The organism is Phytopseudomonas punonensis, from assembly GCF_900142655.1.
Lineage (GTDB): Bacteria > Pseudomonadota > Gammaproteobacteria > Pseudomonadales > Pseudomonadaceae > Aquipseudomonas > Aquipseudomonas punonensis.
Map to the genome: position 1 here is coordinate 57,458 of NZ_FRBQ01000012.1, position 55,063 is coordinate 112,520.

Here is a 55,063-nt window from a genome sequence, read left to right on the forward strand (position 1 = left end):
CCTTGCATCAAACCTCCAACTCAATCATCTCGGCCCGCACCCCATCGCCATCGATATGCAGAATGGCCACGCCAATGGGCAGCTTGAACCGCCGCGGGCCGGCGCTGCCGGGGTTCAGGTAGAGCACGCCATCGCGCTCTTCATGCAGCGGCTTATGCGAATGCCCAGCAATTACCACGTCGATACCTTCGGCCCTGGGATCGATGGCCAACTGCTTCAGGTCATGCAGCACATGCAGACTGACCGCACCGAAGCGCAGCGTCAGGTGCTCGGGGATGCCGTCGGCCCAGGCGTCACCATCATTGTTGCCGCGCACCACCGACAGCGGCGCGATACGTTCGAGAACGGCAAGAATCTGCGGCCCGCCGATATCGCCGGCGTGAATCAGGTGATCGACGCCCTGCAGCGCCGCCAGCGCCTGGGGCCGCAACAGGCCGTGGGTGTCGGCGATCAGGCCAATCTTCATGATTCACTCCTATGCATGGATAGGAGCGCTGGGTGTGAAAAACGTTCGGCCAGGGAAAACGAGTTACGTTGATGTAGCCCGTATAACGAGGGATGCGTTACCGATGTCGATCGCGCGTTGGCATCGGTCCAACACATCCGTCATTTGCTGGAGGGTTGGAGCAGGATCGATACCGAGCTCACTCAATGCGCTGAGCTCGTCAAAGCCTTCCAGCACATTTCTCAGCTCCGGGCTGATCGGCCAAGCCGCAAGCGCGCGTTTAAATATCGGACGACCAAGAGACCAGATTCCTGTTTCCGATTTTAAGGCACCGCTTTTGATACCTTCTAGAATGCCTCTGGCTAACGATGCTACGCAGAGCTCGCTGGCGTTCTCTTCGAATTCCAACCTGAAGGTTTGCATTAGCTGGGCAGGCCTTTTAAGAGGGATGGATATGAAGAAGCCCGGCGTAGAACCGGGCTTCTTTTGGTCTCTAGGCTGAAAATCAACCGTCCAGCATCGCCTTGTTGCGCACCGCGCCCTTGTCGGCGCTGGTGGCGAGCAGGGCGTAGGCTTTCAGGGCGGTAGTCACCTTGCGCGGGCGTTGCTCGACCGGCTTCCAGCCCTTCTTGTCCTGCTCGTGGCGGCGGTGGGCGATTTCCTCGTCGCTGACCAAAAGATTGATCGAGCGGTTGGGAATGTCGATCAGCACCTTGTCGCCATCCTTCACCAGGCCGATGGCGCCACCGGCCGCCGCTTCCGGCGAGGCGTGACCGATGGACAGGCCCGAGGTGCCGCCGGAGAAACGGCCGTCGGTGAGCAGGGCGCAGGCTTTGCCCAGGCCCTTGGATTTCAGGTACGAGGTCGGGTAGAGCATTTCCTGCATACCCGGGCCGCCTTTCGGGCCTTCGTAGCGGATGATGACGATGTCACCTTCCTTCACCTCGTCATTGAGGATGCCGCGCACCGCGCTGTCCTGGCTTTCGAAGATCTTGGCGTTGCCTTCGAACACGTGGATCGACTCGTCGACACCAGCGGTTTTCACCACGCAGCCGTCAAGGGCGATGTTGCCGTACAGCACGGCCAGGCCGCCTTCTTGCGAGTAGGCATGTTCGACACTGCGGATACAGCCGTTCTCACGGTCGTCATCCAGGGTTTCCCAGCGGGTCGACTGGCTGAACGCCGTCTGAGTCGGGATGCCCGCCGGGCCGGCCTTGAAGAAGTGGTGCACGGCTTCATCGTCGGTTTGGGTGATATCCCACTTGGCGATGGCTTCGGCCATGCTGCGGCTGTGCACGGTCGGCAGGTCGGTGTGCAGCAGGCCGCCACGGGCCAGTGAGCCGAGAATGGAGAAGATGCCGCCAGCGCGGTGCACGTCTTCCATGTGGTACTTCTGGATGTTCGGCGCGACCTTGCACAGTTGTGGCACGTGACGGGACAGGCGGTCGATGTCGCGCAGGTCGAAGTCGATCTCGGCTTCCTGGGCGGCGGCCAGCAGGTGAAGGATGGTGTTGGTCGAGCCGCCCATGGCGATGTCCAGCGTCATGGCGTTTTCGAACGCCTTGAAGTTGGCGATGTTGCGCGGCAGCACCGAGTCATCGTTGTCGCCGTAGTAGCGTTTGCAAAGTTCGACTATGGTGCGGCCGGCCTGCAGGAACAGCTGCTCGCGGTCGCTGTGGGTGGCGAGGGTCGAACCGTTGCCCGGCAATGCCAGACCCAGCGCTTCCACCAGGCAGTTCATCGAGTTGGCGGTGAACATGCCGGAGCACGAGCCGCAGGTCGGGCAAGCGCTGCGCTCGTATTCGGCGACTTTTTCGTCCGAGGCGGTGCTGTCAGCGGCGATCACCATGGCGTCGACCAGGTCCAAGCCGTGGCTGGCCAACTTGGTCTTGCCGGCTTCCATCGGACCGCCGGAGACGAAGATCACTGGAATGTTCAGGCGCAGTGCGGCCATCAACATGCCGGGGGTGATCTTGTCGCAGTTGGAGATACAGACGATGGCGTCGGCGCAGTGAGCGTTGACCATGTACTCGACGGAGTCGGCGATGATCTCGCGGCTCGGCAGCGAATAGAGCATGCCGTCGTGGCCCATGGCGATGCCGTCGTCGACGGCAATGGTGTTGAATTCCTTGGCCACGCCGCCGGCTTTCTCGATCTCACGGGCGACCAGCTGACCCAGATCCTTCAGGTGCACGTGGCCGGGCACGAACTGGGTGAAGGAGTTGGCGATGGCGATGATCGGTTTCTTGAAGTCTTCGTCCTTCATCCCGGTGGCGCGCCACAGGGCACGGGCGCCGGCCATATTGCGGCCGTGGGTGGAGGTCTTCGAGCGGTAATCAGGCATGACGGATTCCTGCGGCTAATCAGGTAGGCATTGATAGGTGGGTGAGCGGATCAGCGGCAGATGACCGCGACGCAAGATGGCATGGCGCACGACGGGATCTCCGTCTGCCTGCCTGGGCTCACAGGCCCGCCGAAGGGTGGGTGGCGGGAAATGCCCTGATTCTACGCCGCACGAGGCGGGGGAGGAAAGGCTGGTGGCCGCCGGTCGTCCCCGCCGGCTGCAGAGCACTAGCCGCGCAGGATGGCTGCCGGGATCTGTTCCAGCGGGATTTCCCGGCTGACTGCGCCGAGTTTCATTGCTTCTTTGGGCATGCCGTAGACCACGCAACTGGCTTCGTCCTGACCGAGAGTCAGGGCGCCGGCCTCATGCATTTCGCGCAGGCCGCGGGCGCCGTCGTCGCCCATGCCGGTCATGATGATACCGGTGGCGTTGGCGCCGGCAGCGCGGGCGGTGGAGCGAAACAGTACGTCCACCGACGGCTTATGGCGGCTCACTGGCGGGCCGTCGACTACGTCGACTACATACTGGGCGCCGCTGCGTTTGAGCAGCAGATGGCGGCCGCCCGGGGCGATCAGCGCGCGACCGGGAACCACGCGATCACCATTGCGCGCTTCCAGCACTTCCAGTTCGCACAGGCCATTAAGGCGCTCGGCAAAGGCGGCGGTAAAGCGCTCGGGCATGTGCTGGACGATCACTATCGCCGGGCAGACGCGCGGCAACCGGGTAAGGATGTATTCCAGCGCCTGGGTGCCGCCGGTGGAGGTGCCGATAGCGACGATACGCTCGGTGGTGCGCGCCATGGCGCCGCTGGCCGGTGGCAGAATGGCATCGGCGCTGAGCTTGGCTTGGGGCGCCGCCGGTGGCGTTTTGCTTGCAAGGCGCTTCACGTTGGCCCGGGCAGCGGCCTTGACCGCATTGACCAGATCATCGCTGGCGTTGACCAGAAACTTGCCGAGATTGGCCTGGGGTTTGGTGACGATGCTCACTGCGCCGGCCGCCAGGGCCTGCATGGTGGTGGTTGCGCCTTTTTCGGTCAGCGTCGAGCAGATCACCACTGGCGTAGGCCGCTCGGCCATCAGCTTGCGCAGGAAGGTGATGCCGTCCATGCGCGGCATCTCGACGTCGAGCACGATCACGTCGGGCCACTGGCGCTGCATCTTGTCGAGGGCGAACAGCGGGTCGGCGGCAGTACCGATGACCTCGATCGCTGAGTCGGCCGCTAGCACTTGGGAGAGCACCTGGCGCACCACTGCGGAGTCGTCGACGATCATGACTTTGATGCTTTTCATTGCGGTCGCTTTCCGGCAGGAGGTTCTTGGACGGCGAGGGGCTGAGTTTGCTTCAGCGCGATCTGGCCGCTCCAGATATCGAAGATTAGATTGCGATGGCCGAAACCGCCGACATGTTCGCCGTGGCAGCCGATTTTGTTCTCGGCGAGCAGTCGGCGCGCGGCATCGATGTTCTGCTCACCGACATGATGGCGACGGGTTTTCGCCAGGCCGGGAAACATGTGGCCGCCACCAAAGATGCGCGCCTGGTATTCAGCCAGGCGCGTGCCGCTCAGGGCGATCGCCTCGCACAGCAGGCTCATCACTTCATCGGCGTAGCGGCCGTCGCGTTGACTGGCCGGGCGGCCGCGGGTGGGCAGCATGAAGTGGCACATGCCACCCAGGCGGGCATGGGGATGCCAAAGTACGATCGAGACACAGGAGCCCAGCAGGGTGCGCACGCGAGTGTAGGGGCCGCCAAAGTGATAGTCGCCAGGTTTCAGGTACACCTCGGCGATGGAGGGGTGATTAGGCATCAGGCTTGCGATAGATCGAGGGTTTGACGACCTTGAGCGTGTCGTTGACGCCGTTCAGGCTTTCAGAGTGGCTGATGATGAAATGCCCGCCTGGGCGCAGGTGCTTGACCAGGCGTTCTACCACCTGGCGCTTGGTGTTGGCGTCGAAGTAGATCATCACGTTGCGCAGGAAGATCACGTCGAACAGGCCCACGTCCGGCAGCGTGCTGTTGAGGTTGATCTGGTTGAAGCGCACCCGCTGGCGCAGCGCCGGAGCGATCATCATCCGTCCCTGGTTCTCGTCGACGCCACGCAGACAGTGCTTCACAAGCAGATGTCGCGGGATGTTCTCGCTGTCGGCGAGTTCGTACACGCCACTGCGCGCCTGGTCGAGAATGCGCTGGCTGATATCCGAGGCCAAAATCTCCCACGGTCGCTCACCCAGACGCTCGGCCAGCAGCAAAGCCAGCGTGTACGGTTCTTCGCCACTGGAACAGGCACCGCTCCAGATGCGCAGCGGTCGGCCGCTGGGAATCACACCGGGCTTTTGCAGCAGTTCTCGCAGGAAGTCGAAGTGCTTGGGCTCGCGGAAGAAGTATGTTTCGTTGGTGGTAAGCAGATCCACGCAGGTCTGCAGCTCCACCTTGTCCTTGCCGACGAGGCGGAAATACTCGCCGTAAGTGGCCATGCCAAGCGAGCGCAGGCGCTTGTTGAGGCGCCCGGCCACCAGCGGCTTCTTGGCGTCGGACAGGTGAATGCCGGCGATATCGTGGATCAGCTGGCGGAACTGGTTGAACTCGATATCGGAAAGCGTGGCCTGGGTCGACTCGCGCATCAGTTGGCTGCACCCTGTTGCTGCGCCTGGCTGAGCGCGACGTACTCTTCGGCCGAGATAACCCGACCGATGTCGAGCATCACCACCAGGCGATCATCGAGCTTGCCCATACCCCGGATGAAGTCCGCACGAATGCTGCCACCGAAGGCCGGTGTCGGCTCGATATGTTCAGCGCCCAGCTCACGCACTTCGTTGACCGCGTCGACCACGATACCGATCACTTGGGTATGGCTTGGCCCGGCGATTTCCAGGATCACAATGCAGGTACGCGGGCCGATGGCAGTGGCCTGGGCGCCGAAGCGCTGGCCAAGATCCACCACCGGTACCACGGCGCCACGCAGGTTGATCACGCCGAGAATGCTCGGCGGCATCATTGGCACGGCGGTCAGCCGCCCGTAACCGATGATCTCGCGCACTGCACGGATCTCGACTGCGAACAGCTCCTGCGCCAGTGTGAAGGTCAGGTACTGGCCCGCCCCCGCCGTAGCGTTATCGAGCAGCCGTGGCTCGGAACTCATGGCTTACTCCTGAAAGCGCACATAGCCAGCTGGCAGGCCGCCTGAGCGCCCGTCGTCGTCACGCTGCTGGCGAGCCGGACCATTGCCACGGGCGGCCTGCGGGCGATTGCGCGGCGGGTTTGCGACAGTGATGCGCTCGCCCGTGCCGTTGAGGCGGAAGAAGTCCATGAGTTGTTGCAGCTGCTCGGCCTGGCCGCTCATTTCTTCGGCGGTGGCCGCCAGCTCTTCGGAGGCCGAAGCATTCTGCTGGGTCAGCTCGCTGAGCTGGTTCATTGCCGTGCTGATCTGGCCAACGCCGCTGCTCTGCTCGTCGGAGGCCGCCGCGATTTCCTGTACCAGGTCGGAGGTCTTGGCAATCGACGGTACGATTTCGTCGAGCAGGGTGCCGGCGCGCTCGGCCAGGGCCACACTGTTCTTCGCCACTTCGCCAATTTCCTGAGCGGCCACCTGGCTGCGTTCAGCCAGCTTGCGTACTTCGGCGGCAACCACCGCGAAGCCCTTGCCGTGCTCGCCGGCACGGGCCGCTTCGATGGCGGCGTTGAGGGCCAGCAGGTTGGTCTGGTAGGCGATGTCGTCGACGATGCCGATCTTGTCGGCGATGGTTTTCATGGCGCGCACGGTGTCTTTCACCGCCTGGCCACCTTCACCGGCTTCGGTGGCGGCCTTGCTGGCCATGCCATCGGTAACGCGGGCGTTCTCGGTGTTCTGCGAGATGGACGCCGACATCTGCTCCATCGAGGCGCTGGTTTCTTCAACCGAGGCAGCCTGCTCGGAAGCCGCCTGGCTCATGCTCTGGGCGGTCGAGGAAATCTCCTCGGAGGCACTGGACAGCGAGTCGGCAGAGCTGCGCACTTCGGCGATGATCTGCGTCAGGCGCGTGGACATGTTGTTGATCGAGGCCAGCATGCTGGTGGTGTCGTTGGGCTTGACCACCACCTGAGTACGCAGATCGCCTTCGGCGATGCGCGTTACCACTTCAGCGGCATAAGCGGGTTCACCGCCGAGCTGCTTGAGCAGGCTGCGGGTAATCAGCCAGCCGAGCAGGATGGAGATAAGGATGGCGACACCGCCGATCAGCGAGAGCTGCAGGCGCGATTCTTGATAGAGCTCGCTAGCGTCGGCGGCATCCTGATCCATCAGGTCGCTTTGATACTTGATCAGCGCATCAGCCGCCGCGAGCAGCCCGTTGTTGGCCGGAATGATTTCGCTATACAGGTAGGCTTCCGCACGCTCCTGGTCGTTCAACAGCTTGAACATTTCGTCATAGCGTTTGCCTACCTCGCCGCGCGCAGCGTTGACGCGTGCCAGAAACTCCTTGCCCTGGGCCGAGGTGACGGTGCGATCCAGCTCTTCGGTAGCCGCTTTGCGTCGCTCACGGCTGGCCTCTAAATGAGCGAGGTTCTTGCGATCCGTCTCGTCATCGTCGACCAGAATGATGTCGCGAATATAGCGACCCTGATTCAAGGTTTCTTCCTTGATGACGTTGGCCTCGCGGATCTTAACGTAGCGATCCTTGATGATCATGTCATTGGAGTCGTTGATCGCGCTCATGCGGGTCAGGCCCAGCACCAGGGCGATTAGCAGCAACACGATCACGGTGCCGAAACCGAGGCCGAGCTTTGTGGACACACGTAGGTCTTTGAACATGGTTGCTTCCCTCAATGATGCTTGGCTGCCCGGTCAGGCGGACAATGCTTTGTTTCCGTCTGGCAGAGCCGCAATCTCGGCGACCGCAAGGGCGTTTTCGATGGCCAGCAGGATGATGAAATCATCCTCGCGGTGAACCATCGCCTGAATGAAATCACTACGAATCGAATTGCCGAAAGCCGGTACCGGGTTCATTTCCGCCGGGGCGACCTCCAGTACCTCGCTGACGGCATCGACGAGGATGCCGAGTATTTGCGGGGCGTCAGGCTGGGCCACTTCGACGATGATGATGCAGGTGCGGCGGTCAATCTGCGTCTTGGCATGGTTGAAGCGCAGGCTCAAGTCGATGACCGGCACCACCGCGCCACGTAGGTTGATCACGCCGTGCACGCAGCGGTTGGCCATCGGCACCTTGGTGGTACGTTGATATTCAATGATTTCCCGCACGCACAGACCGTCCAAGGCATAACGACGGTCTTGCAGGATGAAGCTCAGATACTGGTGCACCAGCTCTTCACCTGCTGCGGTGGTTAGGTCGCTTGCAGTAGTTACGGCGAGCTCACTCATGGGCGTAGACCTGGGTAGATTCGTGATGCGCGGCACTGCGAGGTGCCGCCAGCCGGTTGAGCAGGCGGGGGATATCGAGAATCAACGCCACCGTGCCGTCGCCGAGAATGGTGAAGCCGCCGAGTTCACTGCAGCCGGCGAAGATCTTGCCGAGGGGCTTGATCACTGTCTGGAACTCGCCGGCCAGTTGGTCGACCACCAGACCTGCGCGCAGCCCGGCCTGACGCACCACCACCACGCTCTCGCGGCGTGGCGGCTGGCTTTCTTCCTCGAACAAATCACGCAGGCGCACGACCGGCAGCATTTGCCCGCGTAGCTCCAGGTGACCGCGTTTGAACGAGGTATCGGCCGGCAGCTCGATGCACTCTTCCACCAGCTCCAGTGGAATCACGTAACCGGCGTGGCCGACGCTGACCAGGAAGCCGTCGATGATTGCCAGGGTTAGTGGCAGGCGGATGCGGATACGTGTGCCCTGGCCAAGGGTGCTGTCCAGATCGATGGTGCCGCGCAGGGCGGCGATATTGCGTTTGACCACGTCCATGCCGACGCCGCGGCCAGACAGATTGCTGACCTGCTCGGCGGTGGAGAAGCCAGGCTCGAAAATCAGTGCGAAGGTTTCCTTCTCCGACAGCGTTTGGCCTTCGCCGATCAGGCCGCGTTCGCGGGCTTTGGCGAGAATCCGTTGGGCGTCGAGGCCGCCGCCGTCGTCACTGACTTCCAGCACGATGCTGCCGGCGTCGTGGTAGGCATTCAGGGAGACCTTGCCTTGGGCAGGCTTGCCACGCGCCAGGCGGGTTTCCACCGACTCGATGCCGTGGTCCATGGCGTTGCGCACCAGGTGGGTGAGCGGATCGGTGATGCGCTCGACCACGGTCTTGTCGAGCTCGGTTTCGCCGCCACTGATGGACAGGGCGATGTCCTTGCCAATCTCCCCGGCGACGTCGCGCACCACGCGCTGGAAGCGGTTGAAGGTGCTGCCGATCTGCACCATGCGCAGCGGCAATGCCGAGTCGCGGACTTCCTCGACCAGCCGCGAGAGCAGCTCGGTGGCTTCGAGCATTTCCGGGTGGCCGCAGTTCTGGGCGGTCATCCGTGCACCGGCGCCGGCGATTATCAGCTCGCCGACCAGATCGATGAGCTTGTCCAGCTTGCCGGCATCGACTCGGATCAGGCTGTTCTCGTTGCTGCGGTTTTCCTTGATCTGCTGCTGCTTCTGCAGCGCCGCGGCGATGACCGGCGGCTGTACCAGACTCTCTTCGACTAGTACACGGCCGATTGGTCGCGGCTCGTCGCGCTCCTGGCCCTGCACCTGGGTTTGCAGAACTTCCTGCAGCTCATTGGCGGTCAGGGTGCCGCAGCGCATGAGAATTTCGCCCAAGCGCATGTCTTCTTCAGGCAGCGCGCGGATCAGCTCCAGGTATTGGTCCGACTTGCTGTTGGGCGGCAGGATGCGGATCAGGCTGTCTTCGCGCACGAACTCGAAGGCGCCTTCGATGGTGGCCTTGTCGGCATCGCTGACGAAGGCCATTTCGAAACCCAGGTAGCAGGTTTCCGGGTCCATTTCGGCGGCGACCGGAATACGGTCGAGCAGCGGCACGATGCTGATGATGCTGCCAAAGGTACTCAGGTAGCGGAACAGACCGAGCGGGTCCATGCCGTTGCGCAGGGTGTCCGGGCCGAAGCGCAGTGACAGATGCCAGTGGTCGGCGCCGACGCCGGTTCCATGACCACGTTCGATCCGCGTGGCAGTGGCAGGTACCGGCTCACTGACCGGTGCTGGCTCCAGATACTGGGAGAGTTGCTCGGCCAGTTGCTGGTGTGCGATCTGGGTTTCGGCTTCCAGGGTTTCCAGATCTGCGCCGCTGTCGACAAGCGCCACCAGCCGCGCCAGGTGATCACCGACCTGCAGAAAGAGCGCAGTCATGTTCTTGTCGAAGCGCAGCTCGCCAGTACGCACGCGATCAAGCACGCTTTCGGCGATATGGGTGAAGGCGACGATGACATCCAGCCCGAACAGGCCTGCCGAACCCTTGATGGTGTGAGCGGCGCGGAAGACAGCGTTTATGGTGTCGGCGTCGTCCGGATCGCTCTCCAGCTGCAGCAGCGCTTCTTCCATCTGCTGCAGCAATTCCTGGCTTTCGGCGATGAAGATCTGCAGCACTTCGTCCATGTTCATGGTGATTACTCGCTTGCCGGCTTGATCAGGATGGGGTCGCCGAAAAAGGTACCCAGCCCGCTCAGTTCGAAGGCCTCGATCACCGCTGGGCTGTGATTGGTAAGGCGCAGATCGCAGTTAATGCGCGCTGCCTCCTGCTTGGCCAGGATCAGCAATTGCAGGCCGGCACAATCCAGTTCGTCGACAGCGCCGAGGTCGAGCTCCACTTCCACATCGCAGGCCAGCGCCTGCGTCAGCAATTGCATGTGTTCGGCAGCGCTGTAAATGGTCAGGCCGCCTTCCAGCGGCAGGATGCGGTAGAGGTTCTCGGCCGGCGCGTCGGTCATGGCAGGATCAGCTTGGACACGGCGGTGAGCATCTGCGCCGGCTGGAAGGGCTTGACCACCCAGGCCTTGGCGCCTGCAGCGCGGCCTTCTTCCTTCTTCGACTCGCCGGCCTCGGTGGTGAGCATGATCACCGGGGTGAACTTGTAGGCAGGCATCTGTTTGACGTTCTTGACGAAGGTGATGCCGTCCATGTTTGGCATGTTCACGTCACTGATGATCAGGTGAACCTTGCGGCCATCGAGCTTGGTGAGTGCGTCCTTGCCGTCGCAGCCTTCGATGACCTGATAACCGGCCCCCTTGAGCGTAATGCTGACGACCTGGCGGATGGAGGCGGAGTCGTCGACGATCAGTACAGTCTTGCTCATGGGTTACCTCAGAAAAACGTGATTTCGGAATCGTTGCTTTTGGCGCTGCTTTTTTCGCCCCGGTGAATATCGTGCTGCTCCGGGGTGGTGTAAGTCTGTGCCAGCTCCTTGAGCCAGCGATCGGTATCCAGCGGTGCGGGAGTTAGGCTCTGCCGGCGCTGGAGGTCGCGCTCCTGAATGTGTGCGTGGAGCTTGTCCTGGTCGGCAGCGATATGGCCGAGCGTCTGGCTGATGCGATCCTGAAACTGCAGCGATACCAATACTTCGGCGATGTCCTGGGCGACGGACTCGCTCTGCGTACGCATGGTTTCGTTGTGGTGAACGATGTCACTGGCGTTCTGGTTGAAGCGGCTGATCACCCCGGCGATAACCTCGCTGGCCTTGTTCAGGGTTGCGGTGTCGGTCTTGGTGTATTCCTGGGAAATATCCAGCGTCTTGTGAATCGCGTCGTTGACGATCACCACGGTTTCGCCGATGCGCTGCCCGGTTTCGCCGGACATCGACGACAGCTTGCGCACCTCGTCGGCAACTACCGCGAAACCACGACCGCTTTCGCCCGCTCGGGCCGCTTCGATGGCTGCGTTGAGGGCCAGCAGGTTGGTCTGCTTGGCGATATTGGCGACGTCTTGCGCCATGTCCTGCAGCTGATCGGTGAAGTTGGACAGCTGGGTGATTTCCTTGAGCAGCGATTCCTTGCTGGCCAGGGCGTCGCGCAGGGCGACGATGATCATGTCCATCTCGTACTCGCAGCTCGACAGCAGCGCCACCAGGCGTTTGCCGGCCTCGCGCTCGGTGCTGCCACCCAGGCTGCTCTGGATGCGCGTAGCGAGCTGAGCGAAACGCTCGCTCAGGGAGCTGATGGACTCCTCGGTGTGGCTGCGGGCGTTTTCGATGTGCTGCGACCACAGCGGCAGCACCTGCCCGCACAACTGCTCGACGCTTTCGTCCGAGCCTGCGTGAGCGGCTTCTAGGCCTTGTAGGTCGGCGGAGGAAGTTTGCGGCGCTTTGTTGAGAGCGCTGAAGATGACTGCGGCGCCAACCAGAACCAGGCCGCCGAGGGTGGGTAGCAGGCCCAGCACTTGTTGCTGCACCAGCACCACCGCGGCGATGCCAGCGACCAGAATCAGCAGTGGAGCGAGGAGGGAGGTAGAGAGGTTACGCATGCAGTGCTCCGTGGTGGACTGTGTACAGACTCCACGGAATAGGCATCAGGCGGGTAGAGCTCCAGCATGGCGACCAAGCATTCCTTTGGATGTCACGAGCATGCATGAAGCATCATCGCTGGGTGCATCGGGCTTGGCTGATATTCGCCTGAGTTTTAGTGCTGTAAAGGTCTAGGGATTTCCTTAGGCTGTCTCAGAATTCATCAAGGTTGATGCAAAGCGAATCAAGTCTGCATTCGTTGAAAAATGCATCTTTTCCATCAGATTTATCTTATGAGTGCTGACTGTCTTGTTACTGATCGTCAATTGCTTGGCGATCTGGTTGACGCTCAGCCCCGCTGCCAAGAGGCGCATGATCTGGAACTCGCGGTTGGTCAGGCTGTCCAGGCCGCTCCTGTTGGCAGGCTTGAGGCTGCTCAGGGCGATTTGTTCGACCAGCTCCGGATCGATGAAGCGATTGCCTGAGCTGACCTTGCGCACGGCGTCCACCAGGGTCTCCGGTGACTGGCCTTTGGTGAGATAGCCGGCCGCGCCGCAGCGCAAAACGCGCAAGGCCAGATGCGGATCGTTGTGCATGCTCAGTATCAGTATGGGCAACTTTGGGTACTGATGGCTGATGCGGGTGACAAGGGCTTCACCACTCAGGCCGGGCATGCTGATGTCGAGCAGCAGCAGGTCCACCGTCAGGCTGCGCAGCTTCTCCAGTGCCTGGGTACCGTCCGCTGCTTCGGTAACGACGCGGATGTCATCGTAGAGCTCGAACAGACGCTTGAGGCCGGCGCGCATCAGCGCATGATCGTCGGCGATCAGCACTTTGATCATCAGGAAATCCTTAAAAACTGCGTGTAGCGGCAATGGCTGAAAGTCGTGAACTGCTCGCCGAGGTGCATATCGCCCCCGCTAGCGCAGCCAAGCCCTTGTTTTGAAAGTAATCCACCAGTGCATTGAACACTCTTCGCAAGGCACTTTTAATAGTAGTCGGTGCTTTACATGCCGCTTCGCTGACGCGGTTGCAATTTTTGCAAGCGTTGTGCCTGTATGTCGGCAGCCCGGACGGGAAATGTAGTGAGTATCGATGGGGCTCTGGTGTTACCCATGAGTCGTCTGTCGTCAGATGATTTCTGACGGTGCGATTGTGGATAACGGCACGTCGAATCCTGTGCAGATTCCACGAAACGGGCTCCCGGGATCACCAGGGCCCGCCAACGTATCGTCCGCCTGCTATGAGCCGTACTGAGGCTCGGCAGTCGGCAGCATCAGCTGTTTGGCAGCAGACGGCAGGTCAGGCTCTTGATATAGCGGGTTTCGCCGATGGCTGGATGCACTGGGTGATCCGGGCCTTGGGCGCCGCGCTCGAGCAGTTGGATGTTGCGATCCAGATGACGTGCGCTGGTCAGCAGGATGTTCTGCAGGTTGTCTTCTTCCAAGTGCATGGAGCAGCTGGCGCTGACCAGGATGCCGTCCTTGTTGAGCAGGCGCATGGCGGTCTCGTTGAGGCGGCGGTAGGCCGCTTCACCGTTCTTGATGTCCTTCTTGCGCTTGATGAAGGCAGGTGGATCGGCGATCACCACGTCGAAGCGTTCTTCGGCGGACTTCAGTTCGCGCAGGGCGGCGAACACGTCGCCTTCCACGCAGGTGACCTTCTCGGCGAAGCCGTTGAGCGTGGCGTTACGCTCCACGCCGTCGAGGGCAAAAGCCGAGGCGTCCACGCAGAACACTTCGCTGGCGCCAAAGGCTGCCGCCTGCACGCCCCAACCGCCGATGTAGCTGAACAGGTCCAGCACGCGCTTGCCCTTGACGTAGGGCGCCAGACGCGCGCGATTCATGCGGTGGTCATAGAACCAGCCGGTCTTCTGGCCTTCGATCACCGGCGCTTCGAACTTCACGCCATTCTCTTCCAGGGCGACCCACTCCGGCACCACACCGAAGGCGGTGTCAACGTAGCGCTCAAGGCCTTCGGCGTCGCGGGCGGCGGAGTCGTTCTTGAGCAGAATGCCGGTGGGTTTGATCACCTGGATCAGCGCTGCCAGCACGTCTTCCTTGTGACGCTCCATGGTCGCCGAGGCGAGCTGCACCACGAGGATGTCGAAGAAACGGTCGACCACCAACCCCGGCAGCAGGTCGGAGTCGCCGTACACCAGGCGATAGCAGGGCTGGTCGAACAGGCGCTCGCGCAGGCTCAACGCTACGTTGATGCGGTGTACCAAGAGGGACTTGTCCAGCACGTGCTTGACGTCGCGCGACAGCAGGCGCGCGCAGATCAGGTTGTTCGGGCTCAGGGCAACGATGCCCAGCGGCTTGCCGCCGGCGGCTTCGAGGATCGCCTGATCGCCGGCCTCGAAGGCATTGAGCGGCGTGACGGCTACGTCGATCTCGTTGCTGTAGACCCACAAGTGGCCGGCGCGCAGGCGTCGGTCGGCGTTGGCTTTCAGGCGCAGGCTGGGCAGGGACATGATGGGCTCCGTCGTGAAAAACGCGCATTCTAAACGAGGAGCCCGGCGGGCGCTTGGTAGCTGTCGAAAAGTAGCTGGCGAAAAAGCGCTGCCTCAGGCTACCAGGGCGTCTATCAGCCTCCCATTGAAGGCCGGAAGATCATCCGGCGTACGGCTGCTGATCAGCTTGCCGTCGACCACCACTTCCTTGTCCACCCAGTTGGCGCCGGCGTTCTTCAGGTCGTCGGTCAGCGATGGGTAGCTGGTCAGCGTTTTTCCTTTAAGCAGGTCGGCCGTGGCGAGAATCCAGGCGCCATGGCAGATCACGGCAATCGGTTTGTTGGCTTTGGCGGCATCCTTGACCAGCTCCACGGCCATTTCGTCGAGGCGGATGGTGTCGGCATTGACCACGCCGCCGGGCAGTACGATGGCGTCGTAATCGTCGATCCTGGCGGTATCGAAGGTCTTGTCGACGGTGAAGGTATCGGCGGGTGTGGTGTGGTTCCAGCCCGTCACCTCTCCCGGTTTGCTGGAGAGGATCTCTGTGCGGGCGCCAAGCTCTTCGAGCGCCTTCTTGGGGGCGGTCAGTTCAACCTGCTCGAAGCCGTCGGTAACCAGCAGGGCGACACGCTTGCCTGTGAGGGACTTGCTCATCGAATACACCTCTCTGAATATGCGGAGTGAGCATTATTCGGGGCCTGCTGAACAGTGAAGTTCAGGCCAGGCGACGACCTGCAGATTTGTTCTGTAACCGTTGGCTCAAAAGTCATCACGCACAGGGTAGACTGCACGCTCAATCACCTTTTGCCTCGTCGCCTCCATGGATAAAGAACTCTCCGCTGAGCAGATTCAGACGTTTCTGCAAGGCATCAGCGTGCCGCCGCAACCGCAGATCATGGTGGATCTGCAGTTCGAGCAGTACATGCCCAATCCGGATCTGAAAGCTATCGCGCGGCTGATCAGCCAGGATCCGGGGCTGTCCGGGGCGTTGCTGAAAATCGTCAATTCGCCGTACTTCGGCCTGGCCAACCGCATCGGCTCGATTCAGCGGGCGGTCAACCTGCTGGGCAGCCGTTCGGTGATCAACATGGTCAACGCCCTGTCGATCCGCGGCGAGATGACCGACGAGACCATCGTGACCCTGAACCGCTTCTGGGACACCGCCCAGGACGTGGCCATGACCAGCCTGACCCTGGCCAAACGCATCGGTTACGAGTCCGTGGATGAGGCCTACACCCTGGGCCTGTTCCACAATTGCGGCATTCCGCTAATGCTCAAGCGCTTTCCCGATTACATGGCGGTGCTCGAAGAGTCCTACGCCAATGCCAGTGCCGAGCAGCGCGTAGTCGATACCGAGAACCGCCTGCTCAACACCAACCACGCTGTGGTCGGTTACTACACTGCCAAATCCTGGAACCTGCCTCTTCATCTGTGTGATGCCATTGCCAATCATCACAACGCGCTGGCCATCTTTACCGATGACAACGACCGTGATGCACAGCTGAAAAACCTGCTGGCAATTCTCAAGATGGCCGAGCACATCTGCCGCAGTTATCAAGTGCTGGGCAATCAGGAAGAAGATCACGAGTGGCAGAGCATTGAGGCGCTGATCCTCGATTACGTGGGGCTCTCCAGTTATGACTTCGAGAACCTACGTGAAAGTATCCGCGACCTAGGCGCCGCCTGAGTCGCCGTCCCTAATCCGTTTCGAGCCCACCATGCCTGAATTGCCAGAAGTCGAAACCACCCGCCGTGGTATCGCGCCCCATCTAATTGGTCAGCGCGTCAGCCGGGTGATCGTCCGTGAGCGGCGTTTGCGTTGGCCGATTCCCGAGGATCTGGATGTGCGGCTGTCCGGGCAGCGTATCGAAGCGGTCGAGCGCCGCGCCAAGTACCTGTTGATAAAGGCAGAAGTCGGTACGCTGATCAGCCACCTGGGCATGTCCGGCAACCTGCGTCTGGTCGAGGCCGGGCTGCCGGCGGCCAAGCACGAGCATGTGGATATCGAGCTGGAGTCGGGGTTGGCGCTGCGCTACACCGACCCGCGGCGCTTTGGCGCCATGCTGTGGAGCGAGTTGCCGCTGGAGCACGAGCTGCTGGTGCGCCTGGGGCCCGAGCCGCTGACTGACCTGTTCGATGGCGAGCGCCTGCATCAGCTGTCGCGTGGCAAGGCCGTGGCGGTCAAACCGTTCATCATGGACAACGCCGTGGTGGTTGGCGTGGGCAACATTTACGCAACCGAGGCGCTGTTCGCTGCCGGTATCGACCCGCGCCGCGCCGCCGGTACGGTGTCGCGGGCGCGCTACGTGCGTCTGGCGCAGGAGATCAAGCGCGTGCTGGCCCATGCCATCGAGCGGGGCGGCACTACGCTGCGTGACTTCATCGGCGGCGACGGCCAGCCCGGCTATTTTCAGCAGGAGCTGTTCGCTTATGGCCGTGGCGGCCAGTTCTGCAAGGTCTGTGGCAACACCCTGCGCGAGGTGAAGCTGGGGCAGCGGGCCAGCGTGTATTGTCCGAAATGTCAGCGATAAGCCGTTTCATCCGATAACGTGACCACTTGTTCAGCGATTGACGGCCATCACGCGACAATCGCCAGAGCGCTGTTATAGTTAGCGGCATCGCCCGTATACCTCTGAAGGATCGCCCCATGAAACTGTTTCGCTCTTGCGCTGCTGTTCTGGCGCTGACTGCTGCCTCGCTGGCGCTGACCGCCAATGCGCAAGAAGTGCAGCAGAACGCCAGCGGTGACCCGCTCTATACCGTTCAGGCCCCGGATGGTTTTGCCATGATCGGTGACCTGCTGATCGCCCGCCCGCTGCTGATCGGCGCTACCGCCATCGGCGCAGCGGCTTTTGTGGTCTCTTTGCCGTTCTCGGCCATGGGTGGCGGTATCGGCGCCGCCGGTCGTGCGCTGGTTGTCGAGCCGGGCAAGGCGGCTTTCGTGCGCTGCCTGGGTTGCACCGGTGATGGCTACAACCAGCGCCAGTAATCGCGCATTTCGCCAAATAAAAAGCCCCTCGGTGAGGGGCTTTTTATTTGGCTGCCGTTTTTATCGATTGGCTTGTACCGCGCTGTTGCCAACGCCACGTGGATCGCTGGCCGCTTCCACTTCGCCGCTGACCTTGTTCCAGCGCAGCACCTGCCCGTTGCCGTATTGCCGCTCAACCTTCTTGAGCCTATAGCCGCGCGCTTGTAGTTCGGCCACTTGCTTCACGCTGAAGGTATCCGGCTCGTGCTCGATAACGTCCGGCAGGTACTGGTGGTGATAGCGCGGCACGGCCGGCCAACTGGCGATGGGCTGGCCATCGAGGTACTGCAGAATCGACAGCAGTACCATGCTCGGGATGCGGCTACCGCCTGGCGTGCCGAAGCTGGTGAGTTCGCCTGGGCTGTCAATGAAGGTCGGGCTCATGCTCGACAGCGGGCGCTTGCCGGCGGCGATGGCGTTGGCGTGGCTGCCGGTCAGGCCATAGGCGTTGGCACCTGCCAGGTCGGCGGCGAAATCATCCATCTCATCGTTGAGCAGTACACCGGTGCCAGGCACTGTGAAGGCGGCGCCGAACGGCAGGTTGATCGAAAGCGTGGCGCTTACCGCGTTGCCGTCGGCATCGAGTACCGTGAAGTGGGTGGTGTGGTCGCCTTCCTTCCAAGTGCCGGCCGGCGGCAACTCGCTGCTCGGCGTGGCGTGGTACGGGTCGATACTACGGCTCAGGCGTTGCAAATAGTCAGGGTTGAGCAGGCGAGCGGCAGGGTTTTCGACGAAATCCGGGTCGCCCAACAAGCCGCGGTCGCGATAAGCCCGGCGCAGGGTTTCCACCACCAGATGCGTGCGCTGCACTGGTTCAGCTTCGCGCCAGGGCAGGTGCTGCAGCATCAACAGGCTTTGCGCCAAGGCCACGCCACCAGCCGAAGGCGGCGGCGAGCTGATCAGCTCGCGGCCTTCGGCCAGCGGTACGCGAATCGGTTGGCGATTCACGGTGCGGTAGTCGGCCAGATCCTGCAGCGTCCAGATACCGCCGGCCGCTTTGACGCCAGCCACCAAACGCTCGGCCAGCGGGCCTGTGTAGAAACCATCACGGCCGTTCTGTGCCAGTGCTAGCAAGGTAGCGGCCAGTTCGGGCTGGCGTATCAGTGCGCCTTCTTCCGGGACTGTGCCGTCAGCGAGGAACAGCCTCGCGGTCTCTGCGTCGTCGCGCATCGCGGCCAGGCGCATCGTCGCGCGATCGCGATACACGCGGTCGACCGGGAAGCCCTCACGCGCCAGGCGAATGGCCGGCGCCAGGCTGTCGCGCAGCGGCAGTTTGCCGTGATGCTCGGCCAATTCGACCAGTGCGGTAGGCAAGCCCGGAATGGCGGCTGCGAGTGCGCCATCGCGGGAAAGCGCCGGCTGTACCTGGCCATCGCGGCGATAAAGATCGGCATGGGCCGCGCCTGGAGCGCGTTCACGGGCGTCGAGAAAGCCGTAGCGGGCGTCGGCGCTGCGCAGCAGGAAGAAACCGCCGCCGCCAAGGCCGGAGCCGTAGGGCTCGACCACGGCGAGCGCGGCGCTGATGGCGACGGCGGCGTCGAAGGCATTACCGCCCAGCGCCAGGGTTTCCTTGCCAGCGACCGTGGCAGCAGGGTGGGCGGTAGCAATGGCGCTGCTGCCCGGACGTTCGACGGCTTGCAGGCCGAGGCTGAGCAGCAGAAGCAGCGCGCCAGAGAGGGCGCGCAGGGAATCGAGGCCGCGAAGGTGGCGGCGCACTATCAGGCCTTGCCGGTGAGGGCTTTGTACTTGGCCAGCAATTGTTCCTTGCTCTCGACATTGTTCTCGTCGAGGGGGATGCAGTCCACGGGACAGACCTGCTGGCACTGCGGCTCGTCGTAATGGCCAACGCATTCGGTGCACAGGTTGGGGTTGATCACGTAGATCTCCTCACCTTGGGAAATCGCCGCGTTCGGGCACTCTGGTTCGCAGACGTCGCAGTTGATGCAATCGTCGGTAATGATCAGGGACATTAAAGGCAAGCTCCTGCCGGGCTGCGGCCGCGACACAGTCAAACGGAAACAGACTGTTGAAAACTATCTACGTTGCCATCGCGGCGTTAAAAATAGGCTCAAAATGCTCATGTACTATTCGTACACTCCGCTTTTTCGCCTGTTTTTGCCTTGCACTGGCTGCCTCGATCACGTTTTTCAACGGCCTGCTAGCCGCGATTGTGCCGGATTGTCACCGTCAGCGCACGCCCGCGCGCTATATGGCGCTCAGGCATGTCGGCGTTGCCGGATCAGCGGTTCTTGAAACGCTCGGTCAGCGCATCGGCCACGGCCGGGTGCACGAACTTGCTGATATCTCCATCCAGGTTGGCGATTTCTCGCACCAAGGTAGAGGAAATAAAGGAGTACTTTTCCGACGGGGTGAGGAACAGGCTTTCCAGCTCCGGCGCCAGTTGACGGTTCATGTTGGCCAGCTGGAATTCGTATTCGAAATCCGACACCGCGCGCAGGCCGCGCAGCAGCACGTTGGCACCCTGTTCTTTGGCGAAGGAAGCAAGCAGTGTGGAAAAACCGATCACTTCGACGTTAGGCAGGTGCTTGGTGACTTCCCGAGCCAGCTCCACGCGCTGCTCGAGAGAGAACAGCGGGTTTTTCTTCGGACTGGCGGCGACCGCGATGACCACGCTGTCGAACAGGCGCGCGGCGCGCTCGACCAGGTCGCCGTGCCCCTTGGTGATGGGGTCGAAGGTGCCTGGGTATAACACTCGGTTCATCGTGACGTCCTGGCAGGCGCGTTAGGGAGTCGGATGGTAGCGCAGCACCCCCGCGCGGGCCAAGTCGGTGGTCCGTCCGGGAGTCGGATGTGGGCGTTAATCGCGCCGTGCTTCAGCGGATGAACAGCTTGTAGACCAGTTTCTGCAGCGCCTTGCCGTAGGGCGGATAGATCAGCCGGGCGAGGTTGAGACGTTGTTTGATGAGTACGCCCTTGGCCTTGCTGAAGGTAAGAAAGCCCTCGTGGCCGTGGTAGTGGCCCATGCCCGAGGTGCCAATGCCGCCGAAGGGCATGTCGTCCTGCGCCACGTGCATCAGCGTGTCGTTCAGGCATACGCCGCCGGAGTGACTGTGGTGCAGCACATGCTGCTGCTCGCTGCGGTCGTAGCCGAAATAGTAGAGGGCCAGCGGCCTTGGCCGAGCGGCGATGTAGGTCAGGGCGTCGCTCAGTTGCCCATAAGGGACGATAGGTAGCAGGGGCCCGAAGATCTCATCCTGCATGACGCGCATGCTGTCATCGACATTCAGTAGCAGGGTCTGCGGCATCCGCCGCTGCGCACCTTCGGCGATCAGCTCGATGACCGTCGCGCCCTTGTCACGGGCGTCGCTCAGGTAATCACTCAGGCGTTGGTGCTGGCGAGCGTTGATGATGCTGGTGTAGTCCCGGCTGCCGTCGACCTGTGGATAAAAGCGTTGGACTGCCTGGCGGTAAGCGTCAACGAACCCGTCTACCCGATCATGGGGTACCAGAACGTAGTCGGGTGCCACACAGGTTTGCCCGGCGTTCAGGGTCTTGCCGAAGGCGATGCGCTCGGCTGCGTCGGTCAACGGCACGTCGGCCGATACGATGGCGGGGGATTTACCGCCCAACTCCAGCGTCACTGGTGTGAGGTTCTCGGCTGCCGCGCGCATCACGTGGCGGCCAATACTGGTGGCACCAGTGAACAGCAAGTGGTCGAACGGCAGCTTGGCGAACGCCATACCGATTTCGGCCTCGCCCAGCACCACGCCAACCAGATCCTTGGGGAAGATGCTGGCCAGCAGTTCCTTGAGACGTTGCGATGTCCGGGGCGTGGCTTCGCTGAGTTTGAGCATCACCCGGTTGCCGGCGGCCAGCGCACCGACCAGCGGGGCGATGGCGAGAAACAGCGGGTAGTTCCACGGCACGATGATGCCGACCACGCCGAGCGGCTGGTAGATCACCCGCGCCGATGCCGGCATGAACGGCAGGCCGACATGTCGCCGCGACGGTTTCATCCAGCGGCGCAGGCGTTTGCGCGTATAGCGGATGCCCTGCACGGTGGGCAGCATCTCGGCGAGCAGTGTTTCATCGGCGCTGCGGTTGCCGAAGTCCTCACTGATGCAGCGAATCAGCGCGTCCTGATCTCGGAGCAGGGCTGCCTTGAGGCTGACGAGCCAGGCGATACGCTGCTCGGCAGATGGCATCGGGTTGGCCATGAAGGCCTCGCGCTGCGCATGGAAACACTGTTGCAGCGCAGTAATCGCCTGCTCGTGCGGGTCTGAAAGGGTGACCATGCCGCTGTCCTTTACGAACTCACCGGGAGCTGCTGTATACCGCGTTCAATCGTCTGTAGCCATTGCGGGATACGTCGCTCCAGATAATAGCCGGGCCGGCGCAGCGAGCCGTCGACGAAGCCGACATGGCCGCCCTTGGCATGCAGCTCGAAGGTGATGCAGGCCGCCAGTTCAGTGGCCTCGGGCAGGCTATGGGGGTAGACGAACGGGTCGTCGCTGGCCTGGATCATCAGTGTTGGCGTCTGGATGCGGCTCAGGTAGTAGCGGCTCGACGAACGCCGGTAATAGTCGTCAGCGTTTTCGAAACCATGCAGCGGTGCGGTGATGCGTCCGTCGAAATCCCAGAAGGTGCGCATGCCATCCAGCGGGCCGAGTTTTTCCAGAATGGACAGCCGATCGGCTTGGCCCTGATGGGCGAACAAGCGCTGTTTGTCCTTCACGTAGGCCACCATGGCGCGCATGAAGTGCGCCTGATAGACCCGCGAAAAGCCGATGCCGATACGGTCTGCACATTGATCCAGGCGAAACGGCACCGATACCGCGGCGGCGCTTTGCAGCCCGCTGTCAGCGCCGCTTTCGCCCAGGTACTTGAGCAGCACATTGCCGCCTAGTGAGTAGCCGACGGCATAGAGCGGGGCCATAGGGCGTTTGGCGTGCAGGTGGTGAACGGTCTCGGCGAGGTCTTCGCTGGCGCCGGAGTGGTAACCGCGCGGCAGCAGGTTGGGCTCGCCCGAGCAGCCACGCCAGTTAAGCGCCACGCTGGCCCAGCCCTGGGCAGCCAATTGGCGTTGCAGGCCGAGCACATAGTGGGAGTTGGATGAGCCAGTCAGGCCATGCAGCACCAGCACCAACGGCGCTTGCGCGTCGTGTGGGCCGTGCCAGTCGAGATCGAGAAAGTCGCCGTCTGCCAGCCACAGGCGCTCGCGTTGCCGCTCAAGTGCGGGTGGGCGGCGGCACAGCGAGCCCCACAGGGTTTGCAAATGCGGGCCCGGCAGCCACCAGGCAGCCGTGAAGAGCGATCGGCCGTTCATCTGTTGGGCCGTCACACTGACTACCAGCCTAACTCGTCGGCCAGCGATTGCGCGGCAGATCGGCTGTTCAGCAAGGGGATCAGCGCGTCGATCAGCCGCTCGCGGTGCCGTGGGTTGACGCTGTAGTCGTCGAGAAAGATGTCCTCACCTGCACTGTTCCAGACGGCGTCGAATGTGGCGAGGCAGGCGATCATCTGTTCCAGGCTGTCGAATAGCGGTGCGGGCTGCCAGCTGCCGCCACCATGGCGGTCGTGCAGTACCTTGCCACTACTTGTCTCAAAGATGAACGGGTCACCACCCTGGTCGGCAACCGCCAGCCAGTCGTCATGCCAGTCGGTCAGGCGCTCACCGCTGATGCCATGCCAGCGGTAGCCGGCCTGCATTCTCCATAAGCGAGCCAGAGCCGGGATGAAAAACGAATTGCCAGCGGTGGCCAGGTTGCAGTTATCGGGGCCGATATCGCGGTAGAACCTGGCGATATCGGCAGGCAGGGGGATTTCACCCTGCCAGTCGGAGGCCTCTTGTGCACGCAGCTCCAGGCCTTGCTGGACCAGCGCATTGCGCAAGGCCAGGATGAGCTCAAGCATCACGGCGTTCCCAAAGTGCGTAATGCACCTGCCCGGCCTTCTGCTCGCGGTGCAGGCGCCAGTTGCCGGGCATGCCCAGGCTGGAAAGCACCTGTTCGCTCTCGGTGTAGACCCAGGCATCGTCGGCCAGCCAGCCGCGCTCTTCCAGTAGTGTGCAGGCGGGCAGCAGCAAATCCTGGCTGAACGGAGGGTCGAGGAACACTAGATCGAACGGCGTGGCCGGCTGGCCCTGCAGGTAGGCGAGAGCATCGCTCTGCAGCACCTGGCCGTTGTCGCAGTGCAGGGTCGCAAGATGGCCGCGCAGGCTGGTCACGGCTGCCGGGTTGAGGTCCAGCGCCAGGGCACTGCCGGCGCCGCGCGACAAGGCTTCGAGAAACAGCGCACCACTGCCGGCGAAGGGGTCGAGCACCTTGGCGGCTTCGACGTAAGGTGCCAGCCAGTTGAACAGGGTTTCGCGCACGCGATTGGGCGTCGGACGCAAACCATGGGCCATCGGGAAGCTGAACTGGCGGCTGCGCCATTGGCCGGCAATGATGCGCAGCTGCCCGTCGCCACCATGGGCGACGGGCGCTTTGCCGGAAGTCGGTCTTCTGGCCATCAGTGCTCCGGAACGCCAGCGGGCTGTTCAGCCGGCTTGTCTGTGGGTGGTGGCAATTCCTTCTGCGCGACCGTTGGCCCGGCACTGACGATCACCAGGGCCTCGGGATCCAGGTGTTTGGCCATGGCGGCCTTCACCTGCTCGACGCTGAGCGCCTGCACCTGGCCCATGAAGTCTTCCAGGTAGGTCAGCGGCAGGTCGTAGAAACCGATGGCGCCAAGCTGGCCGACGATGGCCGAGTTGCTGGCTGTGGACAGCGGGAAGCTGCCGGCCATTTCGCGTTTGGCGGCGTCCAGTTCTTCCTGGGTCGGGCCGTTGGCGATGTATTCGCCGAGCAGGTCCTTGACCAGTTGCAGGGTGCCTTCGCTGAGCTCGGCGCGGGTCTGCAGGTTGATCATGAACGGGCCGCGCGCCTGCATGCCGGTAAAGCCGGAGTACACCCCATAGGTCAGCCCGCGTTTCTCGCGCACTTCGGTCATCAGCCGGGTGCCGAAGCCGCCACCGCCGAATACCTGGTTGCCCAGATAGAGCGCGGCGTAGTCCGGATCGTTACGGTCGATACCCAGCTGAGCGATCAGCAGGTGCGTCTGGTTGGACGGGAAGTCGATATGGGTCAGACCGGGTTTCGGCGCTTCGGGCTCGACGGTCTTCGCCAGTGCCGGGCCTTTGGGCAGCGCGGCGGACACTTCGGCAGCCATCGCTTCGGCTTCTTCACGAGACAGGTCACCAACCAGGGCGATCACCGCGTTGCCAGCGGCATAGGCCTTGGCATGGAAGGCCTGCAACTGCGCGCGGCTGATGCCGGGAACCGACTGCTCAGTACCTTCGCTCGGGTGGCCGTAGGGATGCTTGCCATACAGGCGCTCGAACAGCTCGAGGCTGGCCAGCTTGCCTGGGTTCTGCTTCTGAAACTCGAAGCCAGCGAGGATCTGGTTCTTGATGCGCGCCAGGGAGTCGGCCGGAAAGGTCGGTTGGCCGATCACCTGCTCGAACAGCTTCAGGGCCGGCTCGCGTTGCTCGGCGGCGCTAAGGCTGCGCAGGCTGGTAACCGCCATGTCGCGGTAGGCACCATTGCCGAACTCGGCGCCCAGGCTCTCGAAGCCGGCGGCGATGGCACCGACGTCCTTGCCGGGCACGCCTTCATTGAGCATGGCATTGGTCAGCACCGCCAGGCCCTGCACGTCACCATCCTGGCTGCTGCCGGCGGCGTAGGTCAGGCGCAGGTCGAACATCGGCAACTCGCGGGCTTCGACGAACAGCACCTTGGCGCCTTCTGCGGTTTGCCAGCTCTGGATGTCCAGCTTGCGGCGGGCGGGTTCCTTGCCGTCCAGCTCGGCCAGTGACTGCAACTGGCTGTCGTCGGGTTGCGTGGCCTGGGCCGCAGGCTCGGCAGCGTCCGGTGCGCGTTTGACGGTAAAGGCCAGGGCTGCCAGCAGGGCGATCAGGAACAAGCCCAGCAGGGCATAGCGCGGGCCGTTGCGCTTACTCATCGCGCTTCTCCTCGGGCAGAACATGGGCGACGCTGAGGCGATCGCGGGTGAAATAGGTCTTGGCAGCGCTCTGGATGTCGGCTGGGGTCACGGCTTCCAGTTCGGCCAGCTCCTGGTCGATCAGCTTCCAGGACAGGCCGACGGTTTCCAGCTGGCCGATGGAGGTGGCCTGGCTGCTGATCGAGTCGCGGTCATAGACCAGCTCGGCGATTAGCTGGGCACGTACGCGGGCCAGTTCTTCGGCCGACGGCGCGGTGTTCTGCAGATCCCGCAGTTCGCGCCAGATGCCGGCTTCAGTCTGTTCGAGGGTCTTGCCAGTCTGCACGTTGGGCGTCGCGGAAATGGTGAACAGGCTGTCGCCGCGGGTGTAGCCGTTGTAGCTGGCGCCCGCACCGGACACCAATTCTTCGCCGCGCTCCAGGCGGGTGGCTAGGCGCGCGCTGTAGCCGCCGTCGAGCAGAGCGGCGATCAGGCGCAGGGCGTGCACGTCACGCGGGTTTTTAGCTGTCGGCAGACCCGGCACGTTGAAACCCATCATCAGGGTAGGCAGCTGGGTCTTCAGATGCAGGGTGATCTGCCGCTCGCCGGGCGCTGCCAGTTCCAGTGGAATCTTCGCCGCCGGCACCTCACGCTTGGGGATCGCACCGAAGTACCGCTGAGCCAGGGCTTTCACGGCCTCCGGGGAGACGTCGCCAACCACCACCAGCGTGGCGTTGTTCGGCACGTACCAGGTTTCGTACCAGTGACGCAGCTCCTGCACGCTCATGCGGTCGAGGTCGGCCATCCAGCCGATGGTCGGAATGCTGTAGCCGCTGGCCGGATAGGCCATGGCCTTGAAGCGCTCATAGGCGAGTCCCAGCGGCTTGTCGTCGGTGCGCAGGCGGCGTTCTTCCTTGATCACCTCGATTTCCCGCACGAACTCTTCCGGCGGCAGGCGCAGGCTGGCCATGCGGTCGGCCTCCAGCTCGAAGGCGACGCCCAGGCGGTCGGCGGCCAGCACCTGGTAATAGGCTGTGTAGTCGTCGCTGGTGAAGGCGTTCTCTTCGGCGCCCAGGTCACGCAGCACCAGTGAGGCTTCACCGGGGCCGAGCTTGCGGCTGCCCTTGAACATCATGTGTTCCAGGGCGTGGGACAGGCCGGTCTGGCCGGCAGTCTCGTAACTGGAGCCTACCTTGTACCAGACCTGCGAGACCACCACGGGGGCGCGGTGGTCTTCGCGGACAATGACCTTCAGGCCGTTGTCGAGGGTGAACTCGTGGGTGGGTTGCGGTGCCGCGGCCTGAGCCCCAAAGGGCAGGGCGCAAACGGCCAGCAGCAGGCCGGCGAGATGGCGGGCAAGTGAACTGGACAAACCTCTCTCCTCGTTGAACCACGCGGGCGTGGGATTGCGCTCGAAATGAGCGCTGTGCAGCGTAGTCGTCGCAGGCCGTCAGGACGGTCGCATGGCTTAGCCGTGGCGGCTGCGGAGGTGCTAGGATACGCATCCGTTTTAACGGCGACCACGTCTATGCAGTGGCAGTCTGCGATTAGGCTCTGTACGAAAAGTACCTGCGCTCGGTGATGCTTCGTTAAAAATCGGTTCGGAATGCTCATGTACAACTCGTACATTCCGCTTCCTCTCCGATTTTTGCCTCGCCTGACCTTGGCTCGGAGACTTTTCGTACGGAGCCTAGCCCGTCCACCTGCAAGCCCCTCAGCCAGCCCGTGCGAAGGCGCCAAGGCGTTCGCCCCAGTGAGATAGCCGTCCTCCATGTTTGGTTCAAAAGACGACAACAAGACTCCGGCTCCCGAGCCGATTGCCGAGAAAGCTGAAAAGCGCGGCCTGTTTGGCTGGTTGCGCAAGAAGCCAGCAGAGCCTGCGCCTGCCGCCGCCGAAGAGCAGGCCGAAGCCCCAGCTGCCGCGCCACAAGCCCTGCCTGAGCCGGCTTCCGACGTGCAGGCCGAGGTGCCTGTCGAGACGCCCCAGGCGCTCGAAAGCGCTGCGCTGGATGCCCCCGCTGTCAGCGAATCTGCCGCTCCCGCCGAGCCGGAAACGGTAATCAGCGAAGCGCTGCCGACCCGTCATGGTCCTGAAGCGTTGCTCGAGCCCATCGCCGAACAACCGGCCGCGCCGGCGGAGCATCCTTCCCCGCTGGCTTCCGGTAGTGATGTGCTTCATGCCGTGCCTGCCACACCTGCTGCGGTGGTGGCCGCGCCGGTCGAGGCGGTCAGTGAGCCAGTCGTCGAGCAGAACAAACCGTCGGACAACAAGGGCGGCTGGTTCGCCCGCTTGCGCCAGGGCCTGTCGAAGACCAGTGCCAGTATCGGCGAGGGCATGGCCAGCCTGTTCCTCGGCAGGAAGACCATCGATGACGACCTGCTCGACGAGATCGAAACCCGTCTGCTCACCGCCGACGTGGGCGTCGAAGCCACCACGGCGATCATCGGCAGCCTGACCCAGAAGGTCGCGCGCAAGCAGCTGACCGACAGCGACGCGCTGTTCAAGGCGCTGCAGGAAGAACTGGCCGCCATGCTGCGCCCGGTCGAGCAGCCGCTGCAGATCGACAGCGCCAAACGCCCCTACGTGATTCTGGTCGTCGGCGTGAACGGCGCCGGCAAGACCACCACCATCGGCAAGCTGGCCAAGAAGCTGCAGGGCGAGGGCAAGAAGGTCATGCTCGCGGCTGGCGATACCTTCCGCGCCGCTGCCGTCGAGCAGCTGCAGGTGTGGGGCGAGCGCAACAAGATCCCGGTGATCGCCCAGCACACCGGCGCCGACTCGGCCTCGGTAATCTTCGACGCCGTGCAGGCTGCCAAGGCCCGTGGCATTGATGTGCTGATCGCCGACACCGCCGGCCGCCTGCACACCAAGGACAACCTGATGGAGGAGCTGAAGAAGGTTCGCCGGGTGATCGGCAAACTCGACGACAGCGCGCCCCATGAAGTGCTGCTGGTGCTGGATGCCGGCACCGGCCAGAACGCCATCAACCAAGCCAAACAATTCAACCAGACGGTGAACTTGACCGGTCTGGCCCTGACCAAGCTGGATGGTACGGCCAAGGGTGGGGTGATCTTCGCCCTGGCCAAGCAGTTCGGCCTGCCGATTCGCTACATCGGTGTTGGCGAAGGTATCGACGATCTGCGCACCTTCGAGGCCGAACCCTTCGTTCAGGCGCTTTTCCAGCAGCGGGAGCAGTGATGATCCGATTCGAGCAGGTCGGCAAGCGTTACCCCAACGGACATGTCGGGTTGCATGAGTTGAGTTTCCGCGTGCGCCGCGGCGAGTTCCTGTTCGTCACCGGCCACTCCGGCGCCGGCAAGAGCACGCTGCTGCGCTTGCTGCTGGCCATGGAGCGTCCGACCTCCGGCAAGCTGCTGCTGGCCGGGCAGGACCTGGGGCAGATCAGCAACGCGCAGATTCCCTTCCTGCGCCGGCAGATCGGCGTGGTGTTCCAGAACCACCAGTTGCTGTTCGACCGCAGCGTGTTCGACAACGTGGCCCTGCCGCTGCAGATCCTCGGCCTGTCCAAGAGCGATATCGGCCGTCGTGTCGGCTCGGCGCTGGAGCGGGTTTCGCTGAGCGACAAGGCCGAGCTGTACCCCGGGGATCTGTCGACCGGGCAGCAACAGCGCGTCGGCATCGCCCGCGCCATCGTCCACCGGCCGGCGCTGCTGCTGGCTGACGAACCCACCGGTAACCTCGACCCGCGTCTGGCGGCGGAAATCATGGGCGTATTCGAAGACATCAACCGTCTCGGCACCAGCGTGCTGATCGCCAGTCACGACCTGGCACTGATCGCGCGCATGCGTCACCGCATGCTTACCCTGCAACGCGGCCGCCTGATTGGCGACGGGGAGGCTGCAGAATGAGCGCCTCCCGCATGCCGCCACCGCAGCCGTCGCAACGCGTAGGCGCGGCGCCCAAGAATGCCGAACCGCAAGGCCCGGACAACGAACCGGATTTCCGCACCCTGGCACGCGCCTGGGTCGAAAGCCACCGGGCCAGTCTGGTCGACAGCTTGCGTCGCCTTGGAAAGCACCCGATCGGCAGCTTCTTTACCTGCCTGGTAATGGCCGTGGCGCTGAGCTTGCCCATGGGCCTTTCGCTGCTGCTCGGCAACGTCGAGCGCCTGGGCGGCACCTGGGAGCGTGCTGCGCAGATCTCGGTGTTCCTCAAGATCGACGCCAGCGATAGTCAGGGCCAGGCCCTGCGCGAAGAAATCGCCGGCATGGACGACGTGGCCGAAGCCGAATGGATCAGTCGCGAACAGGCCCTGGAAGAGTTTCAGCAGCAGTCAGGCTTGGGCGAAGCCCTCAAGGAGTTGCCGAACAATCCGTTGCCCGGCGCTGTGCTGGTAACGCCCAAGGAAGTCGACAAAGCCACTCTTGAGGCGTTGCGTTTGCGTTTGGCAGAACTGCCCAACGTGGAGCAGGCACAGCTGGACTTGGTCTGGGTCGAGCGTTTGAGCGCAATCCTCAAGTTGGGCGACCGTTTCGTTTTTGGCCTCACGGTTTTGCTGATCATGGCGCTGCTGCTGGTGATCGGTAACACCATTCGCCTGCATATCGAGAACCGCCGTACCGAGATCGAAGTGATCAAGCTGGTCGGCGGTACCGACAGTTATGTGCGCCGCCCTTTCCTTTATATGGGCGCGCTGTATGGCCTGGGCGCCGGCGTGCTGTCGTGGCTGGTGCTGGCCTTTGGGCTGAACTGGTTGAACGATGCCGTGGTGCGTCTGTCCGGTTTGTATGGCAGCGATTTCGCCTTGGCCGGTGTGCCGCCCGGTGACGGCTTCTCCCTATTGCTGGGAGCGGTGCTGTTGGGGTATATCGGTGCGTGGCTGGCGGTGGCGAGGCATCTGAGGGAGCTTGCCCCCCGCTAAGGCGCTAGTTTGACGCCTCGCCAAGTTATTGATTTGATTGATATTGACTATTGACCGGGGAACCAGGATGGTGGCTTCCGGTCATATTGCGCAGTGCTACACTGCGTACGTTTCGTGAATCGGAGGATTCGAATGTCCACTTCCTTGCAACCTGTTCATGCTCTGGTTCCAGGCGCCAACCTGGAAGCTTACGTGCATGCCGTTAACAGCATTCCGCTGCTGACGCCTGAGCAGGAGCGCGAGCTGGCCGGTAATCTCTTCTACAAGCAGGACCTCGAAGCAGCACGCCAGATGGTATTGGCTCACCTGCGCTTCGTCGTCCATATCGCGCGCAGTTATTCTGGCTACGGCTTAGCCCAGGCCGACCTGATTCAGGAAGGCAACGTTGGCCTGATGAAGGCCGTCAAACGCTTCAACCCGGAAATGGGTGTGCGTCTGGTGTCGTTCGCTGTGCACTGGATCCGGGCAGAAATCCACGAGTTCATTCTCAAGAACTGGCGGATCGTCAAAGTCGCGACCACCAAGGCTCAGCGCAAACTGTTCTTCAACCTGCGCAGCCAGAAGAAGCGTCTGGCCTGGCTGAACAACGACGAAGTCAATGCCGTGGCCGAAAGCTTGGGCGTTGAAGCGCGTGAAGTGCGCGAGATGGAAAGCCGCCTGACCGGCCACGACATGGCCTTCGACCCGGCAGCTGATGCTGACGACGACAGCGCGTTCCAGTCGCCGGCCCAGTATCTGGAAGATCACCGCTACGATCCGGCTCGGCAGATGGAAGACGAGGATTGGAGCGACACTTCCAGTGCCAACCTGCACGAGGCGTTGGAAGCGCTCGATGAGCGTAGCCGCGATATTCTGCAGCAACGCTGGCTGGCCGAAGAAAAGGCCACGCTGCATGAGTTGGCAGCCAAGTACAACGTGTCGGCAGAACGTATCCGTCAGCTGGAAAAGAATGCGATGAACAAGCTCAAGGGCTCCATCGCCGCCTGACTTGGCCCGCAATACCCAATACGCCCCGACAGTGTTCGGGGCGTTTTTGTTTGGGCGATTCAGACCTACTGCTGATTTTAACTTTTTGGGGATTGTGGGAGCGGGCCATGCCCGCGAATTCCAGACTTCTGAGTGGAGGCTCCTTTCGTGGGCATGGACTAGGTGTCCCCGCCCGCTCCCACATTAAATCGCGCCATTGCCGAAGCCTACTTCGCCCACAACGGCGGCCGCGGCGCCTGCAGTTGATCCAGATAGTGGCTGCCGCCCAGCTGGCGCATCTGCCGGCGGATCCAGTTGGCGCGTTGGTTGACGTAGCCGCTGGGGCGGCCCGCATCGTACTGCCGTGGGTTAGGCAGCACTGCAGCCAACAGGCTGGCCTGTCGCGCCGACAGGTAGGAGGCGCCAATCTTGAAATGGTGCTGAGCTGCGGCTTCGGCGCCGAACACGCCGTCGGCCCACTCGGCACTGTTGAGATAAACCTCTAGGATGCGTTCTTTGGGCCACAGCAGCTCGATCAGCCCGGTGAACCACACCTCGATACCCTTGCGCAGCCAGCTGCGGCCGGACCAGAGAAACAGGTTCTTGGCCACCTGCTGGCTCAGCGTACTGGCGCCGCGCACCGAGCCGCCTTGCTGGTTGTGCGATACCGCCGCCTTGATCGCGTCGACATCGAAGCCCCAGTGCTTGGCGAACTTCTGATCTTCGCTGGCGATAACCGCTACCTTCAGGTCATCCGGTAGCTGGTCCCAGGAGCGCCAGGTGCGCTGCAGGTCGATCGGTTTGCCGTCGAACCATGATTCGATCTTGCGCTCGACCATCAGCGCCGTGCCCGGCGGCGGTACCCAGCGCAGGGCGAGCACCAACAGGAAGGAGCCGGCAATGAACCAGAGCAGCAGCTTCAGCAGGAGGCGGCGAAGGGATCGGAGCATGCGCAGGGAGCCAGGCTTGATTGGCCGATTAGTATACGGCGCCTGGTGGGGTTGCGGATAATGCTGCGGCAATCCGAGGCGCGCGCTGGAGCGAGGGGCGGCGTAAACTGCACGCTCATTTTCGGATCGGTGAGAGCGTTATGGTTCGCCTGTGGTTGTTGTTATCAGCCTTAGCCGGTTTTTCGGGCGTTGCCATGGGCGCTTTCGCGGCCCACGGCCTGAAGAGCAGGCTGAGCGCTGATTATCTGGCCGTGTTCCAGACCGGCACTCACTATCAACTGATCCATGCGTTGGCGCTCTTGGGCGTGGCCATCCTGGCGATGGTCGCGCCGGGCCGCCTGGTGAATCTGGCGGGCGGCTTCTTCGCTGCCGGCATCGTACTGTTTTCCGGCAGCCTTTATCTGCTGACCCTAACCGGCGTCAGCAAGCTAGGCATCGTTACGCCGTTCGGTGGGTTGGCTTTTCTGGCTGGTTGGGTTTGTTTGGGTATGCTGGCCTGGCGCATGGCCTGAACCTCCCACGAGACCAATGGCTGGCCTGCGCCTTGGTCATCGCCGGGGATCGGGCTAGAATGCCGGCCCTTTCTCCTGTTGTGACGGGTCGCCATGCATATCCAGTTGAACGGTGAATCCCTCGAACTGCCCGAAGGCGCCAGCGTCGCTGACCTGATCGAGCGTCTGGAGCTGGCCGGGCGTCGCGTGGCCGTTGAGCGTAACCTCGACATCGTGCCGCGTAGCCAGTACGCCAGCACGCTGCTGGCTGACGGTGACAGCCTCGAAGTGGTCCATGCCATCGGTGGTGGTTGAACCCCGCGCCGCGCCCATCCAACTCCCCTGTGCAGAGGAATTTTCATGAGCCACGTTGTCAGCGACAAGCCCTTCACTCTGGCCGGCCGTACCTACCAGTCGCGCCTGCTGGTCGGTACCGGTAAATACAAGGATCTCGACGAGACCCGTGCGGCCATCGAAGCGTCCGGTGCAGAGATCGTGACCGTGGCGGTGCGTCGTACCAACATCGGTCAGAATCCGGGCGAGCCGAATCTGCTCGACGTGATTTCACCTGATCGCTACACCATTCTGCCGAACACCGCCGGTTGCTACGATGCCGTTGAGGCCGTGCGCACCTGCCGCCTTGCCCGTGAGCTGCTTGATGGCCACAAGCTGGTCAAACTGGAAGTGCTGGCCGACCAAAAGACCCTGTTCCCCAACGTGATCGAAACCCTCAAGGCCGCCGAAGTGCTGGTCAAGGAAGGTTTTGATGTGATGGTTTACACCAGTGATGACCCGATCATCGCCCGCCAGCTGGCTGACATGGGCTGCATCGCGGTGATGCCGCTGGCCGGCCTGATCGGCACCGGGCTGGGTATCTGCAACCCGTACAACCTGCGCATCATCCTCGAAGAAGCCAAGGTTCCCGTGCTGGTGGATGCCGGTGTCGGTACTGCTTCCGACGCGACAATCGCTATGGAGCTGGGCTGCGAAGCGGTGCTGATGAACAGCGCCATCGCCCATGCCCAGAACCCGGTGCTGATGGGCGAAGCCATGAAGCACGCGATCATCGCCGGGCGCATGGCTTATCTGGCCGGGCGTATGCCGAAGAAACTTTATGCCAGTGCGTCGTCGCCACTAGACGGCCTGATCCGCTGACTCTCCACGATCAGCTGCGCGTCGGCCCTGCTGCGTTGAAAACAGGCTCGGAAAGCCGCTTGCGGCTAACGCACTTTAGTGCGGCCCGCAGGGGCGAGCGGAGCGAGTAATGCTCATGTACAAAAGTACACTCCGCTTCCTCGCCTGTTTTTGTGGGGCCGCCTAGGCCTTGCATGGCTCTAGCTCGCAAGATCGTTATTTAGCTGCTTTCCCTTTATCCATTTAATACCTGCGTTGCTGAGTGCCCCCATGAGCGATATCGAACAAACCCCAGCCGAAGAAACCCCACGGCACATGCGCGCCATCAAGAGCTTCGTGATGCGCGCCGGGCGCATGACCGAGGGCCAGCAGCGCGGCTTCGATCAGGGCCTGCCGAAATTCGGCCTGGAGTTGAGCGATGGCATGCAGGATTTCGATACGGTATTCGGGCGCCAGGCGCCGCGTACCTTCGAAATCGGCTTCGGCATGGGCCACTCCACGCTGGAAATGGCTGCCGCAGCGCCTGAGCAGGACTTTATCGGCGTGGAAGTGCATCGGCCGGGCGTGGGTGCATTGCTCAATGGCGTGATGACGCAGAACCTGACCAACCTGCGTGTTTATAGCTGCGATGCCCTGGAAGTGCTGCGTCAGTGTGTGCCGGACGCCAGCCTGGATCGCGTGCTGCTGTTCTTCCCGGACCCGTGGCACAAGGCGCGTCATAACAAGCGCCGCATCGTGCAGCCGGCATTCGCCGAGCTGGTACGGCAGAAGCTCAAGGTCGGCGGCGTGTTGCACATGGCTACCGACTGGGAGCCCTATGCCGAATACATGCTGGAAGTGATGAACGTTGCCCCTGGTTATCGCAACCAGGCCGCCGATGGTCGTTGCGTCGAGCGCCCGGCTGAGCGCCCGGTCACCAAGTTCGAACGTCGCGGTGAGCGCCTTGGGCACGGCGTTTGGGATCTGAAGTTCGAGCGTATCGACTGATCAGATGATGCGACTGTCGAAGCGTCAGACCCGGCGCGCCGGCCATGCCCGCAACCGCCCTCAGTGGCACGCACCGCAGCCCAGTACCAGGGCTGCATGGGCGGCGCGTCTGCTGTTGCCGCTGACCGCTGTGGTCATGTGCATCAGCGCCGCGGCGATTCTCTTCACGGTAGGGCAGGCGCTGTACAGCGGCGTGGCGATATCGCTGTCGCGTATCGGCCCAGCCACTGTCTACCCGCTGGCCTCCGATCCACTTGGCTACTGGCTCATGCTGCTGTGGCACACCGCCGCCGCGCTGTTTCTCGGCGGCCTTGGCGGGTTCAGTTGGTGGGCCTCGCGTCAGCGCTGATTAGGCAGTCGCGCCGCGCAACTGCTTGAGCAGACGAGCGCCGAAGACGTTGATCAGCAACCCGAGCATCACGACCGCCGCACCCAACCACTGTACGCTGCTCAGCGCTTCACCGAGAAACAGCCATGCCGAGCTGAGGCCGATCACCGGCACCAGCAGGGAGAACGGTGCTACTTGGCTGGCGGGATAGCGTGACAGCAGGCGGCTCCACAGGCCGTAGCCCAGCAGCGTAGCGACAAAAGCCAGGTAGGCGATGGCCAGCAGGGAGTTCAGCGAAATACTGCGCAGCGCTGTCTCAATCTGCGCAGGCCCTTCGAGCATCAACGATAGCGCCAGGAATGGCAGCGGTGGAATCAGGCTGCCCCATACCACCAGGCTGACCAGGTTCACCTTGCCGATACGCTTGGTGACCACGTTGCCCAGCCCCCACATTGCCGCCGCGCACAGCGTCAGTACGAAGCCTGCGAGCGTGAAGGCGCGCCCGCTCTCGCTGCCGATCAGCAGCAGGCCTGCCGCGGCTATCACCAGGCCGATCAGGCTGCTGCGCCGCACCGTCTCGCCGATGAACAGCGCCGCGAACCCCAGGGTGAAGAACGCCTGCGCCTGTAGAACCAGTGAGGCAAGGCCGGCAGGCATGCCGACATACATTGCCGAGAACAGAAAGGCGAACTGCCCGAGGGAAATGGTCAGGCCGTAAGCCAGTAACCACCGCAGCGGCATGTCCGGGCGGCGAATGAAGAGGATCGCGGGAAAGGCGGCCAGCATGAAGCGCAGGGCGCCGAGCAGCATCGGTGGTACGCCTTCCAGGCCGACCTTGATGACCACGAAGTTGACGCCCCAGGCGATGATCACCACAGCGGCCAGCAGAATATCCTTGGGTGTCATGGGCGCGGCCTCGTGTGGTGGTATGCAGACGCGCAGGCTAGCGCGGATGGTTCGCGCTGACACGCCACAGTTGGCGGTGTTTTTCCCCATACAGAACCCGCGCAAATAAAAACGCCCCGAACAGGTCGGGGCGTTTTTGGCGGTGCGGCATCGATCAGACGGTCAGCGTCCAATCGTAGTCGACGATCAGCGGCGCATGCTGAGAGAAGCGTGGCTGACGCGGCAGGCGTGCGGTGCGAACACTGCGGCGCATGCCCGGGGTGAGCAGTTGATAGTCGAAGCGATAGCCCAGGTTGAGCATCTCAGCCTGTTCGTTATCTGGCCACCAGCTGTACTGGTCAGCCTCGCGATTGACCTCACGCAGGGCATCGACATAACCCATCGCCCCGGTGACTTCGTCCATCCAGGCGCGCTCGGGCGCCATGAAACCGGGCGATTGCTGGCAGTCGCGCCAGTTCTTCGCGTCCAGCTTCTGATGGGCAACGTACAGCGAACCACAGTAGATATAGTCGCGGCGCTTGCGGCGTTGCTTGTCCAGGTACTTGGAGAAATCGTCCATGAACTTGAATTTCTGATTCAGGTTCTCGTCACCGCCCATGCCCGAAGGCATCAGCAGCGTGGCAATACTCACTTTGTCGAAATCAGCCTGCAGGTAGCGCCCGTAGCGGTCGGCTGTTTCAAAGCCGAGCCCGCTGATTACCGCCTTGGGTTGCAACCGCGAATACAGCGCCACGCCACCTTGGCTTGGTACTTCTGCATCGCAGGCATAGAGGAAATAGCCATCCAGTTGGAGGGCTTGGTCGTCCAGCTCAAAGGCGGAGGCGCGGGTATCCTGCAGGCAGATCACGTCGGCATTCTGTGCTTGCAGCCAACTGAGCAAACCGCGCTCGACTGCAGCATGAATACCATTCACGTTCACACTGATGATCCGCATAAATGGCCCCCAAAAACACGTGCGTGTATGATACCTGAGCTAGACGTCGTTTAGTAATTCAAAGCCACATCCTGTGCTGCCTCAAGGTCTTTCATGCAAACGTATCAGCGCGATTTCATTCGATTTGCCATCGAGCGAGGCGTTCTGCGCTTCGGCCAGTTCACCCTCAAGTCAGGTCGTGTGAGCCCGTACTTCTTCAACGCCGGCTTGTTCGACAGTGGTTTGGCGCTTGCCAAGCTGGGGCGTTTCTACGCAGCGGCTGTGGTGGATAGCGGTATCTCCTTCGATGTGCTGTTTGGCCCGGCCTACAAAGGCATTCCGCTGGCAGCCAGTACCGGTGTGGCCCTGGCTGAGCACCATGGCATCGATACGCCCTGGTGCTTCAACCGCAAGGAAGCCAAGGATCACGGCGAAGGCGGTACCCTCGTTGGTGCGCCGCTCAATGGCCGCATTCTGATCATCGATGACGTGATCACCGCCGGCACCGCGATCCGCGAAGTGATGCAGATCATCGGGGCGCAGAACGCGCAGGCGGCAGGCGTGCTTATCGCTCTGGATCGTCAGGAGCGTGGCCGTGGCGAGCTGTCGGCGATTCAGGAGGTCGAGCGTGACTTCGGTATTCCGGTGGTCAGCATCGTTTCCTTACAGCAAGTGCTGGAATATCTGGCCGATGATGCTGAACTGAAACAACACCTGCCTGCCGTTGAAGCCTACCGGGCCGAATTCGGTATCTGACCCCGGCTCGCCAAGAGAACGTTTCTATGTCCACTTCGCCGCTGATGCGCCGCACCCTTTGGCTTGGCCTGTTGCTGCCGCTGTGGGCGAATGCTGCCGAGATGTACCGCTACACCAACGCGCAGGGCGTGATCGTGATCGACCGCCAGGGCGTGCCCAGCGAGTTCATCGCCAAGGGCTATGAAGTGCTCAACGACCAGGGGCGTGTGGTGCGTGTAGTGCCGCCGGCGCCGACTGCCGAAGAGATGCAGAAGATCCTCGCTGATCGCGAGCGAGCGAAATCCGACGCCCAGTTGCTGCGCCTGTACAGCAGCCTCGAAGACGTTGACCGTGCCCAGGCGCGCAAGCTTGCCGAGCTCGACGGGTTGATCGGTGTGGCCACTGGCAACCTGCAGTCAGTGCGTCAGCAGCAGGCCAATCTGCAGAAACAGGCCGCCGATCAGGAGCGGGCAGGGCGACCGGTTCCGGATCAACTGCTTGGGCAGATCAGCGGGCAGCGTGATGAGCAGGTGCGGCTCAAGAAGGAGATCGAGCGCTACCAGGCAGCGCGTGCCCAGGCGCAAAGTATCTTTGCGGCAGATCGGTCGCGGGTTAGCGAGCTGCTCGGGCAGGGTCGTTAGGCCGAGTGATCAGGCTGTCGCGCTTCTCAGGCGTGGCAGCGGCTCAGCGGCGCGGAACTGAGCGGGTACGACCGCTGCTGTCGATAGCCACGAACACAAAAACGGCTTCCGTGACCTTGCGCCATTCGCTGGATAGCGGGTCATCGCTCCACACCTCTACCAGCATCTGAATCGAGCTGCGGCCGACTTCCAGTGCCTGGGTATAGAAGGACAGCTGCGCGCCGACCGGTACCGGAACCAGAAACGCCATGCGATCGATCGCCACAGTCGCTACGCGGCCTGCAGCCACCTTGCTGGCCATGGCAGTACCGGCCAGATCCATCTGCGAAACCAGCCAGCCGCCGTAAATGTCACCGAAACCATTGGTCTCGCGCGGTAGCGCGGTGATTTGCAGGGCCAGATCGCCTTGGGGGATCGGGTCTTCTTGTTCGAAGTCTTTCATCTGTTCACGGCTCGCGGCGCAGTGGTGAACCCTGCAGTGCAGGGGCCGGGGAAGTATAACGACTGGCTGGTCGCGCTGCGACCTTAGGGGCTTTATGAAAAGTACCTTTATTCATATAGACCCTATCGCGTTGTAGACGCCTGCGCACGCGCATTCGCGTATCCCGCATGCTCACCAGCGCCGTCATCCAACTGTCATATAGATTACATAGAGTGGTCATATCGGCTGACGATACTGAGCCCGTCCCAACTGACACGACCCCAATCGTGAGAAGACGGTAAACCGGGCGCTACGACCACGGCACGCCGGCCTCTCGATGATTACCACTCTGCTAGGAGCAAGGCATGAAACTGAAGCGTTTGATGGCGGCCATGACTTTCGTCGCTGCTGGCGTCGCTACCGCCAATGCGGTTGCCGCTGTCGATCCGGCCATTCCGGCCTACGAAAAGACTTCGGGCGTATCGGGCAACCTGTCCAGCGTCGGCTCTGACTCTCTGGCCAACCTGATGACCCTGTGGGCTGAGACCTACAAGCAGTCGTACCCGAACGTGAACATCCAGATTCAGGCTGCCGGTTCTTCCACCGCACCACCCGCGCTGACCGAAGGTACCGCCAATCTCGGGCCGATGTCGCGCGCTATGAAAGACAGCGAAATTCAGGCCTTCGAGCAGAAGTATGGCTACAAGCCGACCGCCGTTCCGGTCGCCATCGACGCCCTGGCTGTCTTCGTCCATAAGGATAACCCGATCAAGCAGCTGACCATGCAGCAGGTCGATGCGATCTTCTCCAGCACCCGCCTGTGCGGCGAGCCCAAGGACGTTAAAAACTGGGGCGAGCTGGGTCTGAGCGGCGAGTGGGCTGCCAAGCCGATTCAGCTGTTTGGCCGTAACTCGGTCTCCGGCACCTACGGCTACTTCAAGGAAGAAGCCCTGTGCAAAGGCGACTTCAAGTCCAACGTCAACGAGCAGCCGGGTTCGGCTTCCGTGGTGCAGTCGATCTCCAGCACCGTCAACGCCATCGGTTACTCGGGCATTGGCTACCGCACCGCCAGCGTGCGCGCCGTTCCGCTGGTCAACAAGAAGGGCGAGGTCGAAGAAGCCAACGAAACCAACGCACTGTCGGGCAAATACCCGCTGGCGCGCTTCTTCTACATCTACGTGAACAAGGCGCCTAACAAGCCGCTGAGCCCGCTGGATGCCGAGTTCCTCAAGCTGATCCTCTCCAAGCAGGGCCAGGACGTAGTGGTCAAGGACGGCTACATTCCGCTGCCGCTCAAGGTCATCGAGAAGACTCGCAAGGAACTGGGTCTGTAAGTCGACTGCGGTAAGCAATCCCGAAGCCCGCCTCTCTTTGAGAGGTGGGCTTTGCTGCGTCACCGTACTGTAACTTTTCTGTCATACAGTCGCGTTAGATTGGCCAGGCTCGCGAAATAGACGAAAAATACGGCGCGCTCATGGCCGCGCAGAGACGCTCTCACCTATGAATGACTTGCCAAGTGACCCCATGACCGCCTCTCCAAATTCCCTCGTGCTGGACTTCAACACCCCGGCCCTGCAACGCAAGCGCCGCATACGCGCGTTCAAGGATCGCCTGGCGCGCTGGTGCGTATCCATCGGTGGCCTGGCCGTGCTCGGCGCCATCACCCTGATCTTTTTCTACCTCGCCTATGTCGTGCTGCCGATGTTCCAGGGCGCCGATCTCGAGAAGCGCGAGGCCATCCAGCCCGCCTGGTTGGCCGATGCGGGCAAGCCGCTGCTGATGACGCTCGAAGAGCAGAACCAGGTCGGCATGCGCCTGGCCCGCGACGGTAAAATCCAGTTCTTCAATGCCAAGACCATGCAGGCGCTGACCAGCGTCGAGTTGCCGTTGCCGGCCGGTAGCGAGGTGGTATCGGTGGGTGAAGATCAGCCGGGCAGCCACCGCATTGCCCTGGGCCTTTCCAACGGTCAGGCGCTGGTGTTCGAGCACACCTACCGCATCACCTACCCGAACGACGTCAAGACCATCACCCCGGCCATCGTCTACCCGTTCGGTGAAACCCCACTGACCATCGACCAACAGGGTCGTCCGCTTGAGCACATGGGTATCAGCGTGAACAGCGGTACGCTGCTGCTCGCCGGCTCCGTGGGCAGCGAGCTGCAGGTGCTGAGCCTGAGCCGCGAAGAGAACATGATGACCGGCGAAGTTGAGGTCAGCGAAGAGCGCTTGGCGTTGCCGCAGATCGCCGAGCCGATCAAAGAGCTGATCATCGATCCGCGTCAGCAATGGCTGTTCGTGATCAATGGCCGCGCCACCGCCGATGTTTTCGATCTGCGTGCCAAGGCGCTCAACGGCCGCTACAAACTGCTCAACGACGGTTCTCGTGAAATCACCCACGCCACCTCGCTGCTGGGCGGCATTTCGTTGCTGATCGGCGACAGCACCGGCGGCATTCGCCAGTGGTTCATGGTGCGTGACGAAGATGGCAAGTCCTCGCTCAAGCAGGTCCGTGAATTCCAGCTGGCGGACAGCCCGATCAGCCAGATCATCTCCGAAGAGCGACGCAAGGGTTTCATTGCCTTGGACGAGAAGGGCAACCTGGGCATCTTTCACAGCACCGCACACCGCACGCTGCTGGTCGAGCCGGTTGCCGAAGGCCACAACATCGCCGCGCTGTCACCCCGTGCCAACCGCGCGCTGGTCGAGGCCAATGGCAAGATCGAACGCATCCTTATCGACAACCCGCACCCGGAAATTTCCTGGAGTTCGCTGTGGGGCAAGGTCTGGTACGAGAACTATGACAAGCCGGCCTACGTGTGGCAGTCGACCTCCGCCAGCACCGACGCCGAGCCCAAGCTGAGCCTGGCGCCGCTGGCCTTCGGTACGCTCAAGGCAGCCTTCTACGCCATGCTGCTGGCCGCGCCGCTGGCCATCGCTGCGGCAATCTACACCGCTTACTTCATGGCGCCGGCCATGCGCGGCAAGGTCAAGCCGGTGATCGAGCTGATGGAAGCGCTGCCGACGGTGATCCTCGGCTTCTTCGCCGGCCTGTTTCTCGCGCCCTACGTCGAGGGGCACCTACCCGGTATCTTCAGCCTGCTGATTTTCACGCCGATAGGCATCCTGCTGGCCGGTTACATCTGGAGCCGTCTGCCGGAGTCCGTGCGCCTGCGCGTGCCGGATGGCTGGGAAGCCGCGCTGCTGATCCCGGTGATCCTGCTGGTCGGTGTCGTGTCGCTGAGCATGAGTGGCCACCTGGAGAACTGGCTGTTCGACGGCAACATGCGTGGCTGGTTGAGCAATGATCTGGGCATCCCTTTCGACCAGCGCAACGCCCTAGTGGTGGGTCTGGCCATGGGCTTCGCGGTGATCCCGAATATCTACTCGATCGCCGAAGACGCCGTGTTCAGCGTGCCCAAAAGCCTGACCTTCGGCTCCCTGGCGCTCGGTGCTACGCCGTGGCAGACCCTGACACGTGTGGTAATTCTGACTGCCAGCCCGGGCATCTTCTCGGCGGTGATGATCGGCATGGGCCGCGCCGTCGGCGAAACCATGATCGTGCTGATGGCCACTGGCAACACGCCAATCATGGACATGAACATCTTTGAAGGTCTGCGCACGCTGGCCGCCAACGTAGCGGTGGAAATGCCCGAGTCGGAAGTCGGCGGTACCCATTACCGGGTGCTGTTCCTCTCCGCACTGGTGCTGCTGTCGTTCACCTTCGTCATGAACACCTTGGCCGAGCTGGTGCGTCAGCGCCTGCGCGTCAAGTACGCTTCGCTCTGAGGACTGCAAGACTATGTCCGTGAAAAAGCACAACATGAAATCTTGGTTCAAGAGCGGTTCGCCCTGGATCTGGATGAACGCGGGTGCGGTATCCATCGCAATCATCATGACCGTGGGTCTGTTGGCGGTCATCGCTACCCGTGGCCTGGCGCATTTCTGGCCGGCCGACATCATCGAAGCCAGTTATCAGATCCCGGGCCAGGAAGCCAAGCTGATGGCCGGCGAAGTGGTGCAGAAGGAAGAAATTCCGCGCGCCCGGCTGGCTTCCGCCGGGCTGCCGGTGAGCGTCGAGGGCGGCGAGTTCATGACCCGCGAGCTGCTCAAGGTCGGTAACCGCGACCTGTACGGCGCCGACTTTTCCTGGGTGGTCGGCGAATGGCTGGGCGAGCAGCGCACGCCTGCCGATCTGACCGCCTTCGAGCGTCGCGAGTGGGGCAACTTCTACGGCTACCTGGTCAACGTCAAGGAACAAGGCCGGCTGGTCGCCGAGGGCGATGCCGCCTGGGGCGAATTGCAGAAGCGCCTGGAGCGTGTCGACGAGCTGCACGGCGAAATCGTCAAACTGGAGAAGCGCGATATCGGCCGCATCAACGCCGGTCTCGAGCGTGTGCGTCTGCAGACCCGCAAGCTGGAACTCGCTGGCGAGCTGACCGATGCCGCCAAAGCCGATCTGGCCGCCGAACGCGCGGGCTGGGATGCCGAGTACAAGGTGCTGGAAGCCGAACTCAACGCCCGCCATCAGCAATTCAATCGCGACAGCATGACCGTGCGCTCGGCTGACGGCCGCGAGCAGGAGATCAGTCTCGGCAAGGTGGTGCGCGCCTATCGCCCGAACGCCATGTCGACTATGGACAAGCTCGGCTTCTACGGCAGCAAGCTGTGGGAATTCGTCAGCGATGATCCGCGGGAAGCGAACACCGAGGGCGGTATCTTCCCGGCAATTTTCGGCACCATCATGATGACCCTGATCATGGCGGTGATCGTCACCCCGTTCGGCGTGATCGCCGCTATCTACCTGCGTGAGTACGCCAAACAGGGCCCGCTGACCCGAGTGATACGCATCGCGGTGAACAACCTGGCCGGCGTTCCGGCCATCGTCTACGGCGTGTTCGGCCTGGGGTTCTTCGTTTATGTACTGGGTGGCTCGATCGATCGCCTGTTCTTCCCGGAAGCCGCGCCGGCGCCAACCTTCGGCACGCCCGGCCTGTTGTGGGCCTCGCTGACCCTGGCGCTGCTCGCCGTGCCGGTGGTGATCGTCGCTACCGAGGAAGGCCTGGCGCGGATTCCGCGGGCGCTGCGCGAAGGTTCGCTGGCCCTCGGCGCGACCAAGGTCGAAACCCTGTGGCGCGTGGTGCTGCCAATGGCCAGCCCGGCGATGATGACCGGCCTGATTCTCGCTGTGGCCCGTGCCGCCGGTGAAGTGGCGCCGCTGATGCTGGTCGGTGTGGTCAAGCTGGCGCCGAGCCTGCCGGTGGATGGCAACTATCCTTACCTGCACCTCGACCAGAAGATCATGCACCTGGGCTTCCATATCTATGATGTCGGCTTCCAGAGCCCCAACGTCGAGGCGGCGCGCCCGCTGGTTTACGCCACCGCGCTGCTGCTGGTACTGGTGATCGCGATTCTCAACCTGACGGCCGTTTACCTGCGCAATCACCTGCGCGAGAAGTACAAGGCCCTGGATCATTAAGGTGGCTGCAGGCCGCAGCGCGAGGTGCCGGGCCTGACCCGGCCAGCGCTGCAGCTTGAAGCCTGTAGCCCCGAAGGAGACTATTGATGCAGCACGAAACCTCTACCCACGGCATCGACATCTCGGCCCTTGGCCGCGACAAGCAGAGCCTGAACCTGGCCAACGAAACCGTGGCCATCGAAGTGCCGGGCCTGAACCTGTTCTACGGCGACAAGCAGGCCTTGTACGACGTCAAGATGAACATCCCCAAGCAGCGTGTGACCGCCTTCATCGGGCCAAGCGGCTGCGGCAAGTCGACCCTGCTGCGCACCTTCAACCGGATGAACGATCTGGTCGATGGTTGCCGCGTGGAAGGCGAGATCAACATCGACGGCCGCAACATCTACCGCAAGGGTGAAGACGTGGCCGAACTGCGCCGCCGTGTCGGCATGGTGTTCCAGAAACCCAACCCATTCCCGAAGAGCATCTACGAGAATGTGGTCTACGGCCTGCGCATCCAGGGCATCAACCAGAAGCGGGTTCTCGATGAGGCCGTGGAGTCGGGCCTGAAAAGCGCCGCCCTGTGGGATGAAGTCAAAGACCGCCTGCATGATTCCGCCCTTGGCCTGTCCGGTGGTCAGCAGCAGCGTCTGGTGATCGCCCGTACCGTGGCGGTGCAGCCCGAAGTGCTGCTGCTCGATGAGCCGTGCTCGGCACTCGATCCGATCTCCACGCTGAAGGTCGAAGAGCTGATCTACGAATTGAAATCCAAGTACACCATCGTCATCGTCACCCACAACATGCAGCAGGCTGCGCGGGTGTCCGACTACACGGCGTTCATGTACATGGGCAAACTGATCGAGTTTGGTGACACCGACGCGCTGTTCACCAACCCGGCCAAGAAGCAGACAGAAGACTACATCACCGGCCGCTACGGCTGAGGCCATGGCAAATACTCCCTGGCTTTGTCGGGCGCGCTTGCCGTACTACTCGTACTGTCAGCGCACGCCCTTCGCGCCAGTGATCATTTTCCAAAGGCCTCTGTGCTGAGATAAACGTGGAAGGTGCAGCGTGCGCACCATGGCCACTCAAGCGTAGCTTTCGCGGAGCGAAACCAGATGATCAACAAAGACAGCCTGACCCACCACATTTCCCAGCAGTTCAACGCCGAGCTTGAGGAAGTGCGCAGCCACCTCCTGGCCATGGGCGGGCTGGTCGAGAAGCAGGTCAATGACGCCGTCACGTCGCTGATCGAGGCCGACTCCGGCCTGGCCCAGCAGGTGCGTGAGGTCGATGATCAGATCAACCAGATGGAACGCAACATCGACGAAGAATGTGTGCGCATCCTCGCTCGTCGTCAGCCGGCGGCATCGGACTTGCGCCTGATCATCAGCATCTCCAAATCGGTAATCGACCTGGAGCGTATCGGCGACGAAGCGACCAAGATCGCCAAGCGCGCGATTCTGCTGACCGAAGAAGGCGAGTCGCCACGTGGCTACGTCGAGGTTCGCCACATCGGCGATCAGGTACGCAAGATGGTGCAGGAGGCGCTGGACGCTTTCGCCCGTTTCGACGCCGACCTGGCGCTGTCGGTCGCTCAGTACGACAAGACCGTTGATCGTGAATACAAGACGGCCCTGCGTGAGCTGGTCACCTTCATGATGGAAGACCCGCGCTCGATTTCCCGCGTACTCAACGTCATCTGGGCGCTGCGTTCGCTGGAGCGTATCGGCGATCATGCGCGCAACATCGCCCAACTGGTGATCTACCTCGTGCGCGGCACCGACGTGAAGCACATGGGCCTGACGCGCATGCAGGAAGAAGTGCAGGGCAGCGCCAAGGAATGATGTTGCTGCGCCCTGTGCTCGCTCCCGCAGGGTTACGCTTTAGTGTTGGCAATAAGCCAGTGCCCGCGTCTATGCTAATGACCATTCGAGGGAGTGGTCGATGAGCAAAGTCAATGTGCTGGTGGTGGACGACGCCACCTTTATCCGCGATCTGGTGAAGAAGGGGCTGCGTGACCATCTTCCTGGTATCCAGATCGAGGAAGCGGTCAATGGGCGCAAAGCCCAGCAGTTGCTCGGGCGCAATCCGATCGATCTGATTCTGTGTGATTGGGAAATGCCGGAAATGTCCGGCCTAGAGCTGCTGCAATGGTGCCGTGAGCAGGAATCGCTGAAAGGCGTACCGTTCATCATGGTCACCAGTCGCGGCGACAAGGAAAACGTCGTGCAGGCCATTCAGGCCGGCGTTTCCGACTTTATCGGCAAACCTTTCTCCAACGAGCAGCTGATCACCAAGGTCAAGAAAGCCCTGCAGCGCGCCGGCAAGCTGGCGGCGCTGATGTCGGCCGCGCCGCCGAAAATGCTCAGCACCGGCGCTTTCGCCAACGACTCCCTGGCCGCGCTGACTGGCGGCAAGACCGAAGTGGTGCGGCCTGCTGCTCCCACGCCGGCTGCAGCTTTTGCGGCCAGCCCGGCAGCGGCCCCAGCCAAGGCAGCGGCGCCGGCCGGGCGTGGGCAAGGCCAACTGCGTTTGCCTGGCGGCATGATGGCCTGCGTGGTCAAGGCGCTGAGCCTCAAAGAAGCATTGTTGGTCGTCAAGCGTGCCGAGTTGTTGCCGCAGGTGCTGGAGAGTGCGGTGCTCGACCTAGAGCAAGGCGAATCCTCGGAAGTGGCGCGACTCAACGGTTACCTGCACAGCGTTTCCGCCTTCGAGCCGAAACCGGATAGCGAATGGCTGCAGGTGGTGTTTCGCTTCGTCGACCGCGACCCGCAGAAGATGGACTATCTGTCCCGTCTGATCGCACGCGGCACCGCCCAGAAGCACTTCTCCCCAGGCGCCTGATCGGCGCGCAACCGAGTACGCATGCAGCTTGCTCGGCCGTCCCTAGGCCACCGCTGTAAGGTGGCGCTGCCAGGACTCTGGAATCTGCTGCAGCTTCGGGTAATTGAGCGCATCGAGCTGCTGAGCCTGAAGCAGGAACGGTGTATGCCGTAGGTGCTCAGGCAGGTTGCGCAGCTCCGGAATCCATAGGCTGACGTATTCGCCTTTGGGGTCGTACTGGCGCGCCTGCTTGAGCGCATTGAAGGTACGCTTGAGCCGCGGGTCACTGCCGACACCGGCCAGATAAGCCCAGTTACCCCAGTTGCTTGCCGGGTCGTAGTCGATCAGATGCTCCTCAAACCAGGCAGCGCCGTGGCGCCAGTCCTGCTCCAGATCGCTGACTAGATAACTGGCAACCACTTGGCGGCCACGGTTGGACATGTAGCCAGTGGCAACCAGCTCACGCATGTTGGCATCCACCAATGGCATACCGGTGCGGCCCTGTGTCCACTGCTCGAAGCGCTCGTCGATCTGCTGTGGTGCGCGCTCGGTGGCTTTCAGGCCGCCGGCTTCGAATAGTGCCTGGCCGTGACGCTGCAGCGTGCAGCGGAAGAATTCGCGCCACAGCAGTTCCAGCCAAAGCCAGTAGGTCGACTCGTTGGCCCCGTACAGCGATTCGTGGCGGCGCAGCTCGGCCGCGGTACGCCGTGGCGACAGCGAACCGTTAGCCAGCCACGGCGAGAATTTCGACGAGTACTCGCTACCGATCATGCCGTTGCGGGTTTCCTTGTAGGTGCGCACGTTCTGACTGTCCCACAGGTAGTCGCGCAGGCGCGCCAGCGCTGCTGTTTCCCCGCCGGAGAAGGGGAAGGCGCTGGGCACCACGCTCAGGGCATCGCCCAGGCCCAGCTGTGATTGGGTCGGCAGCCCGAACGCGTGGGTATCCAGGGCGTCAGGCAGGGGCGGCAATTGCTCGGGCGCCGGCTGGGGCTGGAATACGTACTGGCGGGCATCGATTAGCGCGCGGAACTGGCTGTACACCTGCGGCAGCTCGTCGAGTGTGCAGGGCAGCTCGGCTTCACTAAACAGCGCGTTGCCCTGAGCGAGGCGCAGTGGCACCGCGCCAGGGCTTTCCCGGACACGGGAGAGCACGGCACGTTCCTGCGGGGCGATTTCGTCAAGCGTCAGCACCTGGCGCATATCGTACTGGCCGACCAGTTGGGCTATCACTTCTTCCGGCTTGCCGGTGACCACCAGCAGCTTGGAGCCGCGCTGGCGCAGCGCGCTGTCGAGGGCGGTCAGGCTTTCCAGAAGAAAGCGCGCGCGATGCACGCCGATTCGGCGGCTGCCGAACTCGTCGAACTGCAGCAGCGCGGGATCGAGCACATAGAGTGGCAGCAGACAGTTGGCACTGAGGGCGGCCTGCAGGGCAGGATGATCGTCGAGGCGTAAATCCTGTTTGAACCAGAGCAGCGCACGCATGGGATGTTCCCTCATAGTCGACCCAATATTGATCGTGTAGAGGTACGACAAGTTCAGCGCCGTCGGGCGGCGACCGATGGTTAGCAAACGCCGGATGGCGGCGCATTGCTGACTGACTCGGGAGGCTGCAGCCACTAGACTACGCGGCTGTTTTTCAGGAGCCCCACCCAATGGATATCTTCAGCATCGCCGTATTGCTGTTTCTGGTCACCGACCCGTTCGGCAACATCGCTATCTTTATCGCCGCCTTGAAGAATGTCGCCCCCGAGCGGCGGTTGTGGGTGGCTGCGCGTGAACTGCTGTTCGCGCTGGCGCTCTTGCTGCTGTTCCTAACCTTTGGTGACAAAGTGCTCAGCGCGCTGGGCCTGTCGCGGGAGGCAACGGCGATTGCCGGCGGTATCATCCTGTTCGTCATCGCCATGCGCTTGATCTTCCCGAGCCCGCAGGGCGTATTGGGCGATGTGCCGGACGGCGAGCCGATGCTGGTGCCGTTGGCGACACCAGCGGTTGCCGGGCCCTCGGCGCTTGCGGTACTGATGACCCTGCGCAATACCCATGAAGGGGCGCTTTGGGAGCTGTACCTGGCGCTGATCATGGCCTGGGCGGCAACCGCATTCATTCTGCTGCAGGCTTCGTTTTTGCAGCGGTTCCTCGGTCCTCGCGGGCTGACCGCAGTAGAGCGGCTGATGGGCATGTTGTTGATCATGCTCAGCGTCGACATGCTGCTGGACAACATTCAGAGCGTATTGCACATCCAGCCATGAAATTTCTCAGCCTTGCCTTGTTCGCCTTCCTGCTCGCCGGCTGTAGCAGCGGGCCGCGTATCGATCACAGCTACACCGCCAGCGGGCAGAACAGCCGCGTGCAGTACATCGTGCTGCACTACACCTCGACCGATCTGCCGCATTCGCTCGAGTTGCTGACGAAGGAAGAGGTCAGTGCCCACTACCTGATCAATGCCGTGCCGCCGACCATCTACCAGTTGGTCGACGAGAATCGCCGCGCCTGGCACGCTGGCGTCAGCGACTGGCAGGGGCGCACCTGGCTCAACGGCACGACCATCGGCATCGAGATGGTCAACCAAGGCTATTTCGATACGCCCAACGGCCGTTACTGGCAGCCTTATGCCCAGCCGCAGATCGATGCGCTGATCGTGCTGCTCAAGGACATCATGCAGCGCCACCACCTGCCGCCGGGCAGCATCATTGGCCACAGCGATATCGCGCCACAGCGCAAGGTCGATCCGGGTCCGATGTTCCCGTGGAAGCAATTGGCCGATGCCGGGCTGATGCCGTGGCCGAACGCCGAGGTAGTCGCCCGCCAGCAAGCCATCTTCGCTGTCAGCCTGCCGAGCGTAGCCTGGTTCCAGCAGCAGCTGGCGCAGCAGGGCTATACGGTGCCGAGCAGCGGCGTGCTCGATGAAGAAACCCGTAACGTGATTCGCGCCTTTCAGATGAAATACCGGCAAGCGCTCTACGATGGCCAGCCGGACGCGGAAACCGCCGCTCTGCTGCTGGAGGTCAACCGCCTCAGCAAAAGCTGAGGCTCAGCCAGCGGGACGTTACAGGGGCAGTGCGAAGTGAAAGCGCGCGCCCTGGCCCGGTTGGGACTCGGCGCCGATTCGCCCGCCATGCAACTGGACGATTTCCTTGCATAGCGCCAGACCCAGGCCGGCGCCGCCTTTCTTGTGGCCAATCTGCACGAAGGGCTCGAACAGTCTGGCCTGCTGGCCGTAGGCGATGCCTTCGCCATCATCCTCTACACTGATCAGCAGGCGCTCGTCCTGGCGGCTGGCGCACAGGCGCAAGGTGCCGCCTTCGGGGCTGTGGCGCAGGGCGTTGTCTATCAGGTGGTCGAGCACCCGCTCGATCTGCGCGCGATCCAGATGGGTGCGTGGCAGCGCATTGGCCATTTCCAGTTCCAGCTTGATCTGTCGCGCCTGAGCTTTGCCGAGGTGACGGCTGACGGCGTTCTCGAGCAGTTCGGGCACGTCGCAAGGCGCCAGTTCGAGCTTCTGCACACCGCTCTGGTAGCGCGAAAAGTTGAGCAGATCCTCGATCAGGTGCACCAGCCGCTCCATTTCCTCATCGACGATATGCACCAGGTCGGCTTCGCGGGAATCTTCGGCGAACTTGCTGCGTTCACGGAGCAAACCGAAGGCCATGTGCATGCCGGTCACCGGCGTACGCAGCTCGTGGGAGGCGCGCAGCACGAACTCGTTACGCGCACGCTCAAAGGCGCGCTGCTCGGTCACGTCATGCAGCACCATCACCGCGCCAAGGATATGCCCCTCGCTGTGGCTGACTGGCGTCAGGCTGTAGTTGAGCAGGCGCGTTTCGCCGTTGGCCTCGACCTGCAGGTCTGCTAGACGCTGCTCCAGGTTGTGCCCCAGCAGCACATGCTGCAGTTGCTCGTCGAGCTCGGGGCGGCCGAGGGCCTTGCTGGGGCTCTGCCCGAGCGGCTGGTCATCCCAACCCAGTTGGCGCTGCGCCACCGGGTTGAAGTGCTCCAGCAAACCATCGCGGCCGAAAATCAGCAGGCCGTCATCAATGCTGTCGAGCACCGCCTGCAGGCGGCGTTGCTCGGACATCAACGCTTCGACGTTGCTGCTCTTGAGCTGGCGCAGACTGTCGGCCATCAAGCCGAAGCGCCGGCTTAGTGCAGACAACTCAGCAACTGGCGTGATCGGCAGGGTGACCTGAAAGTCGCCGCGACCAATTTGATCAGCTGCGCGGGCCAGCGCGTCGATAGGCTGGCCGACCCGGCGGGCGATGGTGTGCGCGGTGATAAAGCCGATCACCAGCACCGCCAGTCCGACCAGCCCAAGCAGGCCGGCAATCAGCCAGGCGCGTTCGCGAGACTGCGCTTCGGCTTCCTTGACTGCCGATACGTAGCGAACCTGCAGGCTATTGAGGCGATCACGCACGGTTTCGACGGTCTTGGCGAAATCATCGTTGACCAGCAAATCGCGGCGCACGGTCGCGGGATCTGCGAGCAGGACGCTGAACTTCTGGTAGGCAGACTGTATTTCGAGCAGCGCTTGGCGATCGGCCTCCGTCGCGCTGTTTTGCAGGCTGTCGGCAAGCCAGGTCTGGATGCGCTTGTCGGAGTCCTGGAGTGCTTGCACGGTCTGGCCGTTGAAGTCTTCGCTGAGCATCATGAACAGCTGCTTGCCCACTTCTTGGCGCAAATCCATGCTGGCGCTGATGACTTCCAGGTTGTGCGCCAGCGAGCGGTTCTGCGACTGGGTCAGCTGCAGCACGCTGAAAATACCCAGGCTCAGGCCCAGCAAAGCAACGGTAAGCAGCGCACTGGTACTGAGAAACAGCTTGCTGCGCAGCTTCATAGGCCGAGCTGCTTACGTTTGCGATACAGGGTCGAGGCGTCGATGCCGAGCGTCTTGGCGGCCTGGTCGAGGGTGTCGCTGTTGGCCAGCACTGCCGAGATGTGGGCCTTTTCCAGTTCTTCGAGACTCAGGTCGGCGCCCACACGAGGCGCGCTGTTGGTCGCCGGTGCGCTCATGCCCAGGTGCGCGACGTCTACCCATTCGCCCGGGCAGATGATGCTGGCGCGCTCGATGACGTTACGCAGCTCGCGGATATTGCCGGGCCACTGGTAGGCCAGGAGCGCCTTGATCGCGTCGTCGCTGAAGCCCCGGGCCGGGCGGGCGTAATCCTTGACGAAGCGCGCCAGGAAGCGATCCGCCAGGGTCAGGATGTCATCGGCCCGTTCGCGCAGTGGCGGCAGGGTCAGGGTGATGACGTTGAGGCGATAGAGCAGGTCTTCTCGGAAGTGGCCTTCGCGGACCATCTCGTTGAGGTCACGGTTGGTCGCCGCGAGGATGCGTACGTCGGCGTGGCGGGTCACCGGGTCGCCGACGCGCTCGTATTCCTTGTCCTGAATGAAGCGCAGCAACTTAGGCTGCAGGGTCAGCGGGAAGTCGCCAATCTCGTCGAGGAACAGGGTGCCGCCGTCCGCCTGATTGACCCGGCCCAAGGTGCTCTCGCTGGCGCCGGTGAAGGCACCGCGGCTGTGGCCGAACAACTCGCTTTCCATCAGCTCGGCAGTCAGCGACGGGCAGTTGATGGTCACGCAGGATTTCTTGGCACGTCGGCTCCAGCCGTGAATCGCGCGGGCCAGCTCGCCTTTACCTGTGCCCGATTCGCCGAGAATCAGGATATTGGCATCGGTTGTAGCGACCTGCCGGGCCGTCTCAAGAATCACCATCATTGCCGGGCTGTGCGAGTCGATGCCGTCGCTCGGCTTGCGCACTTCGCCTTCCAACGCTTCCAGGCGCGCGGACAGTTGGCGTACTTCCAGCTGCTTGGCTGCGGCCAGGCGCAGTTGATCCGGGCTGCACGGCTTGACCAGGTAATCGGCGGCGCCGGCCTGCATAGCGTCCACCGCGCTGTCGATGGCTGAGTGCGCGGTGACGATCACCACACGCATCCAGGGCGCGAGCACGCGCATCTGCGCGAGCACATCGAGGCCGTTTTCATCCCCCAGGCGCAGGTCGAGAAAGCACATGTCGAACACTTGCCGTTGCAGCAGCGACTCGGTTTGCGCGGCGCTGTTGGCAGTGGTGACTTGATAGCCCTCGTCCTCCAGGCAATAGCGGAAGGTACGCAGGATAGCCGCTTCGTCGTCGACCAATAGGATGCGCCCGCTCTGACCTGTTGCTTCCATTTACGTGCTCCATGGGGTGAATGGCAGAGATTATCTGGAAATTTTCGTGCAACTTGCACGGCTAGTATGGCGCGATCTTGCATCGTGCAAGCGGCCATTAGCCAGGTATTGGATTTAACAGACTGATTTTAGTTGGTTTTTATTTTTATAGGTGGCTGGCATATCACTTGCGACTGTCTCCGATCCGCTTGCAAGCGGCTTTTTAGCTAAAGAAGAGGCGTTACATGCTGTTGAGACAATCCACGTTGGCCATCGCCATTGCCGGTCTGATTACCCTCGCTCCGCTTGCGCAAGCGGCGGAAGAAGGGCTCGCCCAGCAGCTGAGCGATGCCCGCCAGCAGGGTGCCATCGACACCGCATTCGCCCTTAATCGGCATCTGGATCCCTTCGATATAGAAGTGGTCGTTGAAGATGGCGTCGCCACGCTCAACGGCGCAGTGGAGAACTCCGCCGAGCATGACCTCGCCAGCGAACTGGCAGGCAGCATAGAAGGCGTTCGTGAGGTGAACAACAGGCTCAAGGTTGACCCGGATCAGGCGCCGCCGGTTGTAAACGATCAAGCCAGGATCGTTGCCGACAAGACCCTGGCCCAGCGTTTCGACGACGCCACGCTTGCCGCCACGGTGAAATCCAAACTGCTGTGGAACAGCAATACCGAAGGGTTGGATATTCAGGTGCGCGCCGAAAATGGCGTGGTCAGCCTCAGCGGCAACGCCGGTACGCCAGCGGCCAAGGAGCTGGCCGGTGAGCTGGTCACTAATACCGAAGGTGTGCGTGAAGTGCACAACCACCTGAGCATTAGCACCGCTGACAGCACGTCGGCCGAGGCCCAGAACGCGGCTAACGATGCGGCAGCCTCAATCAGCGATTCGTGGATCACCAGCAAGGTGAAGGCCAGCTTCTTGTATAGCCGCAACCTCGACGCGCTGAACATCAAGGTCGACACCCGTGAGGGCTTCGTCAGGCTCAGCGGCACCGTGCTGAGCAATGCCGAAAAACGCCTTGCGGTAGAAACCGCCCGCAACATCCGCGGTGTGCGGGGCGTCGATGCCGACGCGCTGCGCATCGCAGGTTAAGCCATCTCGACCATAGCGCTGTTCGTTGCCTTGTCAGGCAGGGGCGGCGCCAATCTATTCAGGAGAGCCACCATGAGCGACAAGACTGAGCAACTGAACGAACTGATCGCCATCATTCTCGACGGTCAGCGCTTCTACGAACACGCCCACGATGAAATCGACGATGCGTCTCTGCAGGCGCTGTTTCGCGATATGGCGCAAGCCAAGCACCAGGTGATCCAGGCGCTGTCGGTCAAGGTAGCGGCCAACCATGAAGAGCCCGCCACCAGCGGTACCTTGGTGGGCAAGCTGCGCCAGGCCTATGCCGATGCACGCGCGACGCTGTCCAGTGATGAGAAGGCGACATATGTAGCTCAGCTGGAGCAGGCGGAAGATCGCATTCTCGAAGCATTCGAAGATGCGCTGGAAAGTGCGCAGCCCGATGTAAAGGCGCTGCTGGCCGTGGAAATGCCCAAGGTACGGGCCTGTCACGAGCGTATGCGCGAGCTGAAGAACCTGCATTGAGCATTGCATCTGCGGCGTCGTGCATAACGCCCGAGCCGCAGATGACGATCGTGCAGGATGCCAATGATGGCATTTGGTTTTTGTTGTTTAAGTTATTGTTTTAAAACGA

55 protein-coding genes are annotated in these 55,063 nt (G+C 62.3%); 24 read left to right on the plus strand and 31 right to left on the minus strand.

Annotation, left to right across the window (positions count from 1 at the left end; translation table 11 throughout):
- Nucleotides 1-7: 7 nt before the first annotated feature.
- The 15 genes from BUC40_RS20885 to BUC40_RS20960 all read right to left on the minus strand — a co-directional run bounded on the left by BUC40_RS20885 (nucleotide 8) and on the right by BUC40_RS20960 (nucleotide 15,255).
- Nucleotides 8-466, minus strand: coding sequence for a metallophosphoesterase family protein (locus BUC40_RS20885; protein ID WP_073268444.1), 459 nt, complete (start codon nucleotides 464-466; stop codon nucleotides 8-10).
- A 484-nt stretch (nucleotides 467-950) separates the two neighbouring features.
- Nucleotides 951-2,789 (minus strand): dihydroxy-acid dehydratase, encoded by a 1,839-nt coding sequence (gene ilvD, locus BUC40_RS20895; protein WP_073268448.1) that lies wholly within the window; start codon nucleotides 2,787-2,789, stop codon nucleotides 951-953.
- 227 nt (nucleotides 2,790-3,016) lie between these two features.
- Nucleotides 3,017-4,078 carry a protein-glutamate methylesterase/protein-glutamine glutaminase gene (locus tag BUC40_RS20900; RefSeq protein ID WP_073268449.1) on the minus strand — a complete coding sequence of 354 codons (1,062 nt, stop codon included), beginning with the start codon at nucleotides 4,076-4,078 and terminating at the stop codon, nucleotides 3,017-3,019.
- Entirely contained in the window at nucleotides 4,075-4,440 is a 366-nt protein-coding gene (locus tag BUC40_RS20905; protein ID WP_244160675.1) for a chemotaxis protein CheD, read from the minus strand. The genes BUC40_RS20900 and BUC40_RS20905 overlap by 4 nt, the downstream gene beginning before the upstream one ends.
- Nucleotides 4,441-4,585: 145 nt before the next feature.
- Nucleotides 4,586-5,407 (minus strand): CheR family methyltransferase, encoded by an 822-nt coding sequence (locus tag BUC40_RS20910; RefSeq protein ID WP_073268453.1) that lies wholly within the window; start codon nucleotides 5,405-5,407, stop codon nucleotides 4,586-4,588.
- Nucleotides 5,407-5,925 (minus strand): chemotaxis protein CheW, encoded by a 519-nt coding sequence (locus BUC40_RS20915; protein ID WP_073268455.1) that lies wholly within the window; start codon nucleotides 5,923-5,925, stop codon nucleotides 5,407-5,409. Before BUC40_RS20915 ends, BUC40_RS20910 begins: the two co-directional genes overlap by 1 nt.
- Before the next feature lie 3 nt (nucleotides 5,926-5,928).
- A complete protein-coding gene (locus BUC40_RS20920; protein WP_073268457.1) occupies nucleotides 5,929-7,572 on the minus strand; it encodes a methyl-accepting chemotaxis protein in 1,644 nt (547 codons plus the stop codon).
- Nucleotides 7,573-7,605: 33 nt separating this feature from the next.
- The gene (locus tag BUC40_RS20925; RefSeq protein ID WP_073268459.1) at nucleotides 7,606-8,139 is read right to left on the minus strand and encodes a chemotaxis protein CheW; all 534 of its coding nucleotides are present in this window, start codon (nucleotides 8,137-8,139) and stop codon (nucleotides 7,606-7,608) included.
- Nucleotides 8,132-10,315 carry a chemotaxis protein CheA gene (locus tag BUC40_RS20930; RefSeq protein WP_073268461.1) on the minus strand — a complete coding sequence of 728 codons (2,184 nt, stop codon included), beginning with the start codon at nucleotides 10,313-10,315 and terminating at the stop codon, nucleotides 8,132-8,134. The genes BUC40_RS20925 and BUC40_RS20930 overlap by 8 nt, the downstream gene beginning before the upstream one ends.
- A gap of 5 nt (nucleotides 10,316-10,320) precedes the next feature.
- The gene (locus tag BUC40_RS20935) at nucleotides 10,321-10,641 is read right to left on the minus strand and encodes an STAS domain-containing protein (RefSeq protein ID WP_073268463.1); all 321 of its coding nucleotides are present in this window, start codon (nucleotides 10,639-10,641) and stop codon (nucleotides 10,321-10,323) included.
- A complete protein-coding gene (locus tag BUC40_RS20940) occupies nucleotides 10,638-11,006 on the minus strand; it encodes a response regulator (protein WP_073268465.1) in 369 nt (122 codons plus the stop codon). The genes BUC40_RS20935 and BUC40_RS20940 overlap by 4 nt, the downstream gene beginning before the upstream one ends.
- An 8-nt stretch (nucleotides 11,007-11,014) precedes the next feature.
- A complete protein-coding gene (locus BUC40_RS20945; RefSeq protein WP_073268467.1) occupies nucleotides 11,015-12,169 on the minus strand; it encodes a methyl-accepting chemotaxis protein in 1,155 nt (384 codons plus the stop codon).
- A gap of 183 nt (nucleotides 12,170-12,352) precedes the next feature.
- Nucleotides 12,353-12,991 carry a response regulator gene (locus tag BUC40_RS20950; protein WP_073268469.1) on the minus strand — a complete coding sequence of 213 codons (639 nt, stop codon included), beginning with the start codon at nucleotides 12,989-12,991 and terminating at the stop codon, nucleotides 12,353-12,355.
- A 434-nt stretch (nucleotides 12,992-13,425) separates the two neighbouring features.
- The gene (locus tag BUC40_RS20955; RefSeq protein ID WP_073268471.1) at nucleotides 13,426-14,622 is read right to left on the minus strand and encodes a class I SAM-dependent rRNA methyltransferase; all 1,197 of its coding nucleotides are present in this window, start codon (nucleotides 14,620-14,622) and stop codon (nucleotides 13,426-13,428) included.
- 93 nt (nucleotides 14,623-14,715) lie between these two features.
- Nucleotides 14,716-15,255: a type 1 glutamine amidotransferase domain-containing protein gene (locus BUC40_RS20960; protein WP_073268472.1), complete on the minus strand. Its 540-nt coding sequence runs from the start codon at nucleotides 15,253-15,255 to the stop codon at nucleotides 14,716-14,718.
- Nucleotides 15,256-15,421: 166 nt separating this feature from the next.
- On the opposite strand from BUC40_RS20960, the gene BUC40_RS20965 reads away from it, so the two are divergent.
- From BUC40_RS20965 to BUC40_RS20975, 3 genes are all read left to right on the plus strand, one after another.
- Nucleotides 15,422-16,288 carry an HDOD domain-containing protein gene (locus tag BUC40_RS20965; RefSeq protein ID WP_073268474.1) on the plus strand — a complete coding sequence of 289 codons (867 nt, stop codon included), beginning with the start codon at nucleotides 15,422-15,424 and terminating at the stop codon, nucleotides 16,286-16,288.
- 31 nt (nucleotides 16,289-16,319) lie between these two features.
- The gene (mutM, locus tag BUC40_RS20970; RefSeq protein ID WP_073268476.1) at nucleotides 16,320-17,132 is read left to right on the plus strand and encodes a bifunctional DNA-formamidopyrimidine glycosylase/DNA-(apurinic or apyrimidinic site) lyase; all 813 of its coding nucleotides are present in this window, start codon (nucleotides 16,320-16,322) and stop codon (nucleotides 17,130-17,132) included.
- A 116-nt stretch (nucleotides 17,133-17,248) separates the two neighbouring features.
- Nucleotides 17,249-17,590, plus strand: a complete 342-nt coding sequence (locus tag BUC40_RS20975) for a multidrug transporter (protein WP_073268478.1) — start codon at nucleotides 17,249-17,251, stop codon at nucleotides 17,588-17,590.
- A gap of 60 nt (nucleotides 17,591-17,650) precedes the next feature.
- Here the strand turns inward: BUC40_RS20975 and ggt are convergent, their stop codons facing one another.
- From ggt to BUC40_RS21020, 9 genes are all read right to left on the minus strand, one after another.
- Nucleotides 17,651-19,345: a gamma-glutamyltransferase gene (ggt, locus tag BUC40_RS20980; protein WP_083593657.1), complete on the minus strand. Its 1,695-nt coding sequence runs from the start codon at nucleotides 19,343-19,345 to the stop codon at nucleotides 17,651-17,653.
- A gap of 2 nt (nucleotides 19,346-19,347) precedes the next feature.
- Nucleotides 19,348-19,599 carry a YfhL family 4Fe-4S dicluster ferredoxin gene (locus BUC40_RS20985; protein WP_073268480.1) on the minus strand — a complete coding sequence of 84 codons (252 nt, stop codon included), beginning with the start codon at nucleotides 19,597-19,599 and terminating at the stop codon, nucleotides 19,348-19,350.
- Between the two features lie 269 nt (nucleotides 19,600-19,868).
- Nucleotides 19,869-20,351, minus strand: coding sequence for a pantetheine-phosphate adenylyltransferase (coaD, locus tag BUC40_RS20990; RefSeq protein ID WP_073268483.1), 483 nt, complete (start codon nucleotides 20,349-20,351; stop codon nucleotides 19,869-19,871).
- 112 nt (nucleotides 20,352-20,463) lie between these two features.
- A complete protein-coding gene (locus BUC40_RS20995; protein WP_073268485.1) occupies nucleotides 20,464-21,885 on the minus strand; it encodes a coniferyl aldehyde dehydrogenase in 1,422 nt (473 codons plus the stop codon).
- An 11-nt stretch (nucleotides 21,886-21,896) separates the two neighbouring features.
- A complete protein-coding gene (locus BUC40_RS21000; protein ID WP_073268487.1) occupies nucleotides 21,897-22,916 on the minus strand; it encodes a hydrolase in 1,020 nt (339 codons plus the stop codon).
- Nucleotides 22,917-22,936: 20 nt separating this feature from the next.
- Nucleotides 22,937-23,503: a hypothetical protein gene (locus BUC40_RS21005; RefSeq protein WP_073268489.1), complete on the minus strand. Its 567-nt coding sequence runs from the start codon at nucleotides 23,501-23,503 to the stop codon at nucleotides 22,937-22,939.
- On the minus strand, nucleotides 23,496-24,101 hold the full coding sequence (gene rsmD, locus BUC40_RS21010; protein ID WP_073268491.1) for a 16S rRNA (guanine(966)-N(2))-methyltransferase RsmD: 606 nt from the start codon (nucleotides 24,099-24,101) through the stop codon (nucleotides 23,496-23,498). Before rsmD ends, BUC40_RS21005 begins: the two co-directional genes overlap by 8 nt.
- The gene (locus BUC40_RS21015; RefSeq protein ID WP_073268493.1) at nucleotides 24,101-25,591 is read right to left on the minus strand and encodes a M16 family metallopeptidase; all 1,491 of its coding nucleotides are present in this window, start codon (nucleotides 25,589-25,591) and stop codon (nucleotides 24,101-24,103) included. The genes rsmD and BUC40_RS21015 overlap by 1 nt, the downstream gene beginning before the upstream one ends.
- Nucleotides 25,584-26,942, minus strand: a complete 1,359-nt coding sequence (locus tag BUC40_RS21020; RefSeq protein WP_073268495.1) for a M16 family metallopeptidase — start codon at nucleotides 26,940-26,942, stop codon at nucleotides 25,584-25,586. Before BUC40_RS21020 ends, BUC40_RS21015 begins: the two co-directional genes overlap by 8 nt.
- Nucleotides 26,943-27,341: 399 nt before the next feature.
- Here BUC40_RS21020 and ftsY point away from each other — a divergent pair, with 399 nt between their 5' ends.
- From ftsY to rpoH, 4 genes are all read left to right on the plus strand, one after another.
- Nucleotides 27,342-28,769, plus strand: coding sequence for a signal recognition particle-docking protein FtsY (ftsY, locus tag BUC40_RS21025; RefSeq protein WP_073268497.1), 1,428 nt, complete (start codon nucleotides 27,342-27,344; stop codon nucleotides 28,767-28,769).
- The gene (gene ftsE, locus BUC40_RS21030; protein WP_073268499.1) at nucleotides 28,769-29,440 is read left to right on the plus strand and encodes a cell division ATP-binding protein FtsE; all 672 of its coding nucleotides are present in this window, start codon (nucleotides 28,769-28,771) and stop codon (nucleotides 29,438-29,440) included. Before ftsY ends, ftsE begins: the two co-directional genes overlap by 1 nt.
- A complete protein-coding gene (ftsX, locus tag BUC40_RS21035) occupies nucleotides 29,437-30,453 on the plus strand; it encodes a permease-like cell division protein FtsX (protein ID WP_073268501.1) in 1,017 nt (338 codons plus the stop codon). The genes ftsE and ftsX overlap by 4 nt, the downstream gene beginning before the upstream one ends.
- Nucleotides 30,454-30,585: 132 nt before the next feature.
- Entirely contained in the window at nucleotides 30,586-31,440 is an 855-nt protein-coding gene (gene rpoH, locus BUC40_RS21040; protein WP_073268503.1) for an RNA polymerase sigma factor RpoH, read from the plus strand.
- 206 nt (nucleotides 31,441-31,646) lie between these two features.
- Here the strand turns inward: rpoH and mtgA are convergent, their stop codons facing one another.
- Entirely contained in the window at nucleotides 31,647-32,369 is a 723-nt protein-coding gene (gene mtgA, locus BUC40_RS21045; RefSeq protein ID WP_073268505.1) for a monofunctional biosynthetic peptidoglycan transglycosylase, read from the minus strand.
- A gap of 140 nt (nucleotides 32,370-32,509) precedes the next feature.
- On the opposite strand from mtgA, the gene BUC40_RS21050 reads away from it, so the two are divergent.
- The 5 genes from BUC40_RS21050 to BUC40_RS21070 all read left to right on the plus strand — a co-directional run bounded on the left by BUC40_RS21050 (nucleotide 32,510) and on the right by BUC40_RS21070 (nucleotide 35,330).
- Entirely contained in the window at nucleotides 32,510-32,881 is a 372-nt protein-coding gene (locus BUC40_RS21050; RefSeq protein ID WP_073268507.1) for a DUF423 domain-containing protein, read from the plus strand.
- Nucleotides 32,882-32,974: 93 nt separating this feature from the next.
- A complete protein-coding gene (thiS, locus tag BUC40_RS21055; protein ID WP_073268509.1) occupies nucleotides 32,975-33,175 on the plus strand; it encodes a sulfur carrier protein ThiS in 201 nt (66 codons plus the stop codon).
- 45 nt (nucleotides 33,176-33,220) lie between these two features.
- Complete coding sequence (locus BUC40_RS21060) at nucleotides 33,221-34,015, plus strand: thiazole synthase (protein ID WP_073268511.1); 795 nt, start codon at nucleotides 33,221-33,223, stop codon at nucleotides 34,013-34,015.
- A 249-nt stretch (nucleotides 34,016-34,264) separates the two neighbouring features.
- Nucleotides 34,265-34,981, plus strand: a complete 717-nt coding sequence (gene trmB, locus BUC40_RS21065) for a tRNA (guanosine(46)-N7)-methyltransferase TrmB (RefSeq protein ID WP_073268513.1) — start codon at nucleotides 34,265-34,267, stop codon at nucleotides 34,979-34,981.
- Between the two features lie 4 nt (nucleotides 34,982-34,985).
- The gene (locus tag BUC40_RS21070) at nucleotides 34,986-35,330 is read left to right on the plus strand and encodes a hypothetical protein (RefSeq protein ID WP_073268515.1); all 345 of its coding nucleotides are present in this window, start codon (nucleotides 34,986-34,988) and stop codon (nucleotides 35,328-35,330) included.
- Here BUC40_RS21070 and BUC40_RS21075 read toward each other — a convergent pair whose 3' ends face one another.
- On the minus strand, nucleotides 35,331-36,215 hold the full coding sequence (locus BUC40_RS21075; RefSeq protein WP_073268517.1) for an EamA family transporter: 885 nt from the start codon (nucleotides 36,213-36,215) through the stop codon (nucleotides 35,331-35,333).
- Nucleotides 36,216-36,369: 154 nt separating this feature from the next.
- On the minus strand, nucleotides 36,370-37,149 hold the full coding sequence (locus BUC40_RS21080; protein ID WP_073268519.1) for an exodeoxyribonuclease III: 780 nt from the start codon (nucleotides 37,147-37,149) through the stop codon (nucleotides 36,370-36,372).
- Nucleotides 37,150-37,242: 93 nt separating this feature from the next.
- Here BUC40_RS21080 and pyrE point away from each other — a divergent pair, with 93 nt between their 5' ends.
- Both pyrE and BUC40_RS21090 read left to right on the plus strand, forming a co-directional pair.
- The gene (gene pyrE, locus BUC40_RS21085; RefSeq protein WP_073268521.1) at nucleotides 37,243-37,884 is read left to right on the plus strand and encodes an orotate phosphoribosyltransferase; all 642 of its coding nucleotides are present in this window, start codon (nucleotides 37,243-37,245) and stop codon (nucleotides 37,882-37,884) included.
- A 26-nt stretch (nucleotides 37,885-37,910) separates the two neighbouring features.
- Nucleotides 37,911-38,504 carry a DUF4124 domain-containing protein gene (locus tag BUC40_RS21090; protein ID WP_073268523.1) on the plus strand — a complete coding sequence of 198 codons (594 nt, stop codon included), beginning with the start codon at nucleotides 37,911-37,913 and terminating at the stop codon, nucleotides 38,502-38,504.
- A 43-nt stretch (nucleotides 38,505-38,547) separates the two neighbouring features.
- On the opposite strand, the gene BUC40_RS21095 is transcribed toward BUC40_RS21090, so the two are convergent.
- Nucleotides 38,548-38,946 (minus strand): acyl-CoA thioesterase, encoded by a 399-nt coding sequence (locus BUC40_RS21095; protein WP_073268524.1) that lies wholly within the window; start codon nucleotides 38,944-38,946, stop codon nucleotides 38,548-38,550.
- Nucleotides 38,947-39,290: 344 nt separating this feature from the next.
- On the opposite strand from BUC40_RS21095, the gene BUC40_RS21100 reads away from it, so the two are divergent.
- The 6 genes from BUC40_RS21100 to BUC40_RS21125 all read left to right on the plus strand — a co-directional run bounded on the left by BUC40_RS21100 (nucleotide 39,291) and on the right by BUC40_RS21125 (nucleotide 47,227).
- A complete protein-coding gene (locus tag BUC40_RS21100; protein ID WP_073268526.1) occupies nucleotides 39,291-40,259 on the plus strand; it encodes a PstS family phosphate ABC transporter substrate-binding protein in 969 nt (322 codons plus the stop codon).
- 166 nt (nucleotides 40,260-40,425) lie between these two features.
- Entirely contained in the window at nucleotides 40,426-42,711 is a 2,286-nt protein-coding gene (locus BUC40_RS21105; RefSeq protein WP_073268528.1) for an ABC transporter permease subunit, read from the plus strand.
- A 34-nt stretch (nucleotides 42,712-42,745) separates the two neighbouring features.
- On the plus strand, nucleotides 42,746-44,401 hold the full coding sequence (gene pstA, locus BUC40_RS21110) for a phosphate ABC transporter permease PstA (protein WP_073268573.1): 1,656 nt from the start codon (nucleotides 42,746-42,748) through the stop codon (nucleotides 44,399-44,401).
- 86 nt (nucleotides 44,402-44,487) lie between these two features.
- Nucleotides 44,488-45,321: a phosphate ABC transporter ATP-binding protein PstB gene (gene pstB / locus BUC40_RS21115; protein WP_073268530.1), complete on the plus strand. Its 834-nt coding sequence runs from the start codon at nucleotides 44,488-44,490 to the stop codon at nucleotides 45,319-45,321.
- A 177-nt stretch (nucleotides 45,322-45,498) separates the two neighbouring features.
- Complete coding sequence (gene phoU / locus BUC40_RS21120; protein ID WP_073268532.1) at nucleotides 45,499-46,227, plus strand: phosphate signaling complex protein PhoU; 729 nt, start codon at nucleotides 45,499-45,501, stop codon at nucleotides 46,225-46,227.
- A 100-nt stretch (nucleotides 46,228-46,327) separates the two neighbouring features.
- On the plus strand, nucleotides 46,328-47,227 hold the full coding sequence (locus BUC40_RS21125; protein ID WP_073268534.1) for a response regulator: 900 nt from the start codon (nucleotides 46,328-46,330) through the stop codon (nucleotides 47,225-47,227).
- Between the two features lie 42 nt (nucleotides 47,228-47,269).
- Here the strand turns inward: BUC40_RS21125 and BUC40_RS21130 are convergent, their stop codons facing one another.
- Nucleotides 47,270-48,688, minus strand: a complete 1,419-nt coding sequence (locus BUC40_RS21130) for a DASH family cryptochrome (protein WP_073268536.1) — start codon at nucleotides 48,686-48,688, stop codon at nucleotides 47,270-47,272.
- Between the two features lie 170 nt (nucleotides 48,689-48,858).
- On the opposite strand from BUC40_RS21130, the gene BUC40_RS21135 reads away from it, so the two are divergent.
- Both BUC40_RS21135 and BUC40_RS21140 read left to right on the plus strand, forming a co-directional pair.
- Nucleotides 48,859-49,452 carry a MarC family protein gene (locus BUC40_RS21135; protein WP_070884702.1) on the plus strand — a complete coding sequence of 198 codons (594 nt, stop codon included), beginning with the start codon at nucleotides 48,859-48,861 and terminating at the stop codon, nucleotides 49,450-49,452.
- Complete coding sequence (locus BUC40_RS21140; RefSeq protein ID WP_073268538.1) at nucleotides 49,449-50,231, plus strand: N-acetylmuramoyl-L-alanine amidase; 783 nt, start codon at nucleotides 49,449-49,451, stop codon at nucleotides 50,229-50,231. The genes BUC40_RS21135 and BUC40_RS21140 overlap by 4 nt, the downstream gene beginning before the upstream one ends.
- Nucleotides 50,232-50,249: 18 nt before the next feature.
- Here BUC40_RS21140 and BUC40_RS21145 read toward each other — a convergent pair whose 3' ends face one another.
- Together BUC40_RS21145 and algB are read right to left on the minus strand one after the other, a co-directional pair.
- A complete protein-coding gene (locus BUC40_RS21145) occupies nucleotides 50,250-52,034 on the minus strand; it encodes a KinB sensor domain-containing domain (RefSeq protein ID WP_073268540.1) in 1,785 nt (594 codons plus the stop codon).
- On the minus strand, nucleotides 52,031-53,374 hold the full coding sequence (gene algB, locus BUC40_RS21150; RefSeq protein WP_073268542.1) for a sigma-54-dependent response regulator transcription factor AlgB: 1,344 nt from the start codon (nucleotides 53,372-53,374) through the stop codon (nucleotides 52,031-52,033). Before algB ends, BUC40_RS21145 begins: the two co-directional genes overlap by 4 nt.
- A gap of 224 nt (nucleotides 53,375-53,598) precedes the next feature.
- On the opposite strand from algB, the gene BUC40_RS21155 reads away from it, so the two are divergent.
- Nucleotides 53,599-54,450 carry a BON domain-containing protein gene (locus tag BUC40_RS21155; protein ID WP_073268544.1) on the plus strand — a complete coding sequence of 284 codons (852 nt, stop codon included), beginning with the start codon at nucleotides 53,599-53,601 and terminating at the stop codon, nucleotides 54,448-54,450.
- 72 nt (nucleotides 54,451-54,522) lie between these two features.
- A complete protein-coding gene (locus BUC40_RS21160; RefSeq protein ID WP_073268545.1) occupies nucleotides 54,523-54,954 on the plus strand; it encodes a PA2169 family four-helix-bundle protein in 432 nt (143 codons plus the stop codon).
- Nucleotides 54,955-55,063: the final 109 nt, after the last annotated feature.

Coding starts and splice junctions, on each gene's coding strand:
- BUC40_RS20975 (WP_073268478.1), top strand. CDS start 17,249: ATGAAACTGTTTCGCTCTTGCGCTGCTGTTCTGGCGCTGACTGCTGCC.
- mtgA (WP_073268505.1), bottom strand. CDS start 32,369: ATGCTCCGATCCCTTCGCCGCCTCCTGCTGAAGCTGCTGCTCTGGTTC.
- BUC40_RS20950 (WP_073268469.1), bottom strand. CDS start 12,991: ATGATCAAAGTGCTGATCGCCGACGATCATGCGCTGATGCGCGCCGGC.
- coaD (WP_073268483.1), bottom strand. CDS start 20,351: ATGAACCGAGTGTTATACCCAGGCACCTTCGACCCCATCACCAAGGGG.
- mutM (WP_073268476.1), top strand. CDS start 16,320: ATGCCTGAATTGCCAGAAGTCGAAACCACCCGCCGTGGTATCGCGCCC.
- BUC40_RS21090 (WP_073268523.1), top strand. CDS start 37,911: ATGTCCACTTCGCCGCTGATGCGCCGCACCCTTTGGCTTGGCCTGTTG.
- BUC40_RS21130 (WP_073268536.1), bottom strand. CDS start 48,688: ATGCGTGCGCTGCTCTGGTTCAAACAGGATTTACGCCTCGACGATCAT.
- BUC40_RS21125 (WP_073268534.1), top strand. CDS start 46,328: ATGAGCAAAGTCAATGTGCTGGTGGTGGACGACGCCACCTTTATCCGC.
- BUC40_RS20925 (WP_073268459.1), bottom strand. CDS start 8,139: ATGAGTGAGCTCGCCGTAACTACTGCAAGCGACCTAACCACCGCAGCA.
- ilvD (WP_073268448.1), bottom strand. CDS start 2,789: ATGCCTGATTACCGCTCGAAGACCTCCACCCACGGCCGCAATATGGCC.
- BUC40_RS21005 (WP_073268489.1), bottom strand. CDS start 23,503: ATGCTTGAGCTCATCCTGGCCTTGCGCAATGCGCTGGTCCAGCAAGGC.
- BUC40_RS20885 (WP_073268444.1), bottom strand. CDS start 466: ATGAAGATTGGCCTGATCGCCGACACCCACGGCCTGTTGCGGCCCCAG.
- ftsE (WP_073268499.1), top strand. CDS start 28,769: ATGATCCGATTCGAGCAGGTCGGCAAGCGTTACCCCAACGGACATGTC.
- BUC40_RS20995 (WP_073268485.1), bottom strand. CDS start 21,885: ATGGTCACCCTTTCAGACCCGCACGAGCAGGCGATTACTGCGCTGCAA.
- algB (WP_073268542.1), bottom strand. CDS start 53,374: ATGGAAGCAACAGGTCAGAGCGGGCGCATCCTATTGGTCGACGACGAA.
- phoU (WP_073268532.1), top strand. CDS start 45,499: ATGATCAACAAAGACAGCCTGACCCACCACATTTCCCAGCAGTTCAAC.
- BUC40_RS21075 (WP_073268517.1), bottom strand. CDS start 36,215: ATGACACCCAAGGATATTCTGCTGGCCGCTGTGGTGATCATCGCCTGG.
- BUC40_RS21100 (WP_073268526.1), top strand. CDS start 39,291: ATGAAACTGAAGCGTTTGATGGCGGCCATGACTTTCGTCGCTGCTGGC.
- BUC40_RS21095 (WP_073268524.1), bottom strand. CDS start 38,946: ATGAAAGACTTCGAACAAGAAGACCCGATCCCCCAAGGCGATCTGGCC.
- BUC40_RS21140 (WP_073268538.1), top strand. CDS start 49,449: ATGAAATTTCTCAGCCTTGCCTTGTTCGCCTTCCTGCTCGCCGGCTGT.
- pyrE (WP_073268521.1), top strand. CDS start 37,243: ATGCAAACGTATCAGCGCGATTTCATTCGATTTGCCATCGAGCGAGGC.
- BUC40_RS21015 (WP_073268493.1), bottom strand. CDS start 25,591: ATGAGTAAGCGCAACGGCCCGCGCTATGCCCTGCTGGGCTTGTTCCTG.
- BUC40_RS20905 (WP_244160675.1), bottom strand. CDS start 4,440: ATGCTGCCCACCCGCGGCCGCCCGGCCAGTCAACGCGACGGCCGCTAC.
- BUC40_RS20920 (WP_073268457.1), bottom strand. CDS start 7,572: ATGTTCAAAGACCTACGTGTGTCCACAAAGCTCGGCCTCGGTTTCGGC.
- BUC40_RS21105 (WP_073268528.1), top strand. CDS start 40,426: ATGAATGACTTGCCAAGTGACCCCATGACCGCCTCTCCAAATTCCCTC.
- BUC40_RS21070 (WP_073268515.1), top strand. CDS start 34,986: ATGATGCGACTGTCGAAGCGTCAGACCCGGCGCGCCGGCCATGCCCGC.
- thiS (WP_073268509.1), top strand. CDS start 32,975: ATGCATATCCAGTTGAACGGTGAATCCCTCGAACTGCCCGAAGGCGCC.
- ftsY (WP_073268497.1), top strand. CDS start 27,342: ATGTTTGGTTCAAAAGACGACAACAAGACTCCGGCTCCCGAGCCGATT.
- BUC40_RS20930 (WP_073268461.1), bottom strand. CDS start 10,315: ATGAACATGGACGAAGTGCTGCAGATCTTCATCGCCGAAAGCCAGGAA.
- BUC40_RS20965 (WP_073268474.1), top strand. CDS start 15,422: ATGGATAAAGAACTCTCCGCTGAGCAGATTCAGACGTTTCTGCAAGGC.
- BUC40_RS20915 (WP_073268455.1), bottom strand. CDS start 5,925: ATGAGTTCCGAGCCACGGCTGCTCGATAACGCTACGGCGGGGGCGGGC.
- BUC40_RS21000 (WP_073268487.1), bottom strand. CDS start 22,916: ATGAACGGCCGATCGCTCTTCACGGCTGCCTGGTGGCTGCCGGGCCCG.
- rpoH (WP_073268503.1), top strand. CDS start 30,586: ATGTCCACTTCCTTGCAACCTGTTCATGCTCTGGTTCCAGGCGCCAAC.
- BUC40_RS21135 (WP_070884702.1), top strand. CDS start 48,859: ATGGATATCTTCAGCATCGCCGTATTGCTGTTTCTGGTCACCGACCCG.
- BUC40_RS21145 (WP_073268540.1), bottom strand. CDS start 52,034: ATGAAGCTGCGCAGCAAGCTGTTTCTCAGTACCAGTGCGCTGCTTACC.
- rsmD (WP_073268491.1), bottom strand. CDS start 24,101: ATGGCCAGAAGACCGACTTCCGGCAAAGCGCCCGTCGCCCATGGTGGC.
- BUC40_RS20910 (WP_073268453.1), bottom strand. CDS start 5,407: ATGCGCGAGTCGACCCAGGCCACGCTTTCCGATATCGAGTTCAACCAG.
- BUC40_RS21160 (WP_073268545.1), top strand. CDS start 54,523: ATGAGCGACAAGACTGAGCAACTGAACGAACTGATCGCCATCATTCTC.
- BUC40_RS21060 (WP_073268511.1), top strand. CDS start 33,221: ATGAGCCACGTTGTCAGCGACAAGCCCTTCACTCTGGCCGGCCGTACC.
- trmB (WP_073268513.1), top strand. CDS start 34,265: ATGAGCGATATCGAACAAACCCCAGCCGAAGAAACCCCACGGCACATG.
- BUC40_RS20955 (WP_073268471.1), bottom strand. CDS start 14,622: ATGTCCCTGCCCAGCCTGCGCCTGAAAGCCAACGCCGACCGACGCCTG.
- pstB (WP_073268530.1), top strand. CDS start 44,488: ATGCAGCACGAAACCTCTACCCACGGCATCGACATCTCGGCCCTTGGC.
- ftsX (WP_073268501.1), top strand. CDS start 29,437: ATGAGCGCCTCCCGCATGCCGCCACCGCAGCCGTCGCAACGCGTAGGC.
- BUC40_RS20900 (WP_073268449.1), bottom strand. CDS start 4,078: ATGAAAAGCATCAAAGTCATGATCGTCGACGACTCCGCAGTGGTGCGC.
- BUC40_RS20985 (WP_073268480.1), bottom strand. CDS start 19,599: ATGTCCCTGATCATTACCGACGATTGCATCAACTGCGACGTCTGCGAA.
- BUC40_RS21155 (WP_073268544.1), top strand. CDS start 53,599: ATGCTGTTGAGACAATCCACGTTGGCCATCGCCATTGCCGGTCTGATT.
- BUC40_RS20940 (WP_073268465.1), bottom strand. CDS start 11,006: ATGAGCAAGACTGTACTGATCGTCGACGACTCCGCCTCCATCCGCCAG.
- BUC40_RS20960 (WP_073268472.1), bottom strand. CDS start 15,255: ATGAGCAAGTCCCTCACAGGCAAGCGTGTCGCCCTGCTGGTTACCGAC.
- BUC40_RS21080 (WP_073268519.1), bottom strand. CDS start 37,149: ATGCGGATCATCAGTGTGAACGTGAATGGTATTCATGCTGCAGTCGAG.
- BUC40_RS20935 (WP_073268463.1), bottom strand. CDS start 10,641: ATGACCGACGCGCCGGCCGAGAACCTCTACCGCATCCTGCCGCTGGAA.
- BUC40_RS20945 (WP_073268467.1), bottom strand. CDS start 12,169: ATGCGTAACCTCTCTACCTCCCTCCTCGCTCCACTGCTGATTCTGGTC.
- pstA (WP_073268573.1), top strand. CDS start 42,746: ATGAAATCTTGGTTCAAGAGCGGTTCGCCCTGGATCTGGATGAACGCG.
- BUC40_RS21050 (WP_073268507.1), top strand. CDS start 32,510: ATGGTTCGCCTGTGGTTGTTGTTATCAGCCTTAGCCGGTTTTTCGGGC.